Origin of the sequence: Porphyrobacter sp. ULC335 (assembly GCF_025917005.1) — a bacterium.
GTDB lineage: Bacteria > Pseudomonadota > Alphaproteobacteria > Sphingomonadales > Sphingomonadaceae > Erythrobacter.
In genome coordinates this window covers 3,159,358-3,213,500 of sequence record NZ_CP078091.1, presented here as the reverse complement: position 1 = coordinate 3,213,500, position 54,143 = coordinate 3,159,358, and the positions used below count along the sequence as shown (strand labels likewise).

General features: G+C 62.4%; 60 protein-coding genes and 1 tRNA gene (2 of these 61 only partly in view). 30 read left to right on the top strand and 31 right to left on the bottom strand.

Translation table 11 applies throughout. The features are described 5' to 3' along the window. Positions 1 to 370, top strand: the 3' portion of a protein-coding gene (locus KVF90_RS15445; protein ID WP_264392451.1) for a hypothetical protein. Its footprint begins 20 nt before the window's first position; only the last 370 of its 390 coding nucleotides appear in the window; the start codon falls outside the window, past its left edge; the stop codon is at positions 368 to 370. 151 nt (positions 371 to 521) lie between these two features. On the opposite strand, the gene KVF90_RS15440 is transcribed toward KVF90_RS15445, so the two are convergent. The 12 genes from KVF90_RS15440 to KVF90_RS15385 are packed head-to-tail and all read right to left on the bottom strand — an operon-like array spanning position 522 to position 4,732. Next, positions 522 to 701, bottom strand: a complete 180-nt coding sequence (locus KVF90_RS15440; protein WP_264392450.1) for a hypothetical protein — start codon at positions 699 to 701, stop codon at positions 522 to 524. Continuing rightward, the gene (locus KVF90_RS15435; RefSeq protein WP_264392449.1) at positions 698 to 1,105 is read right to left on the bottom strand and encodes a SufE family protein; all 408 of its coding nucleotides are present in this window, start codon (positions 1,103 to 1,105) and stop codon (positions 698 to 700) included. The genes KVF90_RS15440 and KVF90_RS15435 overlap by 4 nt, the downstream gene beginning before the upstream one ends. A gap of 44 nt (positions 1,106 to 1,149) precedes the next feature. After that, positions 1,150 to 1,326 carry a hypothetical protein gene (locus KVF90_RS15430; protein WP_264392448.1) on the bottom strand — a complete coding sequence of 59 codons (177 nt, stop codon included), beginning with the start codon at positions 1,324 to 1,326 and terminating at the stop codon, positions 1,150 to 1,152. Continuing rightward, the gene (locus KVF90_RS15425; RefSeq protein WP_264392447.1) at positions 1,323 to 1,574 is read right to left on the bottom strand and encodes a hypothetical protein; all 252 of its coding nucleotides are present in this window, start codon (positions 1,572 to 1,574) and stop codon (positions 1,323 to 1,325) included. The genes KVF90_RS15430 and KVF90_RS15425 overlap by 4 nt, the downstream gene beginning before the upstream one ends. Further along, positions 1,571 to 1,882 carry a hypothetical protein gene (locus KVF90_RS15420; RefSeq protein WP_264392446.1) on the bottom strand — a complete coding sequence of 104 codons (312 nt, stop codon included), beginning with the start codon at positions 1,880 to 1,882 and terminating at the stop codon, positions 1,571 to 1,573. Before KVF90_RS15420 ends, KVF90_RS15425 begins: the two co-directional genes overlap by 4 nt. After that, a complete protein-coding gene (locus KVF90_RS15415; RefSeq protein WP_264392445.1) occupies positions 1,879 to 2,187 on the bottom strand; it encodes a hypothetical protein in 309 nt (102 codons plus the stop codon). Before KVF90_RS15415 ends, KVF90_RS15420 begins: the two co-directional genes overlap by 4 nt. Then, positions 2,187 to 2,543 (bottom strand): hypothetical protein, encoded by a 357-nt coding sequence (locus KVF90_RS15410; protein ID WP_264392444.1) that lies wholly within the window; start codon positions 2,541 to 2,543, stop codon positions 2,187 to 2,189. The genes KVF90_RS15415 and KVF90_RS15410 overlap by 1 nt, the downstream gene beginning before the upstream one ends. After that, entirely contained in the window at positions 2,543 to 2,857 is a 315-nt protein-coding gene (locus KVF90_RS15405; RefSeq protein ID WP_264392443.1) for a hypothetical protein, read from the bottom strand. Before KVF90_RS15405 ends, KVF90_RS15410 begins: the two co-directional genes overlap by 1 nt. A 30-nt stretch (positions 2,858 to 2,887) precedes the next feature. After that, a complete protein-coding gene (gene pspC / locus KVF90_RS15400) occupies positions 2,888 to 3,265 on the bottom strand; it encodes an envelope stress response membrane protein PspC (protein ID WP_264392442.1) in 378 nt (125 codons plus the stop codon). After that, positions 3,262 to 3,567: an envelope stress response membrane protein PspB gene (gene pspB / locus KVF90_RS15395; RefSeq protein WP_264392441.1), complete on the bottom strand. Its 306-nt coding sequence runs from the start codon at positions 3,565 to 3,567 to the stop codon at positions 3,262 to 3,264. The genes pspC and pspB overlap by 4 nt, the downstream gene beginning before the upstream one ends. Before the next feature lie 3 nt (positions 3,568 to 3,570). After that, entirely contained in the window at positions 3,571 to 4,545 is a 975-nt protein-coding gene (pspA, locus tag KVF90_RS15390) for a phage shock protein PspA (protein WP_413676991.1), read from the bottom strand. Position 4,546: 1 nt separating this feature from the next. After that, on the bottom strand, positions 4,547 to 4,732 hold the full coding sequence (locus KVF90_RS15385; RefSeq protein WP_264392440.1) for a hypothetical protein: 186 nt from the start codon (positions 4,730 to 4,732) through the stop codon (positions 4,547 to 4,549). A gap of 158 nt (positions 4,733 to 4,890) precedes the next feature. Here KVF90_RS15385 and pspF point away from each other — a divergent pair, with 158 nt between their 5' ends. The 8 genes from pspF (at position 4,891) to rbfA (ending at position 13,005) form a co-directional block, all read left to right on the top strand. Next, positions 4,891 to 5,949: a phage shock protein operon transcriptional activator gene (gene pspF, locus KVF90_RS15380; RefSeq protein ID WP_264392439.1), complete on the top strand. Its 1,059-nt coding sequence runs from the start codon at positions 4,891 to 4,893 to the stop codon at positions 5,947 to 5,949. A gap of 113 nt (positions 5,950 to 6,062) precedes the next feature. Then, positions 6,063 to 6,464 carry a PilZ domain-containing protein gene (locus KVF90_RS15375; RefSeq protein ID WP_264392438.1) on the top strand — a complete coding sequence of 134 codons (402 nt, stop codon included), beginning with the start codon at positions 6,063 to 6,065 and terminating at the stop codon, positions 6,462 to 6,464. 162 nt (positions 6,465 to 6,626) lie between these two features. Next, complete coding sequence (rimP, locus tag KVF90_RS15370; protein WP_264392437.1) at positions 6,627 to 7,190, top strand: ribosome maturation protein RimP; 564 nt, start codon at positions 6,627 to 6,629, stop codon at positions 7,188 to 7,190. After that, positions 7,187 to 8,833 (top strand): transcription termination factor NusA, encoded by a 1,647-nt coding sequence (nusA, locus tag KVF90_RS15365; RefSeq protein ID WP_264394552.1) that lies wholly within the window; start codon positions 7,187 to 7,189, stop codon positions 8,831 to 8,833. The genes rimP and nusA overlap by 4 nt, the downstream gene beginning before the upstream one ends. Next, entirely contained in the window at positions 8,814 to 9,593 is a 780-nt protein-coding gene (locus KVF90_RS15360) for a DUF448 domain-containing protein (protein ID WP_264392436.1), read from the top strand. The genes nusA and KVF90_RS15360 overlap by 20 nt, the downstream gene beginning before the upstream one ends. Before the next feature lie 9 nt (positions 9,594 to 9,602). Further along, positions 9,603 to 12,146, top strand: coding sequence for a translation initiation factor IF-2 (infB, locus tag KVF90_RS15355; RefSeq protein ID WP_264392435.1), 2,544 nt, complete (start codon positions 9,603 to 9,605; stop codon positions 12,144 to 12,146). Next, a complete protein-coding gene (locus KVF90_RS15350; RefSeq protein WP_264392434.1) occupies positions 12,143 to 12,589 on the top strand; it encodes a PaaI family thioesterase in 447 nt (148 codons plus the stop codon). Before infB ends, KVF90_RS15350 begins: the two co-directional genes overlap by 4 nt. After that, the gene (rbfA, locus tag KVF90_RS15345; protein ID WP_264392433.1) at positions 12,589 to 13,005 is read left to right on the top strand and encodes a 30S ribosome-binding factor RbfA; all 417 of its coding nucleotides are present in this window, start codon (positions 12,589 to 12,591) and stop codon (positions 13,003 to 13,005) included. Before KVF90_RS15350 ends, rbfA begins: the two co-directional genes overlap by 1 nt. Here rbfA and KVF90_RS15340 read toward each other — a convergent pair. After that, complete coding sequence (locus KVF90_RS15340; protein WP_264392432.1) at positions 13,002 to 13,586, bottom strand: YceI family protein; 585 nt, start codon at positions 13,584 to 13,586, stop codon at positions 13,002 to 13,004. The genes rbfA and KVF90_RS15340 overlap by 4 nt on opposite strands. Before the next feature lie 80 nt (positions 13,587 to 13,666). On the opposite strand from KVF90_RS15340, the gene KVF90_RS15335 reads away from it, so the two are divergent. The 5 genes from KVF90_RS15335 to KVF90_RS15315 all read left to right on the top strand — a co-directional run bounded on the left by KVF90_RS15335 (position 13,667) and on the right by KVF90_RS15315 (position 18,662). After that, a complete protein-coding gene (locus tag KVF90_RS15335) occupies positions 13,667 to 14,242 on the top strand; it encodes a thymidine kinase (RefSeq protein WP_264392431.1) in 576 nt (191 codons plus the stop codon). After that, positions 14,239 to 15,153, top strand: coding sequence for a tRNA pseudouridine(55) synthase TruB (truB, locus tag KVF90_RS15330; RefSeq protein ID WP_264392430.1), 915 nt, complete (start codon positions 14,239 to 14,241; stop codon positions 15,151 to 15,153). Before KVF90_RS15335 ends, truB begins: the two co-directional genes overlap by 4 nt. A 14-nt stretch (positions 15,154 to 15,167) precedes the next feature. Next, positions 15,168 to 15,437, top strand: coding sequence for a 30S ribosomal protein S15 (rpsO, locus tag KVF90_RS15325; RefSeq protein WP_086608857.1), 270 nt, complete (start codon positions 15,168 to 15,170; stop codon positions 15,435 to 15,437). Between the two features lie 172 nt (positions 15,438 to 15,609). Next, a complete protein-coding gene (pnp, locus tag KVF90_RS15320; protein WP_264392429.1) occupies positions 15,610 to 17,910 on the top strand; it encodes a polyribonucleotide nucleotidyltransferase in 2,301 nt (766 codons plus the stop codon). Positions 17,911 to 17,981: 71 nt separating this feature from the next. After that, positions 17,982 to 18,662, top strand: a complete 681-nt coding sequence (locus KVF90_RS15315; RefSeq protein WP_264392428.1) for a spermidine synthase — start codon at positions 17,982 to 17,984, stop codon at positions 18,660 to 18,662. Position 18,663: 1 nt separating this feature from the next. On the opposite strand, the gene KVF90_RS15310 is transcribed toward KVF90_RS15315, so the two are convergent. After that, positions 18,664 to 19,620: a YdiY family protein gene (locus KVF90_RS15310; protein WP_264392427.1), complete on the bottom strand. Its 957-nt coding sequence runs from the start codon at positions 19,618 to 19,620 to the stop codon at positions 18,664 to 18,666. Between the two features lie 84 nt (positions 19,621 to 19,704). Next, positions 19,705 to 20,424 (bottom strand): GcrA family cell cycle regulator, encoded by a 720-nt coding sequence (locus tag KVF90_RS15305; protein ID WP_264392426.1) that lies wholly within the window; start codon positions 20,422 to 20,424, stop codon positions 19,705 to 19,707. Positions 20,425 to 20,561: 137 nt separating this feature from the next. On the opposite strand from KVF90_RS15305, the gene KVF90_RS15300 reads away from it, so the two are divergent. Next, positions 20,562 to 21,410 carry an ABC transporter permease gene (locus KVF90_RS15300; RefSeq protein ID WP_264394551.1) on the top strand — a complete coding sequence of 283 codons (849 nt, stop codon included), beginning with the start codon at positions 20,562 to 20,564 and terminating at the stop codon, positions 21,408 to 21,410. Here the strand turns inward: KVF90_RS15300 and KVF90_RS15295 are convergent. After that, positions 21,400 to 22,029, bottom strand: coding sequence for a hypothetical protein (locus tag KVF90_RS15295; protein ID WP_264392425.1), 630 nt, complete (start codon positions 22,027 to 22,029; stop codon positions 21,400 to 21,402). The genes KVF90_RS15300 and KVF90_RS15295 overlap by 11 nt on opposite strands. A gap of 26 nt (positions 22,030 to 22,055) precedes the next feature. After that, the gene (gene hspQ, locus KVF90_RS15290; protein WP_264392424.1) at positions 22,056 to 22,436 is read right to left on the bottom strand and encodes a heat shock protein HspQ; all 381 of its coding nucleotides are present in this window, start codon (positions 22,434 to 22,436) and stop codon (positions 22,056 to 22,058) included. 179 nt (positions 22,437 to 22,615) lie between these two features. On the opposite strand from hspQ, the gene KVF90_RS15285 reads away from it, so the two are divergent. Next, positions 22,616 to 22,705: transfer RNA gene (locus KVF90_RS15285), tRNA-Ser, on the top strand. Here KVF90_RS15285 and KVF90_RS15280 read toward each other — a convergent pair. From KVF90_RS15280 to KVF90_RS15270, 3 genes are all read right to left on the bottom strand, one after another. Continuing rightward, positions 22,661 to 24,325 (bottom strand): recombinase family protein, encoded by a 1,665-nt coding sequence (locus tag KVF90_RS15280; RefSeq protein ID WP_264394549.1) that lies wholly within the window; start codon positions 24,323 to 24,325, stop codon positions 22,661 to 22,663. The genes KVF90_RS15285 and KVF90_RS15280 overlap by 45 nt on opposite strands. Then, a complete protein-coding gene (locus KVF90_RS15275; RefSeq protein WP_264392423.1) occupies positions 24,322 to 24,624 on the bottom strand; it encodes a helix-turn-helix domain-containing protein in 303 nt (100 codons plus the stop codon). The genes KVF90_RS15280 and KVF90_RS15275 overlap by 4 nt, the downstream gene beginning before the upstream one ends. Positions 24,625 to 24,777: 153 nt before the next feature. Further along, a complete protein-coding gene (locus KVF90_RS15270) occupies positions 24,778 to 24,999 on the bottom strand; it encodes a hypothetical protein (protein WP_264392422.1) in 222 nt (73 codons plus the stop codon). 488 nt (positions 25,000 to 25,487) lie between these two features. On the opposite strand from KVF90_RS15270, the gene KVF90_RS15265 reads away from it, so the two are divergent. Beyond that, positions 25,488 to 26,429: a HEPN domain-containing protein gene (locus KVF90_RS15265; protein WP_264392421.1), complete on the top strand. Its 942-nt coding sequence runs from the start codon at positions 25,488 to 25,490 to the stop codon at positions 26,427 to 26,429. 586 nt (positions 26,430 to 27,015) lie between these two features. Here the strand turns inward: KVF90_RS15265 and KVF90_RS15260 are convergent. Further along, the gene (locus tag KVF90_RS15260) at positions 27,016 to 27,348 is read right to left on the bottom strand and encodes a hypothetical protein (RefSeq protein ID WP_264392420.1); all 333 of its coding nucleotides are present in this window, start codon (positions 27,346 to 27,348) and stop codon (positions 27,016 to 27,018) included. A gap of 300 nt (positions 27,349 to 27,648) precedes the next feature. On the opposite strand from KVF90_RS15260, the gene KVF90_RS15255 reads away from it, so the two are divergent. Together KVF90_RS15255 and KVF90_RS15250 are read left to right on the top strand one after the other, a co-directional pair. After that, the gene (locus tag KVF90_RS15255; protein WP_264392419.1) at positions 27,649 to 28,578 is read left to right on the top strand and encodes a restriction endonuclease; all 930 of its coding nucleotides are present in this window, start codon (positions 27,649 to 27,651) and stop codon (positions 28,576 to 28,578) included. 130 nt (positions 28,579 to 28,708) lie between these two features. Then, complete coding sequence (locus tag KVF90_RS15250; protein WP_264392418.1) at positions 28,709 to 29,779, top strand: type I restriction endonuclease; 1,071 nt, start codon at positions 28,709 to 28,711, stop codon at positions 29,777 to 29,779. 108 nt (positions 29,780 to 29,887) lie between these two features. Here KVF90_RS15250 and KVF90_RS15245 read toward each other — a convergent pair whose 3' ends face one another. Beyond that, positions 29,888 to 31,723 (bottom strand): DUF3363 domain-containing protein, encoded by a 1,836-nt coding sequence (locus tag KVF90_RS15245; RefSeq protein WP_264392417.1) that lies wholly within the window; start codon positions 31,721 to 31,723, stop codon positions 29,888 to 29,890. Between the two features lie 774 nt (positions 31,724 to 32,497). On the opposite strand from KVF90_RS15245, the gene KVF90_RS15240 reads away from it, so the two are divergent. Further along, on the top strand, positions 32,498 to 32,659 hold the full coding sequence (locus tag KVF90_RS15240) for a hypothetical protein (protein ID WP_264392416.1): 162 nt from the start codon (positions 32,498 to 32,500) through the stop codon (positions 32,657 to 32,659). A 186-nt stretch (positions 32,660 to 32,845) separates the two neighbouring features. Here KVF90_RS15240 and KVF90_RS15235 read toward each other — a convergent pair whose 3' ends face one another. Then, entirely contained in the window at positions 32,846 to 34,054 is a 1,209-nt protein-coding gene (locus KVF90_RS15235) for a hypothetical protein (RefSeq protein ID WP_264392415.1), read from the bottom strand. A gap of 297 nt (positions 34,055 to 34,351) precedes the next feature. Then, positions 34,352 to 35,665 carry an erythromycin esterase family protein gene (locus KVF90_RS15230; RefSeq protein ID WP_264392414.1) on the bottom strand — a complete coding sequence of 438 codons (1,314 nt, stop codon included), beginning with the start codon at positions 35,663 to 35,665 and terminating at the stop codon, positions 34,352 to 34,354. Between the two features lie 353 nt (positions 35,666 to 36,018). Here KVF90_RS15230 and KVF90_RS15225 point away from each other — a divergent pair, with 353 nt between their 5' ends. The 7 genes from KVF90_RS15225 (at position 36,019) to KVF90_RS15195 (ending at position 48,222) form a co-directional block, all read left to right on the top strand. Further along, positions 36,019 to 36,942 (top strand): hypothetical protein, encoded by a 924-nt coding sequence (locus tag KVF90_RS15225; protein WP_264392413.1) that lies wholly within the window; start codon positions 36,019 to 36,021, stop codon positions 36,940 to 36,942. An 11-nt stretch (positions 36,943 to 36,953) separates the two neighbouring features. Beyond that, positions 36,954 to 37,436: a hypothetical protein gene (locus KVF90_RS15220; protein ID WP_264392412.1), complete on the top strand. Its 483-nt coding sequence runs from the start codon at positions 36,954 to 36,956 to the stop codon at positions 37,434 to 37,436. A gap of 37 nt (positions 37,437 to 37,473) precedes the next feature. After that, a complete protein-coding gene (locus KVF90_RS15215; protein ID WP_264392411.1) occupies positions 37,474 to 38,499 on the top strand; it encodes a hypothetical protein in 1,026 nt (341 codons plus the stop codon). Positions 38,500 to 38,579: 80 nt separating this feature from the next. Continuing rightward, on the top strand, positions 38,580 to 43,640 hold the full coding sequence (locus KVF90_RS15210) for a carboxypeptidase-like regulatory domain-containing protein (RefSeq protein ID WP_264392410.1): 5,061 nt from the start codon (positions 38,580 to 38,582) through the stop codon (positions 43,638 to 43,640). A 105-nt stretch (positions 43,641 to 43,745) separates the two neighbouring features. Continuing rightward, the gene (locus tag KVF90_RS15205; protein WP_264392409.1) at positions 43,746 to 46,949 is read left to right on the top strand and encodes a right-handed parallel beta-helix repeat-containing protein; all 3,204 of its coding nucleotides are present in this window, start codon (positions 43,746 to 43,748) and stop codon (positions 46,947 to 46,949) included. 227 nt (positions 46,950 to 47,176) lie between these two features. After that, positions 47,177 to 47,746 (top strand): hypothetical protein, encoded by a 570-nt coding sequence (locus tag KVF90_RS15200; RefSeq protein ID WP_264392408.1) that lies wholly within the window; start codon positions 47,177 to 47,179, stop codon positions 47,744 to 47,746. A 185-nt stretch (positions 47,747 to 47,931) separates the two neighbouring features. After that, positions 47,932 to 48,222 (top strand): hypothetical protein, encoded by a 291-nt coding sequence (locus KVF90_RS15195; RefSeq protein ID WP_264392407.1) that lies wholly within the window; start codon positions 47,932 to 47,934, stop codon positions 48,220 to 48,222. 82 nt (positions 48,223 to 48,304) lie between these two features. On the opposite strand, the gene KVF90_RS15190 is transcribed toward KVF90_RS15195, so the two are convergent. After that, the gene (locus KVF90_RS15190; RefSeq protein WP_264394547.1) at positions 48,305 to 48,937 is read right to left on the bottom strand and encodes a tyrosine-type recombinase/integrase; all 633 of its coding nucleotides are present in this window, start codon (positions 48,935 to 48,937) and stop codon (positions 48,305 to 48,307) included. 639 nt (positions 48,938 to 49,576) lie between these two features. Between KVF90_RS15190 and KVF90_RS15185 the strand changes: the two genes are divergently transcribed. After that, positions 49,577 to 50,185 carry a DJ-1/PfpI family protein gene (locus KVF90_RS15185; protein ID WP_264392406.1) on the top strand — a complete coding sequence of 203 codons (609 nt, stop codon included), beginning with the start codon at positions 49,577 to 49,579 and terminating at the stop codon, positions 50,183 to 50,185. Between the two features lie 31 nt (positions 50,186 to 50,216). Here the strand turns inward: KVF90_RS15185 and KVF90_RS15180 are convergent, their stop codons facing one another. From KVF90_RS15180 to KVF90_RS15155, 6 genes are all read right to left on the bottom strand, one after another. Beyond that, positions 50,217 to 50,831: a glutathione S-transferase family protein gene (locus tag KVF90_RS15180; protein WP_264392405.1), complete on the bottom strand. Its 615-nt coding sequence runs from the start codon at positions 50,829 to 50,831 to the stop codon at positions 50,217 to 50,219. A gap of 25 nt (positions 50,832 to 50,856) precedes the next feature. Next, the gene (locus tag KVF90_RS15175; RefSeq protein ID WP_264392404.1) at positions 50,857 to 50,991 is read right to left on the bottom strand and encodes a hypothetical protein; all 135 of its coding nucleotides are present in this window, start codon (positions 50,989 to 50,991) and stop codon (positions 50,857 to 50,859) included. Then, on the bottom strand, positions 50,988 to 51,314 hold the full coding sequence (locus KVF90_RS15170; protein WP_264392403.1) for a hypothetical protein: 327 nt from the start codon (positions 51,312 to 51,314) through the stop codon (positions 50,988 to 50,990). Before KVF90_RS15170 ends, KVF90_RS15175 begins: the two co-directional genes overlap by 4 nt. Then, entirely contained in the window at positions 51,307 to 51,510 is a 204-nt protein-coding gene (locus KVF90_RS15165) for a hypothetical protein (RefSeq protein ID WP_264392402.1), read from the bottom strand. The genes KVF90_RS15170 and KVF90_RS15165 overlap by 8 nt, the downstream gene beginning before the upstream one ends. A 93-nt stretch (positions 51,511 to 51,603) precedes the next feature. Then, on the bottom strand, positions 51,604 to 52,209 hold the full coding sequence (locus KVF90_RS15160) for an outer membrane protein (protein ID WP_264392401.1): 606 nt from the start codon (positions 52,207 to 52,209) through the stop codon (positions 51,604 to 51,606). A gap of 110 nt (positions 52,210 to 52,319) precedes the next feature. Next, a complete protein-coding gene (locus tag KVF90_RS15155; protein WP_264392400.1) occupies positions 52,320 to 53,216 on the bottom strand; it encodes a LysR family transcriptional regulator in 897 nt (298 codons plus the stop codon). 162 nt (positions 53,217 to 53,378) lie between these two features. Here KVF90_RS15155 and KVF90_RS15150 point away from each other — a divergent pair, with 162 nt between their 5' ends. Both KVF90_RS15150 and KVF90_RS15145 read left to right on the top strand, forming a co-directional pair. Continuing rightward, the gene (locus tag KVF90_RS15150) at positions 53,379 to 53,990 is read left to right on the top strand and encodes a glutathione S-transferase family protein (protein ID WP_264392399.1); all 612 of its coding nucleotides are present in this window, start codon (positions 53,379 to 53,381) and stop codon (positions 53,988 to 53,990) included. Positions 53,991 to 54,054: 64 nt separating this feature from the next. Further along, on the top strand, positions 54,055 to 54,143 hold the start of the coding sequence (locus KVF90_RS15145; RefSeq protein WP_264392398.1) for an FAD-binding oxidoreductase. It continues 1,969 nt past the right edge of the window; only the first 89 of its 2,058 coding nucleotides appear in the window; it begins with the start codon at positions 54,055 to 54,057; its stop codon lies beyond the right edge, outside the window.

Here is a 54,143-nt window from a genome sequence, read left to right as displayed (position 1 = left end):
GGACGGCGTCTTCGCCTATCCGGACGTTCCTGATGCCGGACCCGTAACGCCATTTGTCGCTGAAATTGTCGAACGCGACGGGCGGATCAGCGGTACCATCTTGGAACCGCACGAGTTTCGTAGCGGTACCGCTCATGCGTCACTGGAAGGCGTGCGCGCGGGCAGAACTGTCGACTTTCTCAAGACATACCACGCGGCGGGCGCGGAATATGAAGAGCCGGTCGCTTATGCCGGAAGCCTGAGCGCCGATGGCAACATCATCACCGGCCACTGGATGATGTCGGACTGGAGCGGGCCGTTTGAGATGGTGCGCCAGCTTGAGGTGGCTATCGCCAGCGAGGCGCAGGCTGCTGTCAATTCCGATGCGTGATCACACAGGCATGGCACTTTATCGGCTGAGACGCAGCTAAGTCTTGCCTAGACCCCTCCCCAGATCGGTTTAGACCCCGTCTAGACCCCCCTTTGACCCCCTCTAGCCCCGCGCTTGCCCCTCTGTTTCACGTGAAACAGTCTTGCGAGCGCTAGCGCCACAGCCATGCGAAGAATCCTGCGGCTGCAGCGATCCAGGCGGTCACCATTGCGGCAATGAAGACCAACCCGGCGACGGCCTCCCAACCGATCATCCGGAGCGGATAGCTTGCAAGCCCCGCTGCGAACATGGTCGCCATGCACGCATAGATGATCTTATGCGTCGCCTTCATGCGGATAGTCTTGCAGCATGTTCCTTTACCAGCGCGATCATGTTGGGCACGCCCTGCGTGCGGTTGCTCGACAGCTGGCTTTTCAGATCGAAAGGCGCAAGTTCGCCCATCACGTCCATCTGCGCGACCTCCGCGGCGGGCCTGTCTTGCACGGCGGCGATCACCAGCGCGACGATGCCCTTGGTGATTGCGGCGTTGCTGTCAGCGAGGAAATGCAGGCTCTCCGCCTCGGTCCCCACCGGGTAAACCCACACCGATGCCGAACACCCGCGCACCAGTGTCGCATCGGTTTTCAGCGCATCGGGCATGGGCTCAAGCGTCCGGCCAAGCTCGATCAGCAGACCATACCGCTCGTCACCTTCGAGGAATTCGTACTCTTCGAGAATGTCGGAAAGGGTGCGCATGGCCCGCCCTTAAACAGCGCGCGGCTCCAACGCAAAGGGGGGATTTACCCGCTCAGACCGCCGGGGCGGGTGAGCGCGTAGTAGATCACGTAGAACCAGCTGAAGAAGCCGTGGATGATGGCCCAGATTATCGACTGGTTGACGCTCCAGCTGATCGCCACCGCGATCGCCGTGCCAAGGCCGATACCGGCCTGCGCGGCGGTGTTCTTCGCGCCGCTCACAATTCCACCCCGCTGGCGATGGCTTCCAGCTTGCGGATGCGTTCCTTGAGATCGGCAAGCTCGATCCGGGCGGTGCCGATACTGGAGCCGTCAGCCGTCGCAGGGTGGTGCACGCCGCGATCGAGTTCCTGCCGCTTCAGGTCGAGCCAGCCCTGCCAGCCGCGCAGCAAAGCGGCAGCGATGACGATGATGGCGATCAGGCCGGATGTGGCAGTGATCACAGAAGGGTCGAGAAGGGGCGTCATCATTCGCTCTGTTCCTTCTTAAGCGCGGGCAGGCCCCGCAGCGCTTCGATTTCAGACGCGATCCGTGCCCGTTCGCGCGCATCGCCGCTATTGCCGTCGGTGGCGATGCGTTCGAGCACCTTCACCCGTTCCTTGAGGTCAGCCAATTCGGCCCGTGCCGCTTCGAGTTCGGCCGCGGTGCGCCCATCCTCGCGCGGAGCAATTTTCTGGTTGCCGTCCTCGTCCGTGATGATCCCGGCCCGCGCCCGGATCGATTCGACAATCCCCCAGATCACGATGGCGACCAGTGCGACGATGGCCCAGCTGCTCATTGCTCTGCTCCCTCGATCTGGCGTTGCAGTGGCGAGAGGGCCACCGTGTCGCGGCGCAGCGCATCGATCTCGTCGGCAAGCAAGCTGCCCCGGTCGGTAGCGATCCGTTCGAGCACGCGCAGTCGATCTTCGATCATGTGCTGGCGTTCAGCGATCTCGCGGACGTCAGACCCTTGCCGGCTATCCTTCGGCTCGTATCGCATCCGCTTGGCGAGCATCACCTTGTCGACGATGCCGTTCAAGCTCATGCCAGCGATAAGGACGATCGCGACGACGGTCATCGCAATGATCACCATTTCGCCCATCACGCCTCTCCCTTGTCCTTGAGGCCTGCCAGCGCACGGTCACGGAGTGCATCAATCTCTGCGCCGAGGTGATACCCCCCATCGGTGACGATCCGCTCGACATTCCCGAGCCGGTCCTTGATCGAGCCCAGTTCGGCCCGCAGTTCGGCGTTCTCCTGCGTGAGCAAGGTGACGCGGTGCGCGGTTTCCTTGTCGGAGCCGGGCTTCAGCGACTGGCCCCACATGCCTTCAAGCGGGTAGCCGTTCTTGATCTTCATCCTGGTGGTCTGGAACGAGGTCAGGATCCCTGCCGCACCAAGCGTGAAGGCGCCGGCGATGATCCATCCGAGATAGGGGAGGAAGTCGGCGGGTTCCATCACACGCGCTCCTTCTTCTCGAGGCCGAGCGGCACGCCGGCGTCCTGTTCATCAACCCGGCGCTGGTCGCGCAAGGCCTCGATCTGGGTGGCGATATCGTAGCCGCGGTCGGTGACGATGCGTTCGAGTACCTGCACCCGGTCTTCAAGCCGTTGGATGTGGCTGGCATATTGCGCAGCCTTTTCAGCGGTATTTTCGGCGGTGGCACCGATCTGCATTTCGGCGATCTTCTGTTGGTGCTTGGTCCAGATCGCGACGATCGGGATCATCAGGGCGATGATCGGGATCATCACGGCAATCTGTTCAGGATCCATTGTTCTAGTCCCCGTTGCTCGTGTCTTGGCTTAGCGCAGCCGCTCGATTTCGGCGGTCAGGCGCGGGTTGCTGCTGACGTAGTGGCTTTCGACTGCGGCGAGGCGGCGGTCGACATCGCGGAAGCTGGCGCGGATTTCGCGGGCGGTGCGCTTCGGACTCTGCCGGACGCCCTGCCAGTACTTCTGCTCGCTCTCGTCGCGGTAGAGATGCGGCGGCTTCTTGTTGAGCGCGAAGCCAGCGATGAAATAGGCCAGGATCGACCAGCCGCCGGTCGGGAACATCGAGAAGAACGCGATCATCCGGACCCAGAAGACATTGATACCGGTGTAGTCGGCGATTCCCGAGCACACGCCCATCAGCTTGGCATTGTGCTTGTCGCGGTAAAGCGTGGTGCGGGGGCTGTTCATGCGCGGGTTCCCTTCTTTTCGGCGATCAGCTGTTCAAGTTCGCGCAGCTGCAGATTATCCTTTTCCTGATCGGCGATCAGGCGGCGGGCGGGGGTGAAAGCGGGGTCATCACTGGCGACCAGGCGTTCGACCGTGTCCATGCGCTCATCAAGCCGCTTGGCGAGGTTGTAGAGCTCTTCCAGCAGCACCTCGTCATCGGCGGTGATGGTGGCGGCGGTCTTCCACTTGGTCATATAGTGCAGCACGACCCACGGCAGACCGATGAACAATGTGGCGAAAACAACAACGACATCAAAATCCATGGCCTATTCCCCCTTGCTGTCGTCGGCCTTGCCGAGCGCTTTTTTCATGGCGGCGAGTTCATCGTCGATCGCATCCGATCCGCCGAGTGCGGCAATCTGATCGGCAAGCGACGGCGGACCGTCTTCGGCAATGCGCAGGGCATCGGCGCGGCCTTCGGCGTAATCGACCCGGCGTTCGAGCTGGTCGAAGCGGGCGAGCGCTTCATCGGTCCGCTCGGTGCTCATCAGCGTGCGCAGCTTGACGCGGTTCTCGGCGCTTTCGAGACGCGCGGCGATTGCGGTCTGGCGGCTGCGGGCCTCGCGCAGGCGGTGCTGCAGCTTGGCGATGTCTTCCTCGTAAGCGCGCAAGGCATCATCGAGCACGGCGATTTCGGTCTTGAGCTGGTCGGCCATGTCGCCGGCCTTCTTCTTCTCGACCAGTGCGGCGCGGGCGAGGTCTTCGCGGTCCTTGCTGAGAGCGAGTTGCGCCTTTTCGCCCCAATCGGCCTGCAGCCGGTCAAGCTTGACGCAGTGGCGGTGCATTTCCTTCTGGTCGGCAATGGTGCGTGCCGCGCTGGCACGGACTTCGACCAGGGTTTCCTCCATTTCGAGGATGATCATGCGGATCATCTTCGACGGGTCATCTGCCTTGTCGAGCATATCGTTGAAGTTGGCGGCAATGATGTCGCGGGTGCGGCTGAAAATGCCCATGAAGGCTACTCCATCGAGAAACGAATTGACCCGGTCGAAAGGCGCGACTCGCGCGTCCTGCGACGGGGTGGTGCGTCCACCAGATTGCGTCGGGGTGGGGCTGCGGCGCAAGGCTTCGATTTCTTCATCGAGCCGCGACAGCCGCCCGGCGCTGAGCAGGCGGGAAGGTTGGGCCGGAGCATCGCTGTCGAAAGCATCGCGTGTGGGGTGTGCGATGCGGTCAGCGTCGGCAGGGGGGACAGCCTGCGAGGGGCGCTCCGGCCCGAGGGGGTCAAACGGATCGCCCACCTCAGGCGATCTCGATCATCGCGCCCGAAGCCGGGGCGGGATGGGCGATCGGGGCGGCGTTGGCAGCGCCCGGCTGAAGCTGCGAGGACAGGGCGATCATCATCACCATGGCAGCGATGCTGGCCATCGCGGCGTGGCCGAGCTTGGAGCTCCAGAAGCGGCTCTGTGCGGCGTTGCGGTTGATCATTGTGGGCCTCCCGTGTGGATTGCGTGGTCTTGCCGGGTATTTTGCAACCGGCGTGCCAAACTGTGGGAATGGCGGATTTCTGCGGTTTTCGGCGCAATGACGGGAGGAGGCGTTGGTCGCTATTGCCAAGCATTGGGGATTTTCACTATAGTTTGGACATGAAGCTCGAGAGCCAATTCATCGGTCAGTCCGGGGCCTTCCTTGACGCGGTCGAACGCGCCAGTCGCGCCGCAGCGATGAACCGTCCGGTGCTGGTGATCGGCGAGCGGGGGACGGGTAAAGAACTGATCGCCGAACGCCTTCACCGCCTGTCGAGCCGCTGGGACGAGCCGCTGGTGACGATGAACTGCGCGGCGCTGCCCGAAACCCTGATCGAGGCCGAGCTGTTCGGGCACGAAGCGGGGGCCTTCACCGGCGCAACGAAATCGCGAGCGGGTCGCTTCGAGGAGGCGGACCGGGGCACATTGTTCCTTGATGAGCTCGGCACGCTCAGCATGGGGGCGCAGGAGCGGCTGCTGCGCGCGGTTGAATACGGCGAAGTGACCCGCATCGGTGCCTCCCGCCCGATCCGGGTCGACGTGCGGATTGTCGCGGCCACCAATGACGACCTGCCCGCACTCGCTGCCGCGGGCGAATTCCGCGCCGACCTGCTCGACCGCCTCTGTTTCGAAGTCATCACCCTGCCGCCCTTGCGCGTGCGCGAAGGCGACATCGGCGTGCTGGCCGAGTATTTCGGGCGACGCATGGCGGCGGAACTCGATTGGGAGCGCTGGCCGGGCTTTGCGCCGCACATCATGGATGCGCTCGAAGATCATCCCTGGCCGGGCAATGTCCGCGAGCTGCGCAATGTGGTGGAGCGCGCGGTCTATCGCTGGGAATCGCCGGACATGCCGATCGCGCATGTGCAGTTCGACCCGTTCGATAGCCCCTGGCGACCGCGTCCACCCGAGCATCGGCGCAGTTCTGGACCCTCCGCATCGCGGGGAACCGGGCCGGCAAACAGCGCTGCGTCCGCTCCGGCGCAGCCCAGCTTCGACAGTGTCGAAGACCTGCGCGCCGCAGTCGATGCGCACGAGCGAGCGATCCTCTCCCATGCGCTGGGCAAGCACCGCTGGAACCAGCGCCAGACCGCCCGTGCGCTCGGACTGACCTATGATCAGCTGCGCCACTGCATCCGGAAGCACGCGCTGATGGAGGGGCAGGACGACAGCGCCTGACCGCTCCGGCAGCTTCGCCTGAGCGACGAACAGGCGCCGTGGCCGCCCCTAGGTAATGTCCCCAGGGTCAGGCATGTCCTAATAGTCACCGCAATTTGTGACGCTAGGGCACTATGCCTGATCCCGCCCTTACTGTGCCGAATACGGATATTGCGCCGATTGGGCGACGGGCAGCGGCGCGCCTTCGGCTTTCGATCCCGGTCCGGTTTACGACCATCTACGGCACCTATGAGTGCATCTTGCTCGATCTGTCGCAGACCGGGGCACGCATTGCCCTTGCGAACCCTATGTCCGCGGGAATGGGGGGCTATCTCACAGTCGCGCAGCTTGAAATGTTCGGCGAAGTGGTGCGCTGCCAGCGAAGCGGCGACGGCGGGGTCAACGCGCTCGCTTTCGATGCCCCGCTCCCTCACGGCGCAGTGGTGCGGGTCCGGCATCATGCCGACACTTTGCACCAACGCGAAAGCGCCGAGTTGCGCGATCAGGTGCGGCGCTGGGTCACCGGGGAGAAGTGATCGGAGGCCCGCGCAGGTGCACGGTTCGCTCTTGCCAAATCGCACTTGAGCGACTAGTTGCACCGCCAATCCCGGCATTGTCGTGACAAGGTTTGGATGCTGGCGCCTCCGGGGGCCGGCCCAAAACCGCGTTTGTGCAATGCCCCCGCAACGAAAGACTCCATGGCCGATATCGCGCGTCTTACCCAGCTGATCGAACCCGAGGCGACTGCCTTGGGGTTTGAGCTGGTGCGCGTGGCAATGCTGTCGTCCGAGGCTGGTGATGGCGGCATGGCGCTGCAAATCATGGCCGAAGATCCGGCCACCGGGCAGCTTGTGATCGATCAATGCGCCGCGCTGTCGCGCCGTGTTTCGGATGTGATCGACGCTGCGGAAGAGGCGGGTGAAGTGCTGATCGAAGGCGCCTACCACCTCGAAGTCTCCTCGCCCGGCATTGACCGTCCGCTGACCCGCGAAAAGGATTTCGCGAACTGGGCCGGTCACGAGGTGCGGATTGTCATGGACAAGAGCTATGACGGCCAGCGCGTCAACAAGGGCGTGCTTGGCGGGCTGGAGGATGGTATGATCCTCGTTGCCGAGGTCAAGGCAGGCGATGTGCGCTTGCCGCTCGCTGATATTCACTCCGCGAAGCTCGTCCTTACCGACGCGCTGATCGCCGCCACCCGCCCGCTGGATACCAGCGGTGCTGACGAACTCATCGAAGATACAGAGAAGGCAGACGACTGATGAGTGCCATTTCCGCCAACAAGGCAGAACTCCTTGCAATCGCCAACGCGGTCGCCTCGGAAAAGATGATCGACAAGTCGATCGTCATCGAGGCGATGGAAGAAGCGATCCAGAAATCCGCGCGCAACCGCTACGGCGCGGAGAATGACATCCGCGCCAAGCTCGATCCGCTGACCGGCGATCTGACGCTGTGGCGCGTTGTCGAGGTGGTTGAAGAAGTCGAAGACTACTTCAAGCAGGTCGATCTGAAGCAGGGCGAGAAGCTTCAGCCGGGCGCCAAGGTCGGTGACTTCATCGTCGATCCGCTGCCCCCGGTCGATCTCGGCCGGATCGATGCGCAGTCCGCCAAGCAGGTGATCTTCCAGAAGGTCCGCGATGCCGAGCGCGAGCGCCAGTTCGAAGAGTTCAAGGACCGTCAGGGTGAAGTCATCACCGGCGTCATCAAGTCGGTCGAATTCGGTCACGTGATCGTCAACCTCGGCCGTGCCGAAGGTGTGATCCGCCGCGACCAGCAGATCCCCCGCGAAGCCGCCCGTACCGGCGAGCGCGTGCGTGCCCTTATCACCAAGGTGGAACGCAACAACCGCGGGCCCCAGATCTTCCTGAGCCGTGCGCACCCCGACTTCATGAAGAAGCTGTTCGCGCAGGAAGTGCCCGAAATCTACGACAACATCATCGAGATCAAGGCCGCCGCCCGTGACCCGGGCAGCCGCGCCAAGATCGGCGTGATCAGCCGGGATTCGAGCATCGACCCGGTCGGCGCCTGCGTCGGCATGAAGGGCAGCCGCGTGCAGGCCGTCGTGCAGGAACTGCAGGGCGAGAAGATCGACATCATTCCGTGGTCGGAAGACACCGCGACCTTTGTCGTGAACGCGCTCCAGCCCGCCACTGTCAGCCGCGTCGTTCTCGACGAAGACGATGGCCGCATCGAAGTGGTGGTGCCTGACGATCAGCTCAGCCTCGCGATCGGCCGCCGTGGTCAGAACGTGCGTCTGGCGAGCCAGCTCACCGGCCACCAGATCGACATCATGACCGAGGAAGAAGCCTCGGAAAAGCGGTCGAAGGAATTCGCCGAGCGGTCCAAGATGTTCGAGGAAGAACTCGACGTCGACGAAACGCTGTCGCAGCTGCTCGTGGCCGAAGGCTTCGCCGAGCTGGAAGAAGTGGCTTACGTGGAAATCGCCGAACTGGCGAGCATCGAAGGCTTCGACGACGAACTCGCCGAGGAACTCCAGAGCCGCGCATTGGAAGCGCTCGAGCGTCAGGAAGCCGCGCACCGCGAAGTGCGCCGCGGCCTCGGCGTCGAGGATGCGCTGGCCGAAATCCCGCACCTCACCGAAGCGATGCTGGTCACGCTCGGCAAGGCGGGGATCAAGACGCTCGACGATCTGGCAGATCTCGCCACCGACGAGTTGATCGCCAAGAAGCGTGAAGCACCGCGTCGCCGCAACAACGACGCTGCCGGCCCGCCGCAGCGTCGTCCGCAGCGCGAAACCGACAAGGGCGGGGTGCTTGGCGAATACGGTCTCTCGGAAGAGCAGGGCAACGTGATCATCATGGCAGCCCGTGCGCACTGGTTCGAAGACGAAGACGTCTCCGCGCCTGACACTCAGGAGGCCGCCGATGCGGACTCCACCCAATGAGCGCCTGACGTCCGACATCGTTGAGCCGGCGCTTCCCGCACCCGCGGGGAGCGAGCGGCGCTGTATCCTGGCGGGCGAGAGCTCGGCGCGGGAAGGGCTGGTGCGTCTGGCGATTTCGCCCGATGGACTGGTGCTGCCCGATGCGGCTGCCAAAGCCCCCGGGCGCGGTGCATGGATCGGTGTCAGCCGCGCAGAGCTTGAAACCGCACTGACCGAAGGCCATCTCAGGAAGGCGCTGATGCGCGCCTTCAAGGGTGCGCCGCTGACCATCCCCGATGATCTGCCCGCACGGGTCGAAGCGGCGCTGGCTCGCCATCTTTGTGACCGGCTCGGGCTGGAATTGCGTTCGGGCCAGATCGTGATGGGCTCGGCCCGGATCGAGGAACAGGCCCGCGGCGGGCGCGTCGCCGTGCTGCTCCATGCCAACGACAGCAGCGCGGATGGCCGGCGCAAGCTCGACCAGGCCTGGCGCGTCGGCAATGATGCCGAAGGCTCCGGCCAGCGCGGGCAAGTCTTGCCACTGGACCGCAATGCGCTGTCTGTGGCATTGGGCCGCGACAATGTTGTCCACCTGGGCGTTGCCGGTCATCCCGGCGACATGCGCGCGGCGAACCGCGTGCTTCAGGCGGTTTCCCGGCTGGTGCAATACGCCGGGGATGATCGGGCGAACGAGACGATTGAGGCAGGCCGGAAAGCTTCCGGCGACGCTGCGCCGCCTTCAGGCGGTACGGCGCATATTGATGAATACGTGAAGGACTGACGAGCGATAATGAGCGACGACAACGACAACCAGCGCACTCGCAAACCCCTGGGCCTCAAGCGCTCGGTGGATGCGGGCGAGGTCAAGCAGACCTTCAGCCACGGCCGCACCAACAAGGTGGTGGTCGAGGTGAAGCGTCGCCGCGTGCTCGGTAAGCCGGGCGAGGCTGCTCCGCCGCCTCCGCCGCCTGCTCCTGAACCCGTGGCCGAAGCGCCGCGCCCGGCTCCGCCGCCGCCCGCGCCGAAGCCTGCGCGCCCTGCACCTGCGGGCGAGACCCCGCAGGAGCGCGTGAAGCGCCTCCAGCTCGAGGCCGAGGAAGAGCGGCTGCGCATGGCCGAAGAGGGCCGCAAGCGCGATGAAGCCGAAGCCCGCGAACGCGAGGAAGAAGCGCGCCGCCGCGCCGAAGAAAACCGCCGTGCCGAGGAAGAGGCCGAAAAGCAGCGCGCCGAAAGTCCGGTCGCCGCTCCGGTCCCTGAAGCTGCGCCCGAAGTCGAGGCGCCTGCCGCGACCAACGAGACGGCCGAACCTGTCGCCAAGACCGAGGCGGCCCCCGCCGCGCGGCGCTTCACGCCTGTGGAGCGTCCCGAGGTCAAGCGACCCGAACTCAAGTCCAAGAAAAAGGACGACAAGCGAGCCGCGCCGGTCGACGAAGGCAAGGACGCACGCCGTTCGGGCAAGCTCACCGTTACCCGCGCCCTCAACGAAGACGAAGGCCGCCGTGCGCGCAGTCTCGCCGCGCTCAAGCGTGCCCGCGAGAAGGAACGCCGCGGTCAGGGCGGCCCGTCGAAGCCGCGCGAGAAGCAGGTCCGTGACGTGGTGGTGCCAGAGGCGATCACCGTGAGCGAACTCGCCAACCGCATGGCCGAAAAGGGCGCGGATCTGGTGAAGGCCCTGTTCAACATGGGCATGATGGTCACCGTCAACCAGACCATCGACCAGGACACTGCCGAGCTGCTGGTCGAGGAGTTCGGCCACAACATCCAGCGCGTGTCGGCGAGCGATGTCGACATCGACTCGAGCGAGGACACCGATCCGGAAGAGACCCTCGTCTCGCGTCCGCCGGTTGTCACGATCATGGGTCACGTCGACCACGGCAAGACCAGCCTGCTGGATGCCCTGCGCGGTACCGACGTTGTGAAGGGCGAGGCCGGTGGCATCACCCAGCATATCGGCGCCTACCAGATCACCACAAAGGACAAGTCGAAGATCACCTTCCTCGACACCCCGGGCCACGCGGCCTTTACCGAAATGCGGATGCGCGGTGCCAATGTCACCGATATCGTTATTCTGGTGGTTGCGGGTGATGACGGGCTGATGCCGCAGACCATTGAGGCGATCAACCACACCAAGGCGGCCGGCGTGCCGATGATTGTGGCGATCACCAAGTCGGACAAGCCGGAATTCAACCCGCAGAAGATCCGCGAGCGTCTGCTCGAACACGAAATCGTGGTCGAGGCGATGAGCGGCGATGTGCAGGACGTCGAGGTTTCCGCCAAGACCGGCGCTGGTCTCGACCAGCTGATCGAAGCCATCGGCCTTCAGGCCGAACTGCTCGAACTGCGCGCCCGTCCTGATCGCGATGCCGAAGCAACCGTGATCGAAGCCCAGCTCGACAAGGGCCGCGGCCCGGTCGCGACGGTGCTCGTCACCCGCGGGACGCTCAAGCGCGGCGACACCTTCGTGGTCGGCACGCAAAGCGGCAAGGTTCGTGCGATCGTCGATGACAAGGGTCAGCAGCTCAAGGAAGCTGGCCCCTCGATGCCGGTCGAAGTGCTCGGGCTTGGCGGCGTACCGTCAGCCGGTGACAACCTCACCGTGGTCGAGAACGAACAGCGCGCTCGCGAAGTGGCCAAGTATCGTCAGGAAATGGCGACCGAAAAGCGCACTGCGCTGGCACCGACCAACTTCGACACGATGTTTAACACGCTGTCGTCCAACGTCATCGAATTCCCGGTGGTGGTGAAGGCCGATGTGCAAGGCTCGGTCGAGGCGATCGTCAACGCACTGCACAATCTGTCGAACGACGACATCAAGGTGCGCGTGCTCAATGGCGGCGTCGGTGCGATCACCGAAAGCGATGTGGTGCTGGCAGGCGGATCGAAGGCGCCGATCATCGGCTTCAACGTACGTCCGAACGCCAAGGCGCGCGAACTGCTGAAGCGCGATAACGTGCGGATGATGTATTACGATGTCATCTATCACCTGACCGATGCGATCGCCAAGGAGATGATCGGCGAGCTTGGCCCAGAACGGATCGAACATGTGGTCGGCCGTGCGCTGGTCAAAGAGGTGTTCAAGTCGGGCAAACGCGACAAGGCGGCTGGTCTGCTGGTGGAAGAAGGGGTCATCCGCAAGGGACTGTTCGCCCGTCTCACCCGCGCCGATGTCATCGTTTCGGCCACCAAGATCGCGTCGCTGCGTCGCTTCAAGGACGATGTTGATGAAGTGCGCACCGGCCTCGAGTGCGGTGTGGTCCTCGAGGACACCAACGACATCAAGCCGGGCGACCAGCTTGAAGTGTTCTCGGTCGAGGAGCGTGAGCGGACACTGTGAGCCTGAACGACCCGCACTACCCCAACGATGCCGGGCAGTCGCCGCATACGGCGCTGCTCGGCTCGGAATTTGTCAGCTGGGATGCGGAGACGCAGACCGCGACCATGCGCTTCACGGTGAAGCGCGAAATGACCACCTGGCGCGGCGGCGTGCAGGGGGGTTTGGTCGCGGGCTACCTCGATGATGTGATGGGCTATGCCTATGTCGCGGCGACCGGCGGGGAAATGGCGCCGCTCAATCTCGACATTTCCATGAGCCTTATCCGCCTGATCCCGGAAGGTGCGATGATCATCGGCAAGGGCCGCGTGGTCAAGGGCGGTCGGCGCGTGATTTTCCTCGAGGGCGAATTGCTCGCCGAAGATGGCACGATCTACGCCCGCTCGACCTCGACCGCGCTGCCGACCCCGCGGCCGACGCCGACCAGCACCGGGATGGGCGGCTGATGGCCAAGGCTCCGTTCACCCCCGAACAGCAATCGGTCCGCGTCCTCAAGGTCGGCGAGCGGGTGCGGCATATCCTGTCCGAACTGCTCGCGCGGGGCGAAGTGCATGATGATGTCGTCCGCGCCGCTCATATCTCGGTTACCGAGGTGCGCATGACTCCCGATTTGCGCCACGCAACGGCTTACGTGAAGCCGCTGATGGGGGCGGGCGAGGACGAAGTGGTGGTCGCTTTGCGCCAGAATACCGCGTTTCTGCAGCGCGAGGTCGCCCAACGGCTGGGCCTCAAATTTGCGCCCAAGCTCAAGTTTCGCAAGGACGAAAGCTTCGCCGAGGCCGACCGGATCGAGGCGCTGCTACGCGATCCCAAGGTGGCGCGCGATCTGGCGGAAGACGAAGACGACGAAGACGGGGCCTAACGCGGCAGCATCCGCGCCTTCAGCGTGATATCGACCTTGTTGCCGACCACCAGCTGGTAGGACTTCATCCCGAATTGTCTCCGGTCGATGGTGGTCGTTCCAGTAAAGCTGACCGGCTTCCCCACCTGCGCGATGGGATCGGCATTGAAGGTCACATCCAGCGTCGCCGGGCGGGTCACACCGCGCGCGGTCAATTCGCCCGACACTGTCCCGCGGGTTGCGCTGGAGAGTTTCAGCGAGCGGCCGAGGAAGCGGATCGTCGGGTATTTCTCCACCCAGAAGAACTTCTCACCCCGCAGCCTTGCGAGCGTCACGCTATCAGGTGCTTCGATTGCGGTCGCATCGAAGGTGACGTCGATCATTGCGCGTTCGGGCGCTCCCGGCACGATGGTGACCGCGCCCTGCATCCGCGGGAAGCGCGCGGTTTTGCTGGACAGGCCGAAGAAGGGAACCTTGGCCGAGACATTGCTGGCTGAGGCATCAAGCGTGTAGCGCTGCGGCGTCCCGACAGTGTTGGCCAGCGCGAATACCGCCGCCAGCGGCAGCAGGATCATCCGGAGACGGGTGGCGGGCTTGAACATGATGGTGCCTTAACGTTTCAACCGGGCAAAAGGTTCACCCCCACCTCGCCCAGCGTGCGGCGAATGGGTAGTCTCGCGCGATGGCCAAGCTCTACTTTTACTATGCCAGCATGAACGCAGGCAAATCGTCGCACCTGTTGCAGGCCGATTTCAACTATCGCGAGCGCGGGATGGCGACGATGTTGTGGACTGCCGCGCTCGATAGCCGTTCGGGCGGGCAGGTGAAAAGCCGGATCGGGCTGGAGAGCGAGGCGCACAAGTTCCACCCCGATACCGACCTTTGGATATCTATCAGCGCAAGCCACAAGGTGCAGCCACTTGATTGCGTCCTGGTGGATGAGGCGCAATTCCTGACGTCCGATCAGGTCTGGCAGCTCGCGCGGCTGGCGGACGCGGCCGGCATTCCTGTGCTGTGCTACGGGCTGCGCACCGATTTTCAGGGCGAGTTGTTCCCCGGCTCGGCGGTGCTGCTGGGGATTGCTGACGCATTGGTGGAACTGAAAGCTGTCTGCCACTGCGGGCGCAAGGCCACCATGAACCTGCGCGTTGATGAAAGCGGCGCGGCGGTCCGGCAGGGCCAGCAGACCGAGATCGGCGGGAATGACCGCTATGTCGCGCTGTGCCGCAAGCATTTCTCCGAGGCTTTGCGCGGATGAGCGTGCCTCTCTCAGGCTGGCTGATCCTCGACAAGCCGAAGGGCATGGGCAGCACCCAGGGCGTGAGCGCGGTGAAGCGCGTGCTGCGGCAGAACGGCTATGCCAAAACGAAAGTCGGCCACGGCGGCACCCTCGATCCGCTCGCGGAGGGCGTGCTGCCGATCGCGCTGGGCGAGGCGACCAAGCTGGCGGGACGGATGCTCGATGCGTCCAAGATCTATGTATTCACGATAGAATTCGGACAGGAGACATCGACGCTCGACACCGAAGGCGAAGTGGTTGCGACGAGCGAGATCCGGCCATTGCTGGCCGAGGTCGAGGCGGTGCTGCCGGTCTTTACCGGGCCGATCGAACAGGTGCCACCGGCCTACTCGGCACTGAAGGTCGGCGGCCAGCGCGCCTATGATCTGGCGCGGGCGGGAGAGGTGGTGGAGCTGAAGGCACGCAGCGTTACGATTCATTCGCTGGCGATTTGCGGCGAAACGGTCGGGCATGGCGACGTCACGCTCGTCGCCCATGTTTCCAAAGGCACCTATATCCGCAGCCTCGCGCGCGACGTTGCATATGCGCTGGGCACGGTCGGCCACGTCACCTATCTGCGCCGTACGAAGGCGGGCCCGTTCACGCAGGAACAGGCGATTTCGCTGGACAAACTGGAGGAAGCGGCTAAGGGCGCAGGCCTTGAATACCTACTCCTGCCGCTAGAGGCGGGGCTGGACGACATCCCGGCCCTTTATCTCGATCAGACAAGCGCGCAGGCGGTCCGACAGGGCCGGGTGCTGTCTGACATGCCCCAATCATCCGGGCTTTATCTGGCGAAACTGGGCTCTGTTCCGGTCGCGCTGATGGAAATCACGGATGGGATGGCCACGGTCGTCCGGGGGTTCAACCTTCCCGATGTCGCTGAGTAAGAAAGAGACGTACTATGTCGGTGACCGCCGAAGTTAAGCAGACAATCATTGCTGACAATGCCCGTGATCCCAAGGACACCGGCAGCCCCGAAGTGCAGGTTGCGATCCTCACGCAGCGTATCCGCAACCTGACCGAGCACTTCAAGGATCACCACAAGGACAACCATTCGCGTCGCGGCCTGCTGATGATGGTCAACAAGCGCCGCACGCTGCTCGCATACCTCAAGAAGAAGGATGTGGAGCGGTACAACGCCCTGATCCAGAAGCTGGGCCTGCGTAAGTAAGAGTTTTGCGAAAAGGCGGCTCAAAGGGCCGCCTTTTTTGCATATGGGGCACGCAGACATCCGGTCTGCACGCCTTGGGGCCGAAGCGCTCCGCACCGGACCGGGACGGTTGTTTCCCCGGCACATGAGGCCCCGCCCGGCAATGTGGCCGCGCGGGTCAAAAGGAAAATCAATGTTCGACACGAAAACCGTATCGCTGGAGTGGGGCGGCAAGACCCTCACTCTGGAAACCGGGCGTATTGCCCGTCAGGCCGATGGCGCCGTTCTGGCCACCTATGGCGAAACCGTGGTGCTGTGCGCCGTGACCGCTGCCAAGTCCGTGAAGGAAGGGCAGGATTTCTTCCCGCTCACCGTCCACTATCAGGAAAAGTTCTCGGCCGCCGGGCGCATCCCGGGTGGCTTCTTCAAGCGTGAGCGCGGCGCGACCGAAAAGGAAACGCTGACCAGCCGCCTGATCGACCGTCCGATCCGCCCGCTGTTCCCCGAAGGCTTCTACAACGAAATCAACGTGATCTGCCAGGTTCTGTCGTTTGACGGCGAAACCGAGGCCGATATCGTCGCGATGATCGCGGCTTCGGCTGCGCTGACCATCTCGGGCGTGCCCTTCATGGGCCCGATCGGCGCTGCGCGCGTCGGCTTCGTCGATGGCGAATACACGCTCAACCCGAAGCAGGACAAGGCGCTCGCCGAAGGCCGCCTCGATCTCGTTGTCGCCGCCACGCAAGACGCGGTGATGATGGTCGAGTCCGAAGCGAAGGAACTCACCGAGGAAGAAATGCTCGGTGCGGTGATGTTCGCCCACAACGAGATCCGCAACGTGATCGGTGCGATCATCGATCTGGCCGAGAAGGCTGCCAAGGATCCCTGGACTGTCGACCTCAGCGACAACACTGCTGACATGAAGGCCAAGCTCAAGGACCTGATCGGCGGCGACATCGCGGCGGCCTACAAGGTCACCGACAAGTCGCAGCGTTCGAACCTGCTCAACGAAGCGCGGGCCAAGGCCAAGGCGGCTTTCGCTGACGAAGGTGGCCAGACCCAGATGGTCGCTGGCAAGCTGATGAAGAAGCTCGAAGCTGAAATCGTGCGCGGTGCGATCCTCAAGGATGGCCAGCGCATCGATGGTCGCAAGCTCGATCAGGTTCGCCCGATCGAAGCGATCGTCGGCTTCCTGCCGCGCACCCATGGCTCGTCGCTGTTCACCCGCGGTGAAACGCAGGCGATCTGCACGACCACGCTCGGCACCAAGGATTCCGAGCAGATGATCGATGGTCTGGAAGGCCTGTCGTACACCAGCTTCATGCTGCACTATAACTTCCCGCCGTACTCGGTCGGTGAAGTGGGCCGCTTCGGCGCCCCGGGGCGCCGCGAAGTCGGTCACGGCAAGCTCGCCTGGCGCGCGCTGAACCCCGTGCTGCCCTCGCGTGAGGACTTCCCCTACACCATCCGCGTGTTGTCGGACATCACCGAGTCGAACGGCTCGTCCTCGATGGCGACCGTTTGCGGCGGCTGTCTGTCGATGATGGACGCGGGCGTTCCGGTGAAGGCGCCTGTCTCGGGCATCGCCATGGGCCTGATCCTCGAAGGCAAGGACTTTGCGGTTCTGTCGGACATCCTGGGTGACGAAGATCACCTCGGCGACATGGACTTCAAGGTTGCCGGCACCGAGGCTGGCATCACCACGATGCAGATGGACATCAAGATTGCCGGCATCACGCAGGAAATCATGGCCAAGGCACTCGAGCAGGCGAAGGCCGGCCGGATGCACATCCTTGGCGAAATGGCCAAGGCGCTGACCGGTGCCCGCACCGAAGTCAGCAAGCACGCGCCGCGCATCGAGACGATCCAGATCGACAAGTCGAAGATCCGTGACGTCATCGGCACCGGCGGCAAGGTGATCCGCGAGATCGTCGCTGAAACCGGCGCCAAGGTCGACATCGATGATGAAGGCGTGATCAAGATCTCGTCCAGCAACGTCGACGAGATCGAAGCGGCGAAGAAGTGGATCCTCGGCATCGTCGAGGAAGCCGAAGTCGGCAAGGTCTACAACGGCAAGGTCGTGAACATCGTCGATTTCGGCGCGTTCGTGAACTTCATGGGCGGCAAGGACGGCCTCGTGCACGTCTCGGAAATGCGCAACGAGCGCGTGGAAAAGCCGACCGATGTCGTCTCCGAAGGCATGGAAGTGAAGGTCAAGGTGCTCGAGATCGATCAGCGCGGCAAGGTCCGCCTGTCGATGCGTGTGGTTGACCAGGAAACCGGCGCTGAGCTGGAGGACACCCGTCCGCCCCGCGAAGCGCGTGAACCCCGCGAAGGTGGCCGTGGCGGCGATCGCGGCGGTGACCGTCGCGGGCCCAAGGGCGGCGGCGGTGGCCGTGGCGGCGACCGTGGTGGTCGCGGCGGCGATCGCGGCGGTGACCGTGGTCCGCGCGACAGCGGTCCGGCAGGTCTCCCCGACTTCCTCAAGGACTAATCGCCTCGCCTGAGGCATGACTATCGGCCGCCCGGAGCGATCCGGGCGGCCTTGTTTTTGGAACTTTACCGATGCTCCAGCGCGAACTGATCGACACCACCCAGATCGAGGACGGCGTGCTCCTCGAACTCTACACCCACGCCGGTCACTTCATGATCGTGCTCGGGCGCAACGAGCTGATGAGCACGCGGATGCGCTTTTCCGAAGAGCAGCTGGCCGAGCTCACTCTGGAGCGGCTGGACAAGGACAACGCGCGCATCCTGATTGGCGGCTACGGGATGGGCTTCACCTACCGCGCAGCCGCCGCACGGCTTGGCGCCAAGGCACAGATTGTCGTCGCGGAGATTTCCGAGGCGATCATCGACTGGGCGAAGGGGCCAATGGCTGCCCTCACCGGCGAGGGGCTTTCCGACCCGAGACTTGATCTCAAGATCTGCGATGTCGCCGCGCTGATCGATGATGCCAACGACGGCACCTGCGCAAAGTTCGATGCCATCCTGCTGGATGTCGATAACGGGCCGGACGGGATCGTGCGCGATGCGAACAACCGCATCTATTCACGCACTGGCCTTGCCAAGGCGCGCGATGCGCTCGCGCCGGGCGGCATCCTTGCCGTGTGGTCGGCCGGACCCGACGCTGCGTTCCGCAAGCGGCTTTACGATACGGGCCTGACTGTGACCGAATGGAACGTGCGCTCGCGCCCCGGCAACAAGGGTGCGCATCACATCATCTGGTTCGCCCAAAAGGCCTAGGTCAGAAGTCGTAGATCAGCGTCACGCGGCTCAGCGTGTCGGTCTGCACGGCACCTGGCGGCGGGTTGCTGTCATATTCGACGGCATAGGAGAAACGCGCCTTGAGGCTCTTGGCGATCGTGGCGTCGAGCCCGGTGATCAGGTCAATCGAGGTGTTGCGCGAATCGATGATTGCGACCGCTGATCCGCCCGTCTCGGCCACAGCATTGGTGTCCTGCGTCAGCTTCAGCCGCTCGGTGATATTCCAATCGAAATCGAGCGCCACAAGCCCCGCAATGCGGCTTTCCTCGCGCCCGTCGATGAACTCCGTTACGCGGTACGCGGGGCCGGCCTTCACGGAAAGCTGGACATCTTCGCCCTTGAGCGCCTGGTATCCCATACCGCCTGAAATCGCGTATCGCCCCGAGAAGCCCTGAAAACGATCACGCTCGTACTGTGCCAGCGCATAGACGTAGAAATTGTCCGATACGTTCACGTTGGGCTCGTAACGGGCAAGGAACTGTTCGCGGGTGGTGGTCCCATTGGCGCGCTGGTAATCGACGCGACCTGTCAGTCGGTGCCGCCATGCGATGCCTTGACGGTCGACCGTCAGACCGGCGGTGAGCCCGGTGTTGCTGGAATTCCCGGTCGCACGGAAACCTCCCAGCTCGCCCTTGCCGCTCCAGTTGTCGAACAGGTCAGCCTCACGCAGCGCGGCTTGCCTGGCTTCGGCCTCGGCAGCTTTTCGCGCGGCCACATTCGCTTCGAACGTGGCGACAATAGCGTCGATTTCGGCGATGTCGGACGGGTTGGTGGTGCGGGCCAGTTCGGCCACAATGCGCACCTTGCCTTCGTCACCGCTGGAGATGGCGGCATCGATCATGGCGCGTACCGGTTCGGGAAGCTCTGCTGCTGCAGCCTGAGGCACAGCCAACGCTGCCACTATGACTGCCATCGAGAATCCGCGAACGGCGTTCATATCAAGCGCTCCCTTCGGCCCTATGCAGCCATAGAGGGCACCGCGGGGCGGGGGAATACCCCGCGCGCCCCGCGAACCAGTCGATCAGCGAACGCGGGGCCCGCCAAACGGCAGCGGCGGGGGCGGACGACGCACGCCGCGCGGCAGCTGTGCCTGATAGGCACGGCCGCAATGCTCGACGCAGTAGGGGAAGCCCGGGTTTACCGGCTGGCCGCAGAAGTGGAAATCGGGCTCGCCCGGATGACCCATCGGCCAGCGGCAGACCTTCTCGGACAGGTCGAGCAGCGTGGTCTTGCCGGCAATCTCGGCGCTCGGCTTAGCCGGGACGAGGCGGCGCGGCGGGGCAGGGGGAATCGGAGCCTGCTGGTCGCCCGGACCCTGACGCAGGAAGCCGCCAGGGCCGACCGAGACGATCTTGGGCAAATCGGCTGCCGGCATCGGAATGGATGGCGAAGCCCCGTCATCCGCACCCGCATCAACGCGCGAAGGCTGGGCCGCAGGGCGCGGCATGGGACGTTCGGCCGCCTCGCTCGGAGCATGGCTGCGTTCGGCAGGCTCGGCGCGCGGCTCCGCAGGGCGTGCAGGCGCTGGCGTAGCAGCCGCGGGCTTCTTGACCGGAGCAGCCGCCTTCTTCTTCTCGTTCGCCTTTACCGGCGAAGGGCGCGCCTTCAGCCCAAGACGGTGCGCCTTGCCGATCACGGCATTGCGGCTGACCCCGCCCAGTTCTGTGGCGATCTCGCTGGCGGTTGCGCCGCCTTCCCACATCTTCCTGAGCGTTCCGATGCGCTCGTCCGTCCAGCTCATATCGTCTACCTGTTTCCTGTGTCCCGCGTCGCTGCGGGCCGAATGCTTGTCAGAGGCTTCGGTGCGGCCTAGGCACCTCAGCCATGGCCGACACTGCTTCTGCAAACCCGATCAATAACGCCGCTCCCGTGACTGAAATGACGTCCGATGACAAGTCCGGCGGGAGCATCCGGTTCTCCCCGCGCGGCGTACCCGTTATCATCGGGGTCAATCGCGTTGGGCTCTCGGCTCTCTATATGAAGGAGGTGCGCCGGTTTCTCAAGGTCCAGACGCAGACGATCTGGGCTCCGGCCTTCACCACACTGCTGTTTCTGGCGATTTTCACCGTCGCGCTGGGCCGCGAGGGGCGTGAAGTGCTGGGCGTGCCCTTCGCCACCTTTGTCGCACCGGGCCTGATCATGATGGCGATGATGCAGAACGCCTTCGCCAATTCCTCCTTTTCACTGCTTTCAGGCAAGATGCAGGGGACGATTATCGACCTGTTGATGCCGCCGCTGTCCTCGGGCGAAATGATGGCCGGGATTCTGGCTGCGGCAATGACGCGGGCGATCGCGGTGGGCTTTGCCGTCGCACTGGCTATGGCGCTTTGGCCTGGTGTGTCGCTGACAATGGCGCATCCCTGGGCGGTCCTGTGGTTCGGATTGATGGGATCAATGATGCTGGCAACGGTTGGCCTTGCCACATCGATCTGGGCCGAGAAGTTCGATCACAACGCAGCCGTCACCAACTTCATCATCGCCCCGCTGTCGCTGCTTTCGGGCACGTTCTACGTGATCGAGAACCTGCACGGCGTGTTTCAGGCGGTAAGCCGCGCCAACCCGTTCTTCTATGTCATCTCGGGCTTCCGCTATGGGTTCCTTGGGCAGAGCGACATCGGCGCAGCCGATCACGTGATGGCTGCGGGGGCGGGGCTGCTGGTACTGAACATCGTCCTTGGCGTGGCGGTCTATGCCCTGCTGCGGAGTGGATGGAAGCTCAAGAGCTGAGCGCGCCGGCCGCGTCGTCCGCGGGGGCGGCGAATTTGCCGATCCGGTTGATCGCTTCCTGCGCGCCCATGATATCCGCGACGGTGCCGATGATGAAGTCTTCGGTCTGCTTGTCGCCGTCGCTATCCTTGCCGATCCGCACCGCAAACTTGAGCATGCCCGTGCCATCGCGCTGTTCGCGGCGCTCGGCAAGGCCAATGCGGTCAGCAGGTACGGTCTGAACCACCAGTTCCCGCCCAAGGCTCAGCTTCAGCATTCGCTTGTCTGTCACCACATAAAGTACCCGTCCACGCTCGAACAGCGGCACAAAGGGGCGCGACAGCATCCACGCGCCGACCGCGATGAAGGGCAGGCCGAACAGCGGGAATGCCCAGCCGATTATGCCCGGCGACTGGTCGCCCGAAAGCGCCACTGCACTTGCTGCAAAAACGGTCCACATCACCGAAAAGGCAGTCCACGGCACGGCGAAGACGTAAATCAGGAAGGTTTGCGGATCGACCCTGCCAAGCTGCCAACCGTGCCAGAGCACAATCTCGCCGGCACCAAGCTCGCGTTCTAGCGCCAAACGCAGCCGCGCCATGGTGGCATTGTCACGATCAGGGCGGGTGATGTCAGCCATGACCCCGCTTTAGCAGGGCAAGGTTGTCAATGTGTAAGCGAGGCTCGCATCCGGTAGCGCCCGTCCTTAAAGCTGTCGAACAGCTGGCGCACCGTGGGATGATCGACCGGCCCTCCTTGCGGATCGGCAAGGAGATTACCCTGGCTCACATAGGCGACATAGGACGAATCATCGTTTTCCGCGAGCAGGTGGTAGAAGGGCTGGTCGCGGCGTGGCCGGATGTCTTCAGGGATCGACTGGTACCATTCTTCCGAATTGGCAAACACCGGATCGATATCGAAGACGACACCCCGAAAGGCGAACAGGCGATGGCGAACCACATCACCAATCCCGAAGCGGGCACGTGTCTGGCGGGGCGCGCTAATGGTGCGGCCAGCCTGGCTCGAAAAGAACTCTGCGCGTTCCATGCCTCGCAATATGGACCTTTGCCGCCGCAAAACAAGCACGTCGCCCGGGGCTGTCCCAGATATGCCCGCATTTTGTGTCCCCGCAGGTCTTGGCAAGTGCCGAGGCTTGGGCTAACGGGCGCGCTTCCTGTCGCCAGCCGCCCCGACCAGGCGGCCTTCAATAGCGCAACAGGCCTCGCGGAGAGGTGGCAGAGTGGTCGAATGCGCCGCACTCGAAATGCGGTTTACCGGCAACGGTAACGTGGGTTCGAATCCCACCCTCTCCGCCACCTTGGAACAAAGCTGGGCACTGCGTCCGGCGGAGTTCCGGCATCGCCTGCGGCGGCAAGTGTCCGTAGCAGGTCCGATTTTGAGCCCATGATGCGAACCTCGCCGTCGTTGACCTCGACTCGCTGCGCCAGCGCACGGAGATGGTCACGGCGGTAACCGCCACCGGGCAGACGCATCCGCTGGCGAGCGGTCTGCGCGAACTTCGCAAGCATCGGCGCGGTGATTGATTTTTGGCCTGCGCTTTCGAGCATCGCCGACGCACGTTCGGCATCGACGCGCGACTGGTCGCGGATCGCTTTGAGACTGGCGATGCGATCTTTGAGGTCGTGATCGTCCAGGTCGGCAACACCGCTCTCGATAGCATCGTAAAGCCGCTTGAGGCGTTGATCGGATTCGGTTGCGCGCTTGTTTAGCTCGGCGATATGCTCGCGGCGGCGCTCGGTCCGCTCTTGCCTCCGGTCGAGAACCGCCGCTAACACCTGCTCCAGCCTCGCAGGGTCAAGCAAGCGGTCCTCCAGATGCTTGGCAACCAGCGTGTCAAGTTTCTCCATCGGCACGGTCATGCCGCTGCATGCGGTCGGTCCCTGCCGAGCCTTGGTCGAGCAGGTGTAGTAGCGATAGCGCCCGCCCTTGCCGGTGCGGATGGTCATGGCTCCGCCGCACTTGGCGCAGTGGATGAGGCCAGTCAGCAGCGTGGGACCGCCGACCACCTGTGGCGGCGTGACCTTGGGGTTGCGTGCTCTCATCCGCGCCTGCACGGCATCAAACGTCGCCTGATCGATGATCGCCGGGACCGCGACAGAAATGACTTCTTCGGCGGGCTTCAGCGCCTTTGACTGGCTTCGCTTGTTGAACTCGTGGCGACCTATGTAGGTCGGACGGGTCAGCATGCGGTGCACGGTGCCGATGCCCCAGCGCCCGCCATCGCGGGTGAAAATACGGCGTTCGTTGAGGTACTTGGTGATGGCCTTGACGCCCATCGGGCCTGATGTGCCGTCACCCTCCAGCGCGAGCCGGAATGCCAGCCGCACGGTGTCGGCGTGGAGCGGATCGATTTCCAGCTTCTTCTTGATCTTGGCCCCGCGCTGCTCGGCAGCGACGACGCGGTAGCCGATCGGCGGAAGCGAGCCATTCCAGAAGCCCTGCCGCGCATTCTCCTTCAAGGCGCGAAGCACGTGCTTGGCGTTTTCCTTGGACTGGTACTCGTCGAACAGCGCCATGATCTGGCGCATCATGACGTGCATCGGATCGTCGCCCATCTCCTGAGTGATCGATACGAGGCGAATGCCGTTCTTCGCCAGCTTGCGGACATAGAACTCCAGCTCGAAGTGATCGCGGAAGAACCGGCTGAATGAGTGGACGACTATGATCTCGAACGGTGCAGGCTTGGCGGTCCCTGCCTCGATCAACTTCTGGAACTCGGGCCGGCGGTCGTTGGTGGCTGAAGCGCCAGCGTCCACGAATGTCTCGACAAGCTGGTAGCCGCGCGAAGCGCAATAAGCTTCGCCCTGCTTGCGTTGATCGGGGATCGACACGTCATGCTCGGCCTGCCGCGCGGTCGAGACCCGCAGATACAGGGCGGCGCGCAGCGGAACGGAGCTGGGGGCGGCGTCGGTCATGTTGCGCTCCCCAAGGCGCGCTGAACCGCTTCAGGATCGCGGTTGATTACCAGAAGATAAGCGCGCGTCGGACCCTCGGGCACGCGCTGCTTTTGCTCCCACTGCTGCAGCGTCTTGATTGAGAAGCCGAAGCGACTGGCGAACTCCAACTGGGTCATGCCGAGCTTGGTCCGGATCGCCTTCACGGCAATCTCCTGCGGAATTTGCACGCCGAAACGGGTGGGCAGCGCAGAGCTTTCGGCGTTGGCACCGCTCTCTGCTCCTGCGCTTCGATTCCTGGCTGCGACCTTACTGGCCATCGGGCGCTCCTTTTCGGCCACAATGCGACATGCCGCTGCCAGAAAGTCGGCTGCTTCACGGTGCCTGCGGAAACCATCTCTAGGGCTAGCAACGATACCCCGTTGGGGGACGAATTGCAATCGATCCACATGGCAAAATGTGAACCTGAGTCACTAGACCGGGCCAAATAGCTCATCGAATACGTCGCCGAACCATGCCTCGAACACAGCAATTTCGGCATCGGTAACTGGAATCTGCTCTGGCCAATCGTCGATGACGCGCCATTGCTCTACATCGTGTCTGGGCGGACGGCCCCGGAACGGCCATGGCTCGCCAAGCAGCTTTTCTATCTGCTCGGATGCGGTGGGTTCATTATGACGCGGCTTGCGGGGCATCGCACCAGAATCTGCGATGCCAGGCAGCAGTGGAACCACCTATGTCTTCGCCGGACTTCGCTTCGTGTCGGCGCGCGCAGAAAGGGGTGATGGGCGCGGTATGGCGGAACATGGCGACAGGAGCGTAGCGCTCGCGGCGCTTTCCCAGTCCCGTTCTTTGGTTCGGCGCGGACGCGTTCTTCCGTCCCGGCGCACACCTCGATCCAGGCGAATGGGCGGCGGCGGTCAAGACCGGCGCTAACAGCGCCGCCCGCAGGGCTTGGTCTTGAGGGGCGGCGCGCGTCCGCCGATGCTGGCAGCTAGCGGGATGTCTGCTGGCCCAGCATGTCGTGTTTCAGCTCCATCCCCAGTTCTTGGTATTGACAGCATTCGAAATCGCGCTGGGTCCCACTTGAGGACGTGGATGCATCCTGTTTGGTGCCATCAATGCGGATGATGGTCGTCGGAGAGGTGCAAGTTGCTCAACAGCTTGCTAGACTGCGCGAACGATGCGCACCGACCTCGACCATCTGCCCCCGCAAAAGCAGCGCGAGCTGGAACGAGTGGTGCAGCTGATCTTCGAGGAGTTCGACGATGCCTTCGCTCTAGCAAAGCACGAGTGGAAGAAGGCCGGACGTATCCTCAAGGTCATCCTCTACGGCAGCTATGCGCGCGGCACCTGGGTCGATGAGCCGCACACCGCCAAGGGCTACCGTTCGGACTTCGATCTGCTGATCATCGTCAGCGACAAGCGGCTCACCGACCGGGTGAAGTACTGGGCCAAGCTCGATGAGCGGCTGATGCGCGAGTATGGAGTGACTGGCACACTGCAGACGCCGGTCAACTTCATCGTTCACACCCTGCAGGAGGTAAACGACGGTCTCGCTCACGGACGCTACTTTTTCATGGACGTGAAGGCCGAGGGGATTGCGGTCTACCAGTCCGACGACACCGAACTGCACACGCCCAAGCCAAAGACGCCAACGCAGGCGCTTGCCATGGCGGAAGGCTACTTGGAGGAATGGTTCCCACTTGCTGCGAGCGCGAAGAAAGGGTTTCACTTTTTTGTCTCGCAGCAAGAGTGGCGCGATGCTGCTTTCATTTTGCACCAAGCCACCGAACGGCTTTACCACTGCGTTCTTCTGGTCACGACGTTCTACACCCCCCACGTCCACAATCTCGGGTTTTTGCGCACCCAGGCTGAGCGGATCGATCCGCGCCTGACCTATGTCTGGCCGCGCGAAAATAAGCGCGACCGCGCGCGGTTCGAGAAGCTGAAGGACGCCTACGTCAAGGCGCGCTACTCGAAGCACTACCGGGTCACCGAGGAAGAGCTCGAATGGCTCGGCGCTCAGGTCGAGGAACTTGGCCGCGTCGTGCACGAGGTCTGCTCGGAGCGGATCGAAAAGCTCAAGTCAGAGGCGAAGGCGAGGCCGGATAAGGTTCGGTGATTGAGCAGGACGCCAGCGTCCGCCTTTGCGGATTTTGAGCCAAAACCAGAAATTCTGAAATCGACCCCATTGCCGACATTCTCCAAGGCGTGCATTTCTGTGTAAATGAACGCGAGTCATCACCTTGACCGGCTGAAGAGGCTAATCAGGGGCGTCCCTGATTTGGAGAAGAGCCAATGAAATTGTCGGATGCGGCGCGAGCTGCGGTGATGCCGTGGCTCCTTCTTGTCTCGATCGGGCTTGGCCTCCACACTTGGGATGGAATGATCGAGAATTATGGATGGCCTGAGTATCTGCGCCGGTTCATTCCGGCTATTGTCCTAGTATACCCTGTTTTGATTGCGGCAGTTCTCTGGAATGACCGCGAGTTCCCACGTGGCAAGCGCAAACCCTGAAGTCGGCGAATTTGCGGTCACTAACATTGCGACATGAAAACTCTTGGACCTAAAGGTCCGCTAACCACCCATTCCCGGTCCTGAGCGGGGCCGACGCGCGATCATGATAGCCGCCGGGCAGCTTCAGCCAGTTTCTCGCCAGCAGCCGCTGGTCAGCTTGCGACCCCATAGCGGACTTTTGACGCAGGCTCCTAAAGGTCCTCAAACCACTCGAAATGCAGACTTCGCAGTCCTTCAAGTCCAGCTTCATTGAGACGGCCCTCAGTCTGGCTGACAATGTCTTGGAGGCGCTCCGCTGTGATGCTGGATGATAACACATCCTCCGGTCCGAGGATCGCAATCTGCGTGCCGACCAGCAGCACATAACGTTCGTCGGGGCCTCCGAAATTCTGCCAATAGCTATTGAGACCGACTTGTCTGGCCGCACGCTGGCGTGGATCGATTCTTAGCTCCAGCGCAGATATCTCGTCTTCCGAAATTTCGTAGCGGATACCAAAATATACGACGCACGCGCTCGCGCTCATGGCGGCCCCCTTTTCGCCAAACCTTGTAGTGTCTGCAAAACCAACATCAATGGCAGCTAACCACCCAGTTTCGGGCATTCCTAGCAGCTCGGCGCGATCCCGATAGCGGATGGGCAGCTTAGGTGAGCTTCTGACCGAAAGCGGAAATTCTCGAAGCTATCTCAGGGCGAACACTAACACTGCTTTCTGTGGTTAAGCCTGCATTATCGTCGCACCCGCGTTGAACGACAGCCCCATTGCGACATAGTTGAGGTCCGCAAGAATGGCTTCGATAGGGATACACGTCCGCGAGGAGAGCATATGGCCAAAGCATCCGAGGAGCTTGAGAAGCTGGTTCAGCGCATTCAGCAGGAACTCGCTCCTAAAGCGAAAGTTATTCATAATGTGAAATTGCCGGGGCGTTATTCAAAAGTGAACCGGCAGATTGATGTTTTGGTCAGCGAACAGATTGGTCAATATGAAATCAATATCATTATCGACTGCAAGGATCATAAAAAGCCAGTCGATGTGAAAGGTGTTGAGGAATTTGATGGCCTTCTCAAGGATGTAGGAGGACAAAAGGGAGTTCTAGTTTGCCCCAGTGGCTTTAGCGAGGCTGCGAAAGCGCGAGCTCGCGATCTTCAAATCGACCTTTACAGTCCTGTCGATACAGAACCACACAAGTGGCAGTCATTCCCGTCCATGCCTGCGATGGTTGAATGGAGGGGCGTGGCAATTTCTCTTGGAGTGAGTTGCTCTTATCCAGCACCATTTATGATGCCTCGCGACTTCTTTTCATCGATTATTGCTTTTGACGAAGCTGGCAACAAATTGGGTAATCCAGTGGAAGTGCTTCTCGACCGATGGAATCAGGGCGATATCACGACCGAAGAGGGAGAAACCGGGGAGATGCCGATCTTTGGCGAAACCGAGCCTTGGGTCGATAACGGCTACGGCCAGCGCATTCCGGTCAGTCTCTATGCAAACATGCTGGTTCAGCGCCAGCTTCGCTATGGGCAACTTCCAATCCGTAAGATGTCAGGCTTCAAAGACGAACTGCAAGGCCATGTCATCACAAACGCTTTTCAAGTTGGCCTTCTGGACCCCGAAGAGATCGATCGCGATTGGAAGGAAATTACGAAGGAGGAAGAAGCCGATCCCAGTCCGGTCATCATTTTGCGCGGCGTCACATACTACGATTTGGAAATGGTCAAAAGCAGTGGAATGTTCGGATTCTCGTTGGAAGGCTGACAGAATCAATCTGTCACGGGAGTCGTTCGGACTATCAGCCTGAAGCAATGACTTGATGAACCTGCCTGAGGGCTTGCTTGTAAAATTGTTCAGTGGCAGGTCTGTGCCGCACGGTTTTTAGGGGGCAATCATGGACTTGGCGACGAAGCTGGCGGAACTTCAAAAGCGGACGCTAGAGCATCGTGAAGTTTTGCTGACCGAAGAGGCAGCAAAGAACGCGCTGGTCATGCCCTTCCTGCAAGCTCTGGGTTACGATGTGTTCAACCCAGGTGAGGTTGTCCCAGAGTTCACTGCTGATGTGGGAACCAAGAAGGGCGAAAAGGTAGACTATGCGATCTGCACGGATGGCAAGGTAGACGTACTGATCGAATGTAAGCCCGCTTCGTCAGACCTGAACATCAAGCACGCAGGTCAGCTTTTTCGCTATTTCACAGCAACAGACGCTAGGCTTGCACTGCTGACCAATGGGGTGACCTACCAATTCTATTCGGATGTTGAGAAAGCCAACATCATGGACGAGAAGCCGTTCTTCTCGTTCTCCATGGACGCGATCAAGCCAACCGATGTGAAGACGCTTGAGAAGTTCCAAAAATCGGCCTTTGACATCGACAAAATCGTCCATGAAGCCGGCAACCTCAAGGTTCAGTCACTCCTCCGCAAAGAGTTGGAAAAGGAGTTTGCGGAGCCATCAGAAGGGTTCGTGGACTTGATGGCTCGGCGCGTCCATGACGGCCGACTTACGGCATCGGTGCGCGAGAACATCAGCAAGATGCTGGTTAGCACGATTTCGTCGCTTGTCCGCGATCTGGTCAATGAGCGCCTTTCGTCTGCATTGAACGCTGCATCACCTGGCCCAGTTGAGGAAGCGCCATCGGAGAGCGAAATGGACGCAGACGGCATCGTTACAACACAGGAAGAGCTGTCAGGCTTCCACATCGTCCAGGCCATTGCCTCACGGCTTCTCGATCCAAAGCGTGTCACGATTAGGGACGCGAAATCCTACTGCGCAGTTCTGCTGGACGACAACAACCGCAAGACCATTGTCAGGATGCACTTCAACGGGTTGACTGCGAAATACCTCGGCACGTTCAAGGGCAAGGAAGAGGAGCGGCATCTCCTTTCCGACCTAACTGCGATCTACAGCTTTTCGTCTCAAATTGAGGATCGGTTGCGCGAGTTGGATGACAGCCTCGCGGGCTAGAAGAATGTCGTAGCGCCATGGATCAAAGGCGCTTAGGTAGACTCGGCAAGACTGCTTTCCCCCTCTTGTCTCGACCCAGCTGGCCGAGTGGCAGTTCTCGCACAAGCATCACAACCCGAGCCCCCGGCCCCGGCTCCGGCCAAGCGTCCAATCGATGCTCCCGCCGGGCATGGCGATCCCGTCAATCTGCTGACCCAGACGCTTTGCGAGCGCGTCGTTCCAGGGCACGAGTTGGAACCCAAGACCATTGTCGATCATGGCGAACCGCCCACTGGCAAGCTGTGCTTGCCCAACAAGTTTGCCCGACACCCGATCGCCGGTCCCGGTCGGTTGGAAGGTGAGCCCGCGTTCGGCAGCAAACTTTCTACCCGCCCGGCTGACCTCGGCCTGTTCCAGCTGCGCGAGCAGATCGCTGGGCGCGCGGAACTTCCCGCCGCCAGAATCCCGAACATAGCCCATGTCAGCGAGCGCTTGTTTGCGCGCCTCCCATGCATTGCGAACGTCGCCGCCGAACCCCGACTGCGGCGTGGTCTCGCGCCCACCGTCCAGCATGGTCCGGTCAAGCCAGGTTGCTCCCTCGTGGTGCACCTGCCGGTCGAGCGGCAGGTGCGACAACTCATCGATACGCGGGCCTTTCCCGAACCGCTGCCGATCATAGGCAAGGCCGCGTTCGGGCAGGTCGGAGGGAACGCTCCAGCGATCGGCATCAATGCGCTCGACGATTCCTGCGCGGCGCAAGGCTTCAAGCCTGCGGACATGCGACTGGACATGCCGCTCGTGATCAATCCGGGGCATGGTCTCACGAACCGATGCCAGATGGGCCGATGGACGATAGATGCCGGTGGCATCGGTCTGCTGCAGGATGTTCTCATCTGCTGTGCGCGCGGTGCTGGGCGGCGGATTGACCGCCACTATGCTGCCGCGACTGATGTGCTCTGCCTTGGCTGCTGGGACCTCAAGGTAATGAACACGCCCGTCCATCCCGTCGATGGTAAGACCCATGCGTTCACCCAGTTCGTCGCTGCCCAGTGCCTTAGCGACGACGCACCCGACGATCCGGTTGGTCGGTGCGGCTTGGTGGATGGCATAGCCTGCAGAGGCCCGCTGCTGCGCCAGCCCCTCGCGGTCCAGCGCCTGATGCATGGTTTTGATGATGTCGCCGCGCGTACCCAGCTCGCGCAGGATCGCTTCTGCGCGGGGTGAGATGGTCCACACACCCGGTGTGTGCTCGGTCGCCAATCCCATCCGCTCCAGCCTGCGGGCACGGTCAATCATCAACGCCCGGTTCTGGCGCATGGTGGGGGCCATGTCCTTGTCAGGACGAAGATCAGCAAACTCGCTCCCTGCGTCCTGCTCGGCAATCAGCATCCGGTCGAGCCGCGTGAACCGGTTGGCATCCACCTCGCGTTCAAGCTGGCGGCTGACGTCCCTCTCGGTCTGCCGGCCCAGCTCCAGCGTGACGATCTCGCTCGCGCGTTCGCGGATGCCGTGGGCGATGTAGTCCCCGGCGATGTCGAGCCGCTTGCCGTCGTCGGTGATACCGCGCACCAGAATATGGGTATGCGGATGGCCGGTGTTGTGGTGATCGACCGCAATCCAGTCGAGCTTCGTGCCAAGGTCCGCTTCCATTTGCGCCATCAGATCACGCGTGGTCTGGCGCAGATCGGAAAGCTCGACGCCGTCCTCCGCCGACACGATAAAGCGGAACTGGTGACGGTCCTCGCGGCCCCGGTCGAGAAAGGCCGAACCATCCGCCACGTCTTGGTCAGCCGAATAGACCTGACCCTTTTCGCCGTCGCGGGTGACGCCGTCGCGCTCCAGATAGCGCAGATGCGCATCAACCGCCTTGGCGCTCACGAACTGCCGCCCGCGCGTACCGCCACGTTGCGGGTTGAGCTTCACGATCCTCGCCTTCACGGCCACCCGGCGCGCGCGGGTACGCACCCCGTGCGCGTCCCGGCTCCATCCGTTGCGGCCTTTCAATCCGGCAGCAACCTTCGCGCCCCGACCTCGGGCATTGCACCTGCCACTTGCCTTTCTCGTTCCGGACAACTGATTGGGGTTACCGCCCGACCGTCTGATCGCGAGAGTGACCTGCGCGGTGAAGCTCTTGGGCCGATGGCGCACGGGGCGCGGGCGGGCAACCCGTGCCATGCCTGCACCACGGTCGCGAGCCCGTCCGGGGCGGATATGAAAGCTGTCGTCATCACCTGTCATGGGGTGACGATTGGGAGCCGGAATCAGCTGCGCAAGAGCGAAAACCTAGGGGTAGCAGCCTAGCGCGCAACGGCTTGCCAGCGGCGGCAAACGGCGGAGTGTCAGATACCCGTCAAAACCAGCGCCACCCATTTTTGCATTGATAAGAAATGGAAAATCGGCAGGAGCGCCACCCGGCCACTCCGCTAAACAGCTCGCAGAGCACCCAAAAACAATGTGCAGACAGATACTTAGGGGCAGCGCCCCGGCAGCGAGGAATCTCGCTTTATCTTGCCGTCACCTTTTCTATTCTGATCATGCACTTGCGGGCATTTGAACCCGTCGCAGAACCTGTCGAAGTTGCGTCCATCGGGCCTGCAACCTCACAGCATTGCGGCTGCATCGGATGGGCCAGAACTTCGCCTGCAAAGTGCAGCCAATCCGCAACGCCGCTGTCGCAGAATACGCTGCGTGGCTGCACCATGATTGCACCAACCCTACTACAACGCCACAGGCCAGAGCATGAGCGATGACCTTTCCCAGCGCATTCTCACCGCACTTGTTCGCACGCCCGACTGGCTGCGTCGTGACCTGTCGAGCAAGGACGAGGCGAACCGTCAGCGTGCAGAAGAAGCGCTCTCAGCCATGATCGCTAGCGCGCTCGGCGAACACGCGGACAGATAAATTGAGTGCGGGCGGTCAGCAATCGGGGCAAACCGATTGCGCGCATTTCGGCTGAAACTGGGTGGATCGGCGAATGGCGGGTTCGACTCAATTTCAGGTGCAATCGGCCATTCGCCAGACTGAATTCACCGTAACGGCGACACACGGGAGTTCCCGCCATTTATGCCAGGCTCATCCTGTGTGTGCTCAGATAGAGATGACCCGACGGCCCTGCGCCAGTTCGACGGATCCATCGTTGCTCTTGCTGGGGTCTCGTACTTGTGCGTCCATTTTCTTAAGGAAGGCTCGGTTTGCGTGTCTGAGGTCATTCATCAGCTTGAGTAGCCGCTTGTGATTCCTCTCAGTCGCGGGTGGACCGCCCACCAGCCCCACTTCGCTGACATAGTTCTGCAGGACAAGTGCCGAGCTAGAGAACCAATGGGGGATTGACGGATGAAGGGGCTGCTTCATCAATTCATACTCTTGCGGCCCGATCTCATCGATGGCGCGAATCTCTGTCTGCGTTGCGAAAAGCGGCTTCGCCCGGAGCGATTCTAAGTCAGCAAAAAAAGCCTGTGCATATGGATTTCGGAAGGGCCGCTCACAGTCCTTAAGGTCAAAGGGGTAAGCTGGCTGCATAACCTCAAGTCCCGCGAACGGCTTCGGAAAATCCATAAGGCCGGGCAGCAGACGGTTTTTCCCGAAGCACACCTTGCTGAAGTAAATCGTGCCGTCAGGCGTCCTCTTTCTGGTCATTTCTGGGTATGGTAATCCCAGCCAGCGTGTAAGCATCCGAGGGCTTGAGGCGTTCTGAATTATCAGCCGGTTAATGCGGATTGCAAACGCGCTTGGCATAGAACCAAACATCGGGGTGCCTACTCCTGCATACGTGAGCCCCTGCCCGCCTTCAGGTAGCAGCGTTATGCGCGCCCATCGGTCAGCCCAACGAACGCGGTGTCCCACAAAAAACCTCGGTTGGGATGCTCGGAAAATGTTGGTCCCGAGGGTCCGGCCCGCAATCCAGAGGCCGACGCGGACTTTATCGAGCCAATCCAAGAGAATTTCAACATCTGCTGCAGTCAAGGGCTGCTCGGATAGGAGCTTTTCGACCACTCGCTTGGCGAAGTCCTCTAAGACAGCGAACGTGTCGTTGCAGGTTTTGCAGGCCGGGAGTGTGTAAGAGGAGAATGCATGTTGGCGAACCTGAAGGTTCTCGGGCCCGTTCGCGTAATGAACCCCAAAAAACGCCGTCCGCTTCTCGTCGCCGGTGAGCTTCATGACCCACAAGGGGACCACATGCTCCTTGGTCTTTTCCTCTGGAGGCTGACCACAGAAGACGCAGGCTTTTTCGGGACTTGCTTTCATTGGCAGATGATGACGTTGATTGAAGGCCCGCGCCAGAAAAAAGCAGGGCATCTGGTCCCCTTCAGTGCCTCGTAGACGCTGAAACGGGCGATCCCCAGCTGCTTGATGATCGCACTTGCGACCAGCGATGGCCGCTTCGGGGTCGCTTTTCGAATGTCGGATTTCGGCGAGAAACCCATTGGAGCTGCCCGGCAGGTATCGGGATCGCGCGTTGGCCCTGTTCGCGGCCGCACCTGGGTGGATTTCGGAAGGGCCGCTATTGACTAGAGGCCGCCCCTTCAAGGCAGCGGGTTTGTGGTCTTCGCCGGACCAACCTTTCGCCCTTACTGCGGATTCACCACCGATGCTCTAATTGTTGAACCTGCTCGGCGGACGCTCCGACTGGAACACGGCGACGCCGTCGAAAAACTCTCGCCACTCTGCCTGATAGAACTGGTGGTTTAGCAACCCAGCTGTTTCCGGTTTTCTCCCCAAGGCCCTGCGGGACAGGAACACCATCGTTTTGCCCGTAGTGCCAATTGCCCTGTTTTCCAGCGCTCCAGTATTGGTGGGAATGGCCTTCGTCTCCGAACGGGACCATCGGTAGGTGCCCGAGTTGGCCGAAAATCCGAGAGCATATGACCGCCTGCCGAACTCCGCGGCAATCATGTTTCCCAAAGGAGCCGCACCGTTAAAGGCGGGGTCAATGCCTTTGCCTTTCGCGATGTGACTGTTCGCCGCCCAGATTATAACTTTTGGCTCAACCTTGCCGCGATGTGAAAGCCACCAACGCAGGTTCAAGTGCATCGACGCATCCCGGCCTGCAATCCGCTGTGGACCGGACTGAAAATCGCGCACCAGATATCTGTCAAGGTTGTCGAGCATCGCAAGGAGAAGGGGGTCTTCGTTGGTTCCGGGCCTTGCAAGCAGGATTTTCCGGGCGGCACCGACGCATTCTCGTAAACCCTCACGCTCCTGTGACGTGTAGGGCGTCTCTTTCGAATAGGCTGAGTATGTGCGACGCAGCAGCCGCCCGGCACATGGTTGCCGCTGATCTATCGGCAGTAAGCCGGTTAGCTCCGCGATCATCGGATCATTGCCGAACAGAAGCCCTCGGCTGCCCAGCTGATCGTCAAGTCCCCCGACGATGAAGTCGCCATTGCTCTTTGCGCTTGCAAGGAACGAAATCAGGCCATCCATTTCGCGGTTCTGGTTCCAGATTTGTCCGATGGCTGCGGATATCTGTTCCCGCGCTATCGCATTGCCGCGTCGCGCTTTGCGTTCAATATCGAGGAACTCGTACTGGCTGGATTCGAACAGCACGATCTTGAAACCGCAACGGGTCACAAGTGTCTCGACCAGCTCAGCCTTGAAGGCGATTGTCTTGCCTTCCCCGTGGAACCCATTCTCGCCGAGCATAACGATCTGGCGGTCGCAGGTCTCATCCAGAATGGCGTTGAGTGCAGCCTTCTCGTCTGCATCTTGACCGGACCAAGCATCGGTCTGAACAGGAGATTGGGCTCTGGAGGCGCCATGGCCTGACACCAAAGCGAACAGCGTTAAGGCAAGCAGGAAGCTGGGCCGGAGCCATGTGTGGCGACCAAGCAGCTTTTGCCGCCCGCTAGACTGCCCGAAGCACATTCCGGCTCGGTAGATCAAGAGGTTGTCGAAGAAGCGCGCCATAAGGCATATTGCGACATTGGGCTAATTGCGCAACGGCTGCATAGGGGTCGCTCTGAGAAGTTCGGCTTCCGGCGAGAAACCTGGTGTAGCTGCCTGACCGGTTTCGGGAGCCCGCAGGTTGGGTCTGGATGACCGGTGCTGGGTGGTTTGCTGAACGGCGGCTTTTGCCCCGACATAGTTGGGGGTTTGCTGTTCGGCTCCTGCCAATCTTGGCGTATGTAGAATTCCTGAGCCCGATCTAAGGCCGATTGAGGATCGTAAGACGCTAAATGAACGGCATGCTTAGTCATGCCTTCACCTTATTTTCCTCTCTATCGCGCAAAGGCATTGGCGCTGCCGCGGCGGGTTCGTTGGTGGCTTGGCCCTCGGCTGCCGCCAACACCGCGCCGGCTGGCACGATAATCGAGAGCTCTGCCAAAGCCGAATATGAAGAGGCGGGAGTTCTCCGCACCGTCACCTCAAACACTGTTCAGGTGCGGGTCGATGAATTGCTCGGGGTAGCGGCGGCCAGTCTGGATGCCGGGCCGCTCGCGGTGCGCATCGGGCCGCAGGTGCTCAGCTTTGTGGTCAGCAACACCGGCAACGGACCGGAAGCCTTCGCACTTGAGGTTGTCACCGCTGTTGCCGGCAATGGCTTTGACGCTGCATTCGATAGCTTTGCGATCGATGGCAATGGCAACGGTGCCTATGATCCCGGGGTCGATGTCGCTCTGCCCGCGCCCAGCGTCACCGCCAGCCTTGCGGCAGGCGGAACGCAGACGCTGTTCGTGCTGGTGACGATCCCCGGCGGGGTCACGGACGGCGCGCAGAGTGCCGTTAACCTGATCGCTCGCGCCGCGACCGGCACCGGCACGCCGGGAACGGCATTTGCGGGGGCCGGCGAAAGCGGCGGGGATGCGGTGGTCGGGCCGGGCGCTGGCATGGCTACCGCCACAACGCAGCTGGTTGCCAGCGCCAGCTCGGTTACGTTAATCAAATGGGCCTCGGTCAGCGATCCCTTTGGCGGATCAAGCGGCACGCCGGGCGCGACCATCACCTATGGCATTGCCGCCTCGGTCACCGGATCGGCCCCGGTCGACGCGCTCGTCGTCACTGACGCGATCCCGGATGGCACCCGTTACATCCCCGGCTCCCTCAACCTCGACAGCGCGGCGCTGACCGATGCAGCGGGCGATGACGCTGGCGAGGCGTCAGCCGGAGGAATCTCGGTCACGCTCGGCACCGTGCCGGGCGGGACTTCAAAGACTGTCACCTTTGCCGTTCTGGTCGAGGAATAGGAGCTCCCCCGATGAAAATTTTCCGCACCTTTGGCCTTGCCATGCTCGTGGCTGGTTTCGCCGCACAGGCGCAGGCGCAGGCGCAGGCCGAAGCGCCGCTGGAGCTGGTCGGCTATGTCAAGCTTGAGAAGGTCACGACCACCACCTCGGGCGAACGGCAAGTCGAATGGGTCGAACCGCAGGTCGTGGTGCCGGGCGACCGGCTGATCTTCGGCACGCGCTTTGCCAACAAGGGCCAGACTCCGATCGAACGGTTCGTGGTCTCCAACCCGGTTCCGGCCAGCGTGAGCGTGTCGGGCGAGATCGACCCGGCCGCACTGGTGTCGGTCGATGGCGGGGCAACGTGGGGCAGGCTCGCCGAGCTTGAGATTGTCCAGCCCGATGGCGTGCGCCGCGCCGCACTGCCGGGGGATGTTACCAATATGCGCTGGGTCCTGCCCGCCATCGCTCCGGGCGAGAGCGGCACACTCGAGTTTCCCGTGACGGTCCGCTGAGTGCGCTGTCCCCCGCGTTGAAGATGGAGAAAAAGAAATGAATCCCCGCTCAAGGGTGGTCGCGCTGATGGCGGGCACCGCAATGATAGCGCTGCAAACCGCGCCAGCCTTTGCCGAAGGCACCCGCGTTGGCACGGTCATCAGCAACACGGCCACGGTCGATTACCGCGTTGGCGGGGTCGATCAGGTCGATGAAACCGCCACCGCCACGTTGACGGTCGATCGCAAGATCAATTTCGTGGTGAACCGGGTCTCCGACCCCACCACCACCGTCGTGCCGGGTGAAACCCGCGCGGTGATTGCCTTTGATGTCACCAATCTTTCGAACGACACCATCGATCTGGTGCTGGCCGCAGCGCAGGCCGCTGGCGATGATTTCGATGCCGACAGCGTCACCATCCATGTCGATAATGGGGACAATGTGTTCAATGCAGGCGATGCCGCAACCCAGCTCATCGACGAAATCGGCGAAGATGCGACCGTGCGGGTGTACGTGGTGAGCGATATACCGCTGGGCCAGAGCAACGGCGATCTTGCCACCCTGACCTTGTCGGCCACCGCCCATGTCGGGGGAGGCGCGGGCGCCCAAGGCGCGGTGCTTACTGCAACATCGGGGACCAATACCACCGGCGTCGATACCGTGCTGGCTGATGGCAGCGGCTCTGACGACAGCGCCAATGACGGCGTCTACACCGCGCGCGGCAGCTACACGGTCACCGCCGCCACCCTTACTGTCTCCAAAACCAACCGCGTGATCGATGATCCGGTAAACGGCACGACCGATCCCAAGGCCATTCCCGGTGCGACGGTCGAATATTGCATCACGGTCAGCAATGGTGCGGGCAGCGCCACTGCGACCAATATCGTGATCAGCGATGTTCTCCCCGCGGACCTCACCTTCGTGACCGGCAGCATCCGGATCAACGGCGCGCTGGATGGGTCAGGCAACTGCACCGGCGGCGATCCGGGGGGCAGCATTGCGGCTGGCACCATCACAGCGCCGCTTATCGATGTGGCCGCCAACGAGACCCGCACCGCCTCATTTCTCGCCACGATCAACTGAGCGCTGACTGTGTGGGCCGCGTGGCGTGTTCGATCCCCGCTGGCTGGCGATGCTGTGGCTGGATAGGTCGGTGGCTGAGCGTGATTGCGCTGGTGCTTGCCATTGCTGCGCCGGTCGCCGCGAAGACGATTGAAAACATCGCCCATGCCCGCTGGAACGAGGCGGGCATCGTTCAGGAGGTCGCGTCCAACCGCGTCGAGGTGACGCGCGTGGCCGCACCGCTGCGGCTTGATACCTTTCGCAGTGCGCCGGGCGCTCAGACGAAACTGACCTTCATGGGGTCGCGCTGCGGGCAGGGCAGGCCGGGTACGCCGACCGGGCCGGGGGCAGCGCAAATCCTCGCGATTGCCCCAGCCAGCCAGTATCGCCCGGGTGAGACCATCATCTTCACGCTCGCCGCGCCTTTCGCCAACCGCGATTCCGGCGTGGTCGACAGCCTTGCGATCACCGTCGACAACAGCACCGGCGGGCACATCGATCTCACTGTGTTCGAGACTGGAGTGGACACCGGCCTGTTTGCCGGCAGCATTGCCACGCGCCGGGCAAGCGTGGGGCCGAGCCGCGCTGAGTGCACTCTGGTGGTGGCCTCGGGCGACAGGGTGACGCTGGCGACCACGGGCGGCATGCCCGGCGGGGTGTCGGTCACCCGCGACACCTTGATCCTTGCTGACCCCTTTGGCGTGGTGTTCGACAGCGAGAGCGCCGCCCCGGTCTCGGGCGTGCGCGTCACCTTGCGCGATGCTGCCACCGGCGCGCTAGCGCAGGTTTTCGCCGAGGACGGGGTGACGCGCTGGCCTTCTTCGGTCATCAGCGGCGAGCCGATCACCGATGCAGCCGGCACCGTCTACCCGATGGCGCCGGGCCGCTACTGGTTCCCGCTCGCCCCGATCGGACGTTATCGGCTGCAAATCGAGCCGCCCCCTGACTTTGCCGCGCCCTCGGCGGTACCGCTTGCGCAGCTTGCCTTGCTGTCCCCCCCCGATGGCGGGGCTTTCGCCCTTTCCGAAGGCTCGTTCGGGGACGATTTCTCGCTCGCCAGCACCACCTGGATCGAAGTCGATGTCCCGGTTGATCGGGATGCAAAAGCGCCGGGCCTGGACTTCAGCGTCTCCCGCGCGCGCGCGCAACCGGGCGATCCGCTGGTCTACAGCCTGACGGTGAGCAACCCCGAGGTGCAGGAGCGCCGGAGGCTGGCCTTGGAGATTGATCTGCCGCGCGGCATCCGGTTGCGGACCGAGACGCTGCGGATCGACGGCGCGGATCCGCCGCCGGGCATTGTCAATGTGGCGCCGGACGGGCGCAGCCTCACCTTTGCGCTCGATCGCCTGCCAGGGGCGGGTGCGGTGCGGATCACCTATGGGGCCGTCATCCGCGCCGATGCGGTCGCAGGGCAGCTTGTCACCCGCGCTGTCATCCGCGATGCGCTGGGACGCAACGCCCGCGCCGAGGCCACCGTGATGGCCGAGGGCGACACCATTGCGGGACGGATGACCGTCATCGGTCGCGTGGTGCTTGGTGATTGCGGCATGGTGGCAGACACCGCCTCTGGCCTCGTCGGGATCCGGGTGATGATGGAGGACGGCAGCTTCGCCGTAACCGACGCCGATGGTCGCTATCGCTTGGAAGGTGTGGTGCCCGGCACCCATGTAGTGCAGGTCGCGCGCGGCTCCCTACCGCCGGGCGCACGGCTGGTGGACTGCGCGCGCTCGACCCGCAGCGCGGGTGCGGCGGGATCGCGGTTTGTCACCGGGCAGGGCGGATCGCTCGCCCGGGCGGATTTCCACGTCGTCGCGTCGACCGGCGGGGCTGCCCCCTTCATCGCGTGGGCCGACGATCTTCTGTCTGAGGACCGTCTCGCACAAAGCGTCTTCCGCCCTGCTCTTGCCACGGCAATTGCCCCTGTCACATCCGACTGGCTGGCGCTCGGCGACGGCCCTGATGGCTGGCTTACCCCGGCCGAAGACGCCAACCCGCGCGTCCCCGCGATCAAGGTTGCGTTCCGCCACCGCGCCGGACAGACCATCCGCCTGTACGTCGATGGCCAGCCGGTTGATCCGGTGGCGTTCGATGGCACCTTGAAGGCCCCCGGCGGCGGCTACGCCGTCAGCCAGTGGCGCGGCATCCCCTTGCTGAATGAACGCAGTGTTCTTGCCGCCGAGATCGTCAACTCTCTGGGCGGCGTCAACGCGCGGGTCGAACGCGTGGTGTTCTTCACCTCGCAGCCCGCGCGGGTCGAGCTGGTGGCCGATCAGTCACTGCTGGTGGCCGACGGCGTTACCCGGCCGGTTGCCGTAGTCCGCATCACCGACCGCAATGGCCGCCCGGTGCGAGAGGGCCTGTCGGGCAACTACACACTCAACGCCCCGTTCGAAAGCGCGGCCCAAATCGAACAGCAACAGCTGCGCCAGCTCAGCGGCATTGGCGAGGCGACGGCGCGCTGGCAGATCGAGGGCGACGAGGGCCTCGCCCGGATCGAGCTTGCCCCCACCATGGTCAGCGGCCAGCTGCGCGTGGCCTTCGACTTCGCCAATGAGAACATCCGCCGCCGGGAGGAGATCGAGGCCTGGGTAGTGCCCGGCGATGTCGAATGGACCATCGTCGGCCTTGGCGAGGCCAGCATCGGCGCGCGCACCATTGCCGACAACATGGAGCGCGGCGGCAATTTCGACAGCGATCTGGGCCCCAACGCCCGCGTTGCCCTTTATGCCAAAGGGCGGGTGCTGGGGAAATATCTCCTCACGCTCGCCTATGACAGTGCGAAGCAGCGCGAGGATCAGCCGCTGCTCGGGGCGATTGATCCTGCGGCCTATTACACCGTCTTCGGCGACAATTCGCAGCGCCGCTTCGATGCCGCCACGCGCGAAAATCTCTATGTGCGGATAGAAAGCGCAACGTTCTTTGCGCTGTATGGCGATTTCCAGACCGGGTTCGATCAGACCACTCTGGGCCGATATCAGCGCACCGCCACCGGAGTGCGCGCGGCGGCGCAATTGGGCGACTTGCGTGCCGAGGCTTTCGGCGCGCGCATCGGCAGCGCATTTCGGCGCGACGAATTCCAGGGCAATGGACTTGCCGGGCCCTATGCGCTCGGCAGCCGCGACATTCTGGCCAATTCCGAACGGGTCACTATCGAAGTGCGCGACCGGTTCCGGTCCGAGGTGGTGGTCTCTGCGCGCAGCCTGACGCGGTTCATCGACTACACCATCGATGTCCTGTCGGGCACGATCACCTTCAGCGAACCGATCCTTTCGCGCGATGGTGACCTGAACCCGCAGATCATCATCATCGAATATGAAACGGCCCAGCCCAGTGGCGGCGCGATCAATGCCGGGGTGAGGGCCGAATGGTCCGCCGATGACGGCGCGGTGCGGATCGGGGCGACCGCGCTTACCGATCAGGGGGATGGCGCGCGCACCAATCTCGCCGTCGCCGACACCCGGTTGCGGCTGGGCGAGGCAAGCGAGGTACGCGCCGAAATCGGGATCAGCGCGGGCGCTGGCGATACGGCCACGGCGTGGCTGGTCGAACTCCAGCATCAGACCGGCCAGCTCGATGTGGTCGCCTATGCCCGCTCGGTCGAGGATGGCTATGGCACCGGCCAGCAAAGCCTTGCCGAGGTGGGGCGGCGCAAGCTGGGGGTGGATAGCCGCTACCAGATCAGCGACAATCTTTTGGCCATTGCCAGCCTGTTGCAGGATGACAGCCTTTCTGATGCAGTGCAGCGGCGCGGTGGGCAGGTGGAGCTGGCGTGGCGCACGCCCGGCACCGATGCGCGGGTGGGGCTGGCCCATTTCGCCGATCGGCTGGCCAGCGGTGAGCGCCGCAGTTCAACCTTGCTTCAGACCGCCGCAAGCCAGCGCCTTTTCGATAACCGGCTGGAGGTGAGTGGGGATACCAGCATCGCGCTGGGCGGCGGGGCGGGATCGCTCGATCTGCCGCCGCGCCACCGGCTGGGCCTGCGCTATGCATTGGCGCGCGATGTGCGGCTGACCGGGACCTACGAAATCGCCGATAGCGCGGCGATCAAGGCCCGCACCCTGCGCGCAGGGGTTGAGGTCAGCCCGTGGGAAGGCGGGCGGATCATCTCCAGTTTCGGCCAGAACAGCGGTGGGGCCGGGGCCGGTGGCGGGGGCGCCTTTGCCGGTATCGGGCTTGCTCAGACTGTCAATGTCTCGTCCACCCTGAGCCTTGCCGCGACGCTCGATGGCAACCGCATCCTTGGCGACGCCCCTGCGCCCGAGGCGGTGATCAACCCCGGCCAGCCGCCTGCCAACGGCGGCCCGCTGGGGGTGGATCGTACCTTGTTCGAAGACTTCACCGCCGTCACGCTGAGCGGGGCATGGCGCAGCGGGCGCTGGAGCGCCAATGGCCGGGCCGAATATCGCGACGGGCAGTTTGCCGATCGTTACGGGGCAAGCCTTGGCGTGCTGCGCCAGATCGGTGAAGGCCGCGCGCTGGGCGGCAATCTGGTGTGGACGCGCAGCACCGCCATGGGCGGGGCTTCTGCTGAAATCATGGATGCCGCCCTTACTATCGCGCACCGGCCCGATGGTTCAGATTTCGCGCTGTTGGGCCGGGTGGAATATCGCAGCGATGCCGTGACCGGCGCGGTTGCCGGGCAGACCGGACCGGTGGGACGCACCGCGCTGAGCGTCACTGGCGATGCGGTTTCGCGGCGGCTGGTGGGGAGCGTCTCGGCCAACTGGTCCCCGCGCACACGGGGCGGCGCGGGGCAGCTCAGCGAAATCGGCGTGTTCCTTGGCACGCGCTATGGTTTTAACCGGGTCGAGGGGCTCGATCTTGCGGGCCTCACTGCGCTGGCCGGGCTCGATCTGCGGATCGGGTTGAGTTCGGCTATTGATATCGGCGGCAGCGCCAGCATCCGTGCCAGTGTGACTGATGGCAGCTATAGTTACGCCTTCGGCCCGCAGGCGAGCTTTGTGGTGGCCAAGGAGACCATCTTAAGCCTCGGCTACAATATTGCGGGTTTTCGCGATCCCGACTTCAGCCTCGACCGCCCGCTGGATCAGGGGCTGTTCGCAGGCATCCGGTTCAAGTTTGATGCCGACACGCTGGGGCTGGCCGGAAGCGACAGTCCGCGCGGCGGACCAGAGGAGGCGCTGCGTGAGAACACGGAGTAGCCCGTTAGTCATGGTCTCGGGGTCCATGTGGCAATGCTCGCAGCCGATATGCGACGCAGCGCGGTCACCCGAGCACCGGCCTTTCACACACGGGGGAAACACCCCGTGAGGCGGATCGCGCGCGCCCTTGCCATCTGCGTGGGCCGGCTGGTTCTGGTCGCGCTGATCTATGGCGCGGCGGCCTTCGCACCGGCGGCAGCGCAATCGACCCGCAGCTTCAGCAATACCACCAGCGGCGGCATCAATTCGCTGACGACGTGTTTGCTGCCGCTGGTGAGGAACTTCACGGTAACGAGCAACTTCGTGGTGGGAGACGTCGATCTCGGCGTGCTGGCGAGCCATTCATGGCGCGGAGATATCAGCATCACGCTTCAGTCACCGGCAGGCACGCGGCAACAGCTTGTCAACGGCAATGGCGCGGCAGCGGGCGACAATTTCAACGTCAGACTGAATGACGGCGGGACGCAGCTCGTCAACACCGACAATCCCGACGGCAATCACTCGACGACAGGCGTGCCGCCTTACCAGAACAACTTCAGGCCCGATGCACCGCTTTCGGTATTCAGCGGACAGACCAGCGCGGGGACATGGCGGCTGGAAATCTGCGATACCTACTCGTTGCTCGACAACGGGACCTTCCTCCGCTCCGATCTGTACCTGACACCGCAGACCAGCAGTAGCGGCACGGGCGCGATCTTCGTCGTTTCCAGCACCGCCGACACCGGGACAGCCACGCTGCGGCAGGCGGTGATCGACGCCAACGCGGCACCGGCAGAGGCCGCCACAATCAGCTTCGCCATTCCCGGCGCCGGGCCGCACACCATCACCCTGTCGTCTGTCCTGCCGAACCTCACGACCAACGGCCTGACCATCGACGGCACCACCCAGTCAGGCACCCAGTGCCGCGATCTGTGGGCCGGAAGCGGCCATGACTTGCGGGTCAATGTGCGCGGCGGAGGGTTCAACGGTTTTCAACTGGGCGGCACCAACCAGACTATCAGAGGCCTGTCGCTGACCAACTTCGACAATGCCATCATCACTCTGGCGGGCAGCAGCAATGCCACGATCCAGTGCAATTACCTCGGCCTGCTCGCCAATGGCACCAGCAGCGGCAATACCCGAGGCGCTCTCGTCAGAGGGGCCAGCGTGCGGATCGGAGGACTGAATGCAGGTCAGGGCAATGTAATCTCGGCCAATTCGATCGTCGGGGTGGTAACAGAACAGGGCAGCACCGACACATCCATTCAGGGCAATTTCATCGGCACTGACCCGACCGGGATGACCAGTCGAGCCAATGCGAGCGGCATCAACAATTTCTTCGGCACCGCCACCTGGCGCGACATCACCCGCAATCTCATTTCCGGAAACGCCAATTCGGCGCTCGTGCTGGAAACCGATGATCAGATCAGCCCGTCCACCGACACCATCCGCATCCAGCGCAATATCATCGGCTTTACCCGCGGCCTGTCCGCGCTGCTGCGCAATGGCGGGGACGGCATCCGCTTTCCTTCGGGCAGCATTGCCAACGTGCTCATCGGCGGCGATGCGACCAGCGCGGGTAACACCATCACCGGCAATGATCAGGGCATATCGCTCAACTACACGCCCAACATCACCATTCAGGGCAATGTCATCGCGCGGTCTGGCCAGAACGGGGTAATCGCCACCGCCGTAAACGGTTTGACGATCGGCGGCGCGTCTGCAGGTCTTGGCAATGTCATCGGCGGCAACGGCTTATCCGGCATCGCCGTGATCGATGGATCGAGCAATGCGACCATCCATGGCAACACGATCGGAGCGGTCAGCATCGCCGGCGGCACGTTCGAGAACCAGAACCATGCAATATTCCTGAGAGGTGTGAGCAATGTCACCATTGGAAACGGCACTGCCAATGGCCGCAATGTCATCGCCCGCAATGGCTTTCAAGCGATCTTGAGCGGGGGCACAGTGTCGAATCTTACCATCAATGGCAATTTCATCGGGACGGATTCCAGCGGCAATGTCGCGCTCACCAATGCCTCAAGATCGGATGCTTTCACCAAAGATGCGGTCGCCTTCAGCCTCGGCAATTTCAGCGGAGTCGCCATTAGAAACAATGTGATCGGCGGGCACGCTGGCGCGCTGATTGAGTTTTGGGACAGCACCGCTACCGGCGTGACCATTCAGGGCAACACCATGGGCGTGGGGGCCAATGGCGCGGCGATCATTCCCGCCGATGGGGTTGAGCCGTTGCTGTTCACCGGTGGCCCGACCCGCAACTATTCCAACGTGCTGATTGGCGGCTCTGCGCCGGGTCAGGGCAATATCATCGCCAATGGCCTGTATTCAGGGATCAGGATGGAATCCACCGGCAGCAATATTCAGGTGATCGGCAACACCATCCGCAACAATGCCGGATTCGGGGTCACTTTCCAGACAAACACCAGAGCAGCGCTGGTCAGCAACCGCATCTTCGATAACGACCTGCTGGGCATTGATCTGGAGGAAAACTGGATCACCCCCAATGATGCAGGCGATGGCGATGCCGGGTCCAATGATCTACTGAACTTCCCCGAGGCCATCCGCGCCGTGGCGATCGGTCCGAACGAGCTGCGCTACAATTTCACCCTCGACGTCCCGGCCGCTGCCAGCGGCTACCGCATCGAATTCTTCGCCAGCGGCGCCGCGGACCCGACCGGTTTTGGCGAGGGCGAGCGTTATCTCGGCCATGTCGACATCACTCACGCGGGCGGTGTGCAGACTTACACCGGCACGCTCACCACGCTTGAACCGGTCAGCATTGGTGATGCCATTTCCGCCACCACCACCCGGCGCACGGCGGGCGGCGAGTGGGATATCACGTCGGAATTCTCCGCTGTCGCCACGGCTGATGGCGTCGCGGCGCTGAGCGTCGCCATGGAAACCGAACTGTTCGAACCGCCTGCAGGCGACGCCTTCTTCACCCCCGGCAACGACGTGCTTGTCACCACCACCATCAGCAATGGTGGCACCGGCAGCACCGATCCCGATACGGTGTTTGTGGCGATTGCGATCGATCCGGCCAATGCCTTCTTCAACGCGGTCACGCCATCGCTGGGAGGGGTAGTCGGCTTTACCAGCGGCTCGCCCTTGCTGACGTTCACACCTGCCACCGACCTGCGCTATTCAAATGCCGCCGCTGCGCCTTCATCGCTAGCGCAATGCACCTATAGTCCTGTCGGAGGCTACGATCCGGCTGTCCGGCACGTCTGCGTGAACCCCAAGGGCGGCCTGCCGAACGGCGGACCGCAAGGGCAGTTCACCTTGCAACTACGCGCGCGCATTAACTGACATGGGGCCAGAAGCCGTTAGGTGAGAGCCCCTGTCCTGTGACCGGGCAGTCAGCGCCGCCCTTTATGTATGACCGAATTGGGGTCGCTTTGAGAAATTCCGCTTCTGGCGAGAATCCCATCGAAGCTGCCGGACAGGTTCTAGGATCGCGGCGACTGCCCGCTCATGGCAGATGATGGGTGGTTTTGTGACGTTTCAAAAGGTTGTCGATAGCGTAAGATCTCTGAATGAGAAAAATCGTTGCGTTGCTGCTTGCCTGCATCGGTCTGTCGAGTTGTGTTCCGACACCTGCTGATCGGGAAGCATTACATTATGTTGCAGCAGTCGAAATCCCTATCGACGACAGAGAGGATAAGTCTGCACTCGCTAAGCTTTTGAGTTCTCTGGCGAGTAGTCACCAAGGTCTTCATGTCGATGAAAATATTGGTCGAACTGCCGAGCATCCCGAATGCACAGGTGCGCCTGACCTGGATGATCGCCTGATACCAATCATTACGATTTGGCGAGGGGATGACGATGATCAACTGGTCGGCAGCGTGAGCGATCTGACAAATCGTAGAAGGGTTTGGGCGACCTTCAATAAGGGCCGTGAACCTGAAATGGAGGCGCAATTTCGAGAAGCAGCGCTGGAATTGATCATGAAGCGGTGGCCGGATGCAAACGCACTTCCAGTTCTGCCTCGTGGAGGCCTCCCGCTGCCTCGCGATCTAGTTATGACTAGTCAAGGCTACCGGATCGACCGATCAAGAGCTGAAGCCTACAGCCTGTCGCCCGATTCCGATTTGCTCACGAACTGATCTTCGCAATTTCCGCTTAGGGGTCGGAACCTGAATGGCAGATTTTTCTCAACGAAGGCAGCTTCCTGCCGTTCGGCTTATGGTGACGGAACCTGCCAGTCAGCTTCTGCGCGTTTCTCGCCAGCAGCCGACATTCAGCAACCGACCCCATTGCGGACAATTTGCTTGTATGGTCAGGTAGCTAAATGAGTGGCAACCCGTCATATAATGCGCTTCAGAAAGAAGTTTGCGTGGAATGCGGTTGGTGCGGTGGGATTGTTAATGGAAAGCCATCCCACGTCGATAACTTCATTCCAGAAGCAGGTCCTGTGAGCGCAGACCAATTCGTAGATTGGTTGTTTCTTGCAGAAGGAATGGACCCGTCCGAAGACCCTGACAAATGGCAGGCGCACAAAGACGATCTACGCGCCGCGTTTATTCGCCACATGGGAGCCGAGATTGTAGATGCCTCGATGCTCCAATGGGATGTCGGCTAACCACCCACCTGTTGCCGGTTCAGTGATAGTCAGACTTCGACAAAAGCGGCCATCGGAGTATGCCCGACGGCCGCCTGTATTGTCAGATCTCGATGCGCTCCGCCAGGACAAGAGCATCCTCCACGTCGACTCCGAGATACCGGACCGTGTTCTCGATCTTGGAGTGGCCGAGCAGAATTTGGACCGCCCGCAGATTTCCGGTCGTACGGTAGATCATGGCCGCTTTGGTGCGCCGCATGGAGTGAGTGCCGTAGTCTTCACGCCGCAACCCGACCGCGGTGACCCATTCATCGACGAGCCGGGCATACTGCCGCGTGCTCATCGGTTGGCCGGATTGTATTCTGCTTGGGAACACGAAATCATCCATGGTGCCGCCCCGTCGTAGAAGCCATGTCGCGAGGCTCGAGCGGGTGTCAGCGGTAATTTCAAATTGCACGGGTCGACCGGTCTTACGCTGAATGATCATTGCGCGGTCGCGGACTTCAGATCCGGCCACGAGGTCACCGATCTTGAGCTTCACCAGATCGCAGCCCCGCAGCTTGCTGTCGATCGCCAGGTCGAACAGGGCACGATCGCGGAGCCGCTCCTCTCGATCGAGGAAGAACCGGATCGCCCAAATCTGCTTTTGGGTAAGCGGCCGCTTGGTGCCGACGGTTCTGCCGGCATTCCATGAGACCCGGCTTTGCATAGCAGGGTCGAGGTGAGAGTAAGTCATCATCTTTCTCCATGGCCTTGATTGGCCAGGAAGAAAGAACGCGCCCCGAGCCAAGCACATCGCGCTGGGCACGCCGAGGCACTGTAATAACGGTCTACACGGCCCCAGGCGCATGCTCGCAAAAGGGCGGCTTTCAGGATCCCGCCTCCGCCCGGCTCATGGCAGCTCGTGGGTGGAAAGCTGCCTGACCGCTTTCGGGTGACAGAACGCGAAAGCTGCCGTTGATCCCAGCCGAATGATGCGTCGCCTCCCGACCACGTGCAGTCGTTAAGATCAGCCAACGTCAACGTCTGCTCTTGCTAGAGGCTGCCGTCTGGATGCCCTGAAGCGGACCGTCACTTTCGCGCCCTGATCACGATCCATAGGCCATTGTCCAGCGTGGCCCGAAAGCGATCATACAAGCTGGACTTCGAAAACTTCAGCTGCTGTTCGGCGCCAACCTGTTCGCGCGGGTTCAATGTATGGAATGGAACTGAAGGGGACCAACAGGTCCTCGCGACGGCCTTATGTGCGGGCGGCTATCGGAACTCGCTGCCAAATTGCGCTGGTCGGATGCATCAACGCTGCGGTAAGCACTCCTCTGCCGGAGATCGCTAATGATCGGTTCAATCAGTGGGGGCGCTGATGCGGAAGCGGATATTGATTTTGTTGGCCAACGGCTTCGAGGTCATGGAGGCAGCTTGCTTCACCGAAGTTTTCGGCTGGGCATCAATTTATGGCGAGATCCGCTTCGATCAGCTCTCTGTCGGGCTGCGTAGCCCAATAACGACAACATTCGGCTTCGATGTTATCCCCGAGACGCTGCTGGACGAAATCGACCCCGATGATTTCGATGCGCTGGTCATTCCGGGCGGGTTCGGCGATGCCGGTTTCTACGAAGAGGCGCTGTCCGAACCGTTCCTCGATGTCATCCGCAAATTCGACAAGCGCCGCGCGCCGATCGCCGCGGTTTGCGTGAGCGCCCTGTCGCTCGCCGCAGCCGGCGTGCTCGAAGGCAGGCGGGCGACAGTCTATCACCAGACCGGCGGCGCCCGGAAAGCCGAGCTAGAAAGTTACGGCGCCATCTTCGTCGACGAGCCGCTGGTCATTGATGGCCACCTGATGACATCGACTGGCCCCGGCACCGGCATCGAACTCGCGCTCAAGCTGCTGGAAGTGCTGACCTCGCCCGCGTTTTCGCAGGAGCTGCGCGTCCGCATGCGCGTTCCGACCCCTGACGCTGCGTGGTTCCGCGCCGCGCAGGTCTAGGTTCACCGTTCAATGCCGCACGCCGGCAGCGTCAGCCCAGCCTCGCCAAGGCCCGCGCAGTCGCAGCGCGATTCTCGATCTTTTGGACCCACGCGTCGAGGATGGGAAACTCCTTGAGTTCGAAGCCCGCATAGCCGGCACTGCGCACCCAAGAGAAATGGGCGATATCCGCGATCGAGTAGGATTCGCCATTGAGCCATTCCACGTCGTGCAGATGCGTTTCGAGCACAGCAAGATGCCGGCCAGCTTCGCCTTCGAAGCGGCCGATGGTGTAAGGATCGGGTGACCTCATCGCGCGGAAATGCGCCGCGTTACCCATCATCGGCCCTAGCCCCGCCACTTGCAGGAACAGCCAGCTGAGGGTCTGTCCGCGCGCGGCCGGCGCGGTGCCCAGTAGGCCGCCGAATGCTTCGGCGAGATAGAGCAGGATCGCGCCGGATTCGAACACCGTGACAGGCCCATCACCGCCGTTAAGGTGCCGGATCGCCGGGATCTTTGCATTGGGGTTAATCCGGAGATATTCCGCAGACCGCAAATCGGCTGAACCCAAGGCGATCGTTCTCAGATCATAGGGGACGCCAAGCTCTTCAAGGGCAATCGGCACCTTGATGCCATTGGGTGTGTTGGCCGTGAAAACTTCGATCATCGCATACTCCATCTATCGGGTCTGGTCACAGGATTTGCAGGAGAACTTCGGGCGCCACGTCGGTGTCTCTCGCGCCGCGCAGAAGCTCGCCGAGCGGATCATCGCTCAGGGCTGCAGCGGGCGCGCGGGACGGGAACAAGCTTGCGAGCAGGCGGATCATTGCCGTTTCGACGCCAGAATCCGCTTCGCCTCCTTGGCAATCGCGTGCAGTTCTTCGGTCGTGACGCCGATCTGGAGCGCGCGTGTGCGAGCCTGCTGGATACAGTCATCGTCGCCTGTCTTCATGGCGCAGGCAAAGGCGACGGCAGCCGCCGTTCGCGCCTCGAAACTGCGTCCGCTAATGGCGGCGTCGATCTCTGCGCCTGTCAGACCCGATTGGCGGGCTTCGCGTTCCAGCTGGGTCAGGGTCTTGTGGCAGCCGCAATCGCCAAGCAGCGCGAGCTTCAGCTGCGCTGTGACACGGGTATGAAGCGGGTCAGGCATGGCGGTTGGCCCGCCCGCGCGCGACGGAAACCTGCGACATGGTGGATCGGGTCACGGCGAGGGCCACGGCAGCGCCGAGGTTAAGCAACGCGGCGGTCAGCGACCCACCGGCAAGAGCGGCGATGACGGTCGCCTGCCAGCGAAACAGCCACTCCGAATGGGGAGCGTGCCGGATGGCGAGGGTGATCTGGGACATGGTTGTTCCCCGACCCTATCCACAACGGCGCGCCGGCAATCCGGCCGCCATTGCGGATAGGGGTTCATGGACGGGAGGGATGTTCAGTGAGCGTCAGAAATTGTAGCTCACGCCGACAAGCGTCTGGTGGCGGTCATATTGTCCGCCATTGCTGCCAAGGTCGCTGTAACGGTACTCGGCACGGGCCGAGATACGGTCGGAGATCGCATATTCGAGACCGCCGCCGACCTGCCAGCCGTCGAGATTGTCCGACGCGGTCACCGGGCCCGTGAGCCCATCCAGCGATGTGCGGACGCGGGTGTTGGCATAGCCGCCGCGGACATAGACCAGCGCCTTGTCGGTCACGAGATAGCCGGCCCGCGCAGACAGATCGAAGCTGTAACGCGGATCAATGGTCAGCGACTTGCCAGCCGAAGCCGCGCGGTTCTGGTCATCGACAGCCGCGCTGAAACCGGCTTCGGCGCCGATGACGATCCGGTCGGTTGCCTTGAGGTTGTAACCGGCATAGCCGCCGAGCACGAGCGCATCGCGTGAGGCTTCACGGGTGATCGGCTGGGCATCGATGCGATCAGCGATCTCGCTGCGTTCCCAGCCCGCGGTGACACCGACATAGGGGCCGTCGAAGGTATCGGCATGGGCGGGCGCCGCAGCGGCGCCCAAGACGGCAAGCGCGGCAATCGAAATGAGAGGGGACTTCATGATTGTTCTCCAGTTGGATCCCGTTGTTGGGGTGGGCTGGAGATAGGCCGGTCATTGCGCGACGATAATTGGGCAATTATGGAAGATATTGTTCCTGTAAATGGAATAAATCAGTTGATCGAGCGATTGGCGCGCAGCCGCTCCACCGCCAGATCCACAAAGGCCCGGACCTTGGCCGATGCCCGGCGGCCCTCGGGGTGGACGACATGGACCGGCAGGGGTTCTTCCTCGAACTCGGACAGGATCGTCTGCAAGTCACCATCGATCAGAGCTTGGCCGATCTGGTAGGACAAAGGCCGCGCCAGACCCCAGCCCAGCATGGTAGACTTGAGCACAGCGCCATATGTGTTGAACGACAGTCGCGGCGCGATCCGCACCACCGGCTTACCTTCTCCGCCGAAGCGCCAGTCGAGCGAGGCCCATGATGCCGTGCTGACGATGATCCTGTGTTTTGCAAGGTCGGCGGGATGCTTGGGCACGCCGTGCTGCTCGAAATAGCTCGGCGCGCCGCACACCACCCGGCGCACCGCGCCGACGCGGATGGCGCTGAAGCTGGAATCGGGCAGGTCGCCGATGCGGATGCCGACATCGATCCCCTCGTCCACCATGTTGGTGATCCGGTCGACGAACAGAGCACGGGCATTCACTTCGGGATTCTGGTCGAGATATTCGGTCAAAATCGGGGTAATGTAATCCTGCCCGAACAGAGCGGATGCCGTCACGGTCAGGACACCGGTGGGCTTGGCGTAAGAACCGCCAGCGGCCGCCTCAGCTTCGACGACATCGGCAAGGATGCGCCGGCAATCGTCGAAATAGCGGACGCCGGCCTCGGTCAGCTTCACCGTCCGGGTGGTGCGGGTGAACAGCCGCGCGCCGATCTGGTCTTCCAGAGATGCCACGGCGCGGGTGACGGCAGGGGGGCTCATGTTCAATTGCCGCGCGGCTTCGGCAAAGCCGCTCGTTTCGGCGACTTTGACAAACACCTGCATCGCATGAAAACGCGACATAATTTCCGCCCCCAACCTGAAATCGGCCCAGATCTAGCTGATAAATGCATTCAGCGGAATAGTGCCTTGCAGCGTTCAACGGTTCTGATCGCGCCCCGGTGAGCGCATTTGATGGCTCGCCGGATGGCCGCCCGTCATCTGCTCTTGCCAAAGGACACGACCATGAAGCTCTATTCCCACCCCATTTCCGGCCACGCCCACCGTGCGCGGCTGTTCCTGTCGCTGATCGGCGCTGACGTTGAAATCGTCGAGGTTGATCTCGCCAAGGGTGAACACAAGTCGCCCGAATATCTCGCCAAGAACCGCTTCGGTCAGGTGCCGCTGCTGGAAGATGATGGCGAATTCATCCCCGATTCCAATGCCATCATGATCTATACCGCCAAAAAGTTCGGTCGCACCGACTGGTTGCCGGCAGACGAGTTGGGCGCCGCAAGGATGCAACGCTGGCTGTCGGTCGCGGCTGGCCAGATCGCTTTTGGCCCCGGTGCCGCCCGTCTGGTCACCATATTCAAGGCCGGCTTCAACGCCGAAGAGGTGATCGCCCGCGCCCATGCGGTTCTAGCGCTGATCGAAGCCGAGCTTGATGGCCGCGAATGGATCGCCGCCGACCACGCCACGATCGCCGACATCGCGCTCTACAGCTACATCGCCAGCGCGCCCGAGGGGAATGTCGACCTTTCGTCCTACGCCAATGTCAACGCGTGGCTGGCCCGGATCGAAGCGCTCCCCGGCTTTGTCGAATTCGCCAAGAACGCCGTGGGCCTTCGCGCCTGACCCAACGGCTACCGGGGCTGCCCAAGGGCGGCCCCGGAGCACCGCATTCCGGGGGAGATGAGAGATGACACAGACGCCGTCACCGTTTCATAGCGGCGAGGTTGCGCTGCAAAACACCGTTGGGGTCGCCGAACGCATGGAGGCTTTCGGTCG

What these genes read in the sequence shown, in the direction of transcription:
- KVF90_RS15165 (WP_264392402.1), bottom strand. Translation starts at nt 51,510, where the DNA reads ATGTCCCAGATCACCCTCGCCATCCGGCACGCTCCCCATTCGGAGTGG.
- KVF90_RS15420 (WP_264392446.1), bottom strand. Translation starts at nt 1,882, where the DNA reads ATGAGCAGCTGGGCCATCGTCGCACTGGTCGCCATCGTGATCTGGGGG.
- truB (WP_264392430.1), top strand. Translation starts at nt 14,239, where the DNA reads ATGAGCGTGCCTCTCTCAGGCTGGCTGATCCTCGACAAGCCGAAGGGC.
- KVF90_RS15375 (WP_264392438.1), top strand. Translation starts at nt 6,063, where the DNA reads ATGCCTGATCCCGCCCTTACTGTGCCGAATACGGATATTGCGCCGATT.
- KVF90_RS15170 (WP_264392403.1), bottom strand. Translation starts at nt 51,314, where the DNA reads ATGCCTGACCCGCTTCATACCCGTGTCACAGCGCAGCTGAAGCTCGCG.
- KVF90_RS15200 (WP_264392408.1), top strand. Translation starts at nt 47,177, where the DNA reads ATGAGAAAAATCGTTGCGTTGCTGCTTGCCTGCATCGGTCTGTCGAGT.
- KVF90_RS15435 (WP_264392449.1), bottom strand. Translation starts at nt 1,105, where the DNA reads ATGCGCACCCTTTCCGACATTCTCGAAGAGTACGAATTCCTCGAAGGT.
- hspQ (WP_264392424.1), bottom strand. Translation starts at nt 22,436, where the DNA reads ATGGAACGCGCAGAGTTCTTTTCGAGCCAGGCTGGCCGCACCATTAGC.
- KVF90_RS15190 (WP_264394547.1), bottom strand. Translation starts at nt 48,937, where the DNA reads ATGACTTACTCTCACCTCGACCCTGCTATGCAAAGCCGGGTCTCATGG.
- KVF90_RS15275 (WP_264392423.1), bottom strand. Translation starts at nt 24,624, where the DNA reads ATGGCCAGTAAGGTCGCAGCCAGGAATCGAAGCGCAGGAGCAGAGAGC.
- KVF90_RS15305 (WP_264392426.1), bottom strand. Translation starts at nt 20,424, where the DNA reads ATGAGCTGGACGGACGAGCGCATCGGAACGCTCAGGAAGATGTGGGAA.
- KVF90_RS15265 (WP_264392421.1), top strand. Translation starts at nt 25,488, where the DNA reads ATGCGCACCGACCTCGACCATCTGCCCCCGCAAAAGCAGCGCGAGCTG.
- KVF90_RS15260 (WP_264392420.1), bottom strand. Translation starts at nt 27,348, where the DNA reads ATGAGCGCGAGCGCGTGCGTCGTATATTTTGGTATCCGCTACGAAATT.
- KVF90_RS15415 (WP_264392445.1), bottom strand. Translation starts at nt 2,187, where the DNA reads ATGGGCGAAATGGTGATCATTGCGATGACCGTCGTCGCGATCGTCCTT.
- KVF90_RS15410 (WP_264392444.1), bottom strand. Translation starts at nt 2,543, where the DNA reads ATGGAACCCGCCGACTTCCTCCCCTATCTCGGATGGATCATCGCCGGC.
- pspF (WP_264392439.1), top strand. Translation starts at nt 4,891, where the DNA reads ATGAAGCTCGAGAGCCAATTCATCGGTCAGTCCGGGGCCTTCCTTGAC.
- KVF90_RS15340 (WP_264392432.1), bottom strand. Translation starts at nt 13,586, where the DNA reads ATGTTCAAGCCCGCCACCCGTCTCCGGATGATCCTGCTGCCGCTGGCG.
- KVF90_RS15230 (WP_264392414.1), bottom strand. Translation starts at nt 35,665, where the DNA reads ATGGCGCGCTTCTTCGACAACCTCTTGATCTACCGAGCCGGAATGTGC.
- KVF90_RS15150 (WP_264392399.1), top strand. Translation starts at nt 53,379, where the DNA reads ATGAAGCTCTATTCCCACCCCATTTCCGGCCACGCCCACCGTGCGCGG.
- KVF90_RS15440 (WP_264392450.1), bottom strand. Translation starts at nt 701, where the DNA reads ATGAAGGCGACGCATAAGATCATCTATGCGTGCATGGCGACCATGTTC.
- KVF90_RS15195 (WP_264392407.1), top strand. Translation starts at nt 47,932, where the DNA reads ATGAGTGGCAACCCGTCATATAATGCGCTTCAGAAAGAAGTTTGCGTG.
- KVF90_RS15255 (WP_264392419.1), top strand. Translation starts at nt 27,649, where the DNA reads ATGGCCAAAGCATCCGAGGAGCTTGAGAAGCTGGTTCAGCGCATTCAG.
- KVF90_RS15425 (WP_264392447.1), bottom strand. Translation starts at nt 1,574, where the DNA reads ATGATGACGCCCCTTCTCGACCCTTCTGTGATCACTGCCACATCCGGC.
- pspB (WP_264392441.1), bottom strand. Translation starts at nt 3,567, where the DNA reads ATGGATTTTGATGTCGTTGTTGTTTTCGCCACATTGTTCATCGGTCTG.
- KVF90_RS15250 (WP_264392418.1), top strand. Translation starts at nt 28,709, where the DNA reads ATGGACTTGGCGACGAAGCTGGCGGAACTTCAAAAGCGGACGCTAGAG.
- KVF90_RS15220 (WP_264392412.1), top strand. Translation starts at nt 36,954, where the DNA reads ATGAAAATTTTCCGCACCTTTGGCCTTGCCATGCTCGTGGCTGGTTTC.
- KVF90_RS15405 (WP_264392443.1), bottom strand. Translation starts at nt 2,857, where the DNA reads ATGGATCCTGAACAGATTGCCGTGATGATCCCGATCATCGCCCTGATG.
- rbfA (WP_264392433.1), top strand. Translation starts at nt 12,589, where the DNA reads ATGGCCAAGGCTCCGTTCACCCCCGAACAGCAATCGGTCCGCGTCCTC.
- rpsO (WP_086608857.1), top strand. Translation starts at nt 15,168, where the DNA reads ATGTCGGTGACCGCCGAAGTTAAGCAGACAATCATTGCTGACAATGCC.
- KVF90_RS15175 (WP_264392404.1), bottom strand. Translation starts at nt 50,991, where the DNA reads ATGATCCGCCTGCTCGCAAGCTTGTTCCCGTCCCGCGCGCCCGCTGCA.
- KVF90_RS15360 (WP_264392436.1), top strand. Translation starts at nt 8,814, where the DNA reads ATGCGGACTCCACCCAATGAGCGCCTGACGTCCGACATCGTTGAGCCG.
- pnp (WP_264392429.1), top strand. Translation starts at nt 15,610, where the DNA reads ATGTTCGACACGAAAACCGTATCGCTGGAGTGGGGCGGCAAGACCCTC.
- KVF90_RS15235 (WP_264392415.1), bottom strand. Translation starts at nt 34,054, where the DNA reads ATGCCCTGCTTTTTTCTGGCGCGGGCCTTCAATCAACGTCATCATCTG.
- KVF90_RS15160 (WP_264392401.1), bottom strand. Translation starts at nt 52,209, where the DNA reads ATGAAGTCCCCTCTCATTTCGATTGCCGCGCTTGCCGTCTTGGGCGCC.
- KVF90_RS15300 (WP_264394551.1), top strand. Translation starts at nt 20,562, where the DNA reads ATGACGTCCGATGACAAGTCCGGCGGGAGCATCCGGTTCTCCCCGCGC.
- KVF90_RS15295 (WP_264392425.1), bottom strand. Translation starts at nt 22,029, where the DNA reads ATGGCTGACATCACCCGCCCTGATCGTGACAATGCCACCATGGCGCGG.
- KVF90_RS15385 (WP_264392440.1), bottom strand. Translation starts at nt 4,732, where the DNA reads ATGATCAACCGCAACGCCGCACAGAGCCGCTTCTGGAGCTCCAAGCTC.
- KVF90_RS15280 (WP_264394549.1), bottom strand. Translation starts at nt 24,325, where the DNA reads ATGACCGACGCCGCCCCCAGCTCCGTTCCGCTGCGCGCCGCCCTGTAT.
- infB (WP_264392435.1), top strand. Translation starts at nt 9,603, where the DNA reads ATGAGCGACGACAACGACAACCAGCGCACTCGCAAACCCCTGGGCCTC.
- KVF90_RS15240 (WP_264392416.1), top strand. Translation starts at nt 32,498, where the DNA reads ATGAGCGATGACCTTTCCCAGCGCATTCTCACCGCACTTGTTCGCACG.
- rimP (WP_264392437.1), top strand. Translation starts at nt 6,627, where the DNA reads ATGGCCGATATCGCGCGTCTTACCCAGCTGATCGAACCCGAGGCGACT.
- KVF90_RS15180 (WP_264392405.1), bottom strand. Translation starts at nt 50,831, where the DNA reads ATGATCGAAGTTTTCACGGCCAACACACCCAATGGCATCAAGGTGCCG.
- KVF90_RS15215 (WP_264392411.1), top strand. Translation starts at nt 37,474, where the DNA reads ATGAATCCCCGCTCAAGGGTGGTCGCGCTGATGGCGGGCACCGCAATG.
- pspC (WP_264392442.1), bottom strand. Translation starts at nt 3,265, where the DNA reads ATGAACAGCCCCCGCACCACGCTTTACCGCGACAAGCACAATGCCAAG.
- KVF90_RS15315 (WP_264392428.1), top strand. Translation starts at nt 17,982, where the DNA reads ATGCTCCAGCGCGAACTGATCGACACCACCCAGATCGAGGACGGCGTG.
- KVF90_RS15155 (WP_264392400.1), bottom strand. Translation starts at nt 53,216, where the DNA reads ATGTCGCGTTTTCATGCGATGCAGGTGTTTGTCAAAGTCGCCGAAACG.
- KVF90_RS15335 (WP_264392431.1), top strand. Translation starts at nt 13,667, where the DNA reads ATGGCCAAGCTCTACTTTTACTATGCCAGCATGAACGCAGGCAAATCG.
- KVF90_RS15270 (WP_264392422.1), bottom strand. Translation starts at nt 24,999, where the DNA reads ATGCCCCGCAAGCCGCGTCATAATGAACCCACCGCATCCGAGCAGATA.
- KVF90_RS15310 (WP_264392427.1), bottom strand. Translation starts at nt 19,620, where the DNA reads ATGAACGCCGTTCGCGGATTCTCGATGGCAGTCATAGTGGCAGCGTTG.